This is a genomic window from Lysinibacillus sp. RS11, assembly GCF_042019215.1.
Lineage (GTDB): Bacteria > Bacillota > Bacilli > Bacillales_A > Planococcaceae > Lysinibacillus > Lysinibacillus xylanilyticus_A.
In genome coordinates, this window is sequence record NZ_CP168124.1 from 1,326,443 (window position 1) to 1,383,591 (window position 57,149).

Consider the following 57,149-nt stretch of genomic DNA (forward strand, 5'->3'; position numbering starts at 1 on the left):
AAGTTAGTAAACCCTTTGCAACGGTACCACGTGTTACAACGGAAGCCCCCTCACTTGCAATAAAGTCGAGCCATTCCTCAGGACGACGATCTAAAGCACTATATTGCATCATGACACTTTTGGCAGAACTTGCTGGTAAAAAACGCTTAAGTACATTTGGGCGAATAGAGGAAATGCCATATACGCGGATCAATCCATCCTTTTTTAAACCTTCAAATGTGTCGATAATTCCATCCCAGTCGTCCTCAATAGTGCCACCATGTAACTGATAAACATCAATATAATCAGTACCTAGTCGTTTCAAGCTAGCATGTAGAGCTTCCTTTATATAAGCCGGGGATGCATCCCAATGCCATCCTTCTTTTCCTTCTGTCCATCGGTTACCAACTTTCGTAGCTACGATCACATCCTGACGGCGCTTCCCTAAAATAGTGCCAATTATCTCTTCGTTAGTGCCAAAGTCATATAAATCGGCTGTGTCGATATAATTAATGCCAGCATCTAAAGCCATATCGACAATATCAGCAGCCTTTTTCTTATCTGTCGAAAGAGACATGCCCCCTAAACTAATTTCTGAAATAAACAATTCACTTGAGCCAAGCTGTCTTTTTTTCATGCGAATGACCTCCTTCGATTTCTCTACTTGTAATGGTACAATGAACATATCTGAAGAACAAGCGAGGTTATAGTCAATGAAAAAGTTTGAGGAAAAAACGACAAAGACTACACCCATTTATGACGGGAAAATTGTGAAACTACAGATTGATGATGTCACATTACCGAATGGTCATGTTGCAAAAAGAGAAATTATTAAGCATCCGGGTGCAGTAGCGGTTATTGCTGTTACTGATGCAGGGAAATTAGTGTTAGTGGAGCAATATCGTAAAGCTTTAGAACGTTCCATTATTGAAATTCCAGCTGGAAAGCTTGAACCTGGTGAGGAACCGATTGTTACAGCACGACGTGAATTAGAGGAAGAAACAGGTTACGGTGCTCAGAGCTTTACCTTTTTACAAGCATTTGCAACGTCACCAGGTTTCGCAGATGAAATCATTCATCTATTTGTGGCAAAAGAATTATATAAAATTGAAAACAAAGCAGATTTAGATGAAGATGAATTTGTCGATTTATTAGAAGTTTCGTTGGAAGAGGCGGGGCAAATGGTTGCAGATGAGCGTATATTTGACGCAAAGACAGCATTTGCAGTACTTTGGCTTGCGACACAATAAGAAAATAAACTTTAGCATAATAGAAGAGGACGAGCATAAGCTGTACAAACCTTGATAGAAAAGGAGCATGTTTATGTCTCGTACGGTGTCTATATTTTATCACGCTTCCATTATTGCAGTAAGTTTCGTTTGTGGCGTTATCTTCTTTCATATTATTGGTGGGCCGAATGCAGAGCCTTTTATTTTATTTATAGAGCCTCGTTTAGCAGAAGGGGACAGGCATTCTATATTTCGTTTAGTATTACCTGTTGCTGTTTCAATAGTTCTTGTGCTATTGCTTGCAACACATAGTGTTTTGAAGGTATTTGTCCGTGTAACCGTAGCGATGCGTGCGACCTTTTTTGGCTTTAGCTCGGTTTTTTTATTACAAAAACTTGAAGCCTTTTGGGTTTATACGATTTGGTGGTTTCCATTTCAGCTCATCTATTGTATATTGTTGCTAGTCCTATGCAATTTACTTGTACCAGCTTGGTCAAAGCGAAAAATCGGAAAAAATGTACATGGTCGGACAATATTGTTGAATTTTATCGCATTTTTCATCATAATAGTGGCTGAGTTTATTGTTATTTCTTATGTATTAAAATGATAGAGATTTTTCGTGTAAATTACATCAGGTAAAAACATACAAAAGCTTATTTGAAATCTATACACTATCTTGTAATAGGATTTACTCCTTTGGTATAATGGAAAGAGTTTAGGGGGGCGTCACATGGAAAGCCGAATTGATCGTATAAAAAAACAGTTGCATAGTGCTAGTTATAAGCTGACGCCGCAGCGAGAAGCAACAGTTGCTGTACTGCTTGAGCACGAAGAGGATCACCTTAGTGCAGAAGATGTTTACCTTTTAGTGAAAGAAAAGGCACCAGAGATTGGTCTAGCTACTGTCTATAGAACGTTAGAGTTACTAACTGAGCTCAAAATTGTCGACAAAATCAACTTTGGCGATGGCGTATCGCGCTATGATTTACGCCAAGAGGGAGCTGCGCATTTCCACCATCATCTAGTTTGTATTGAATGTGGTGCGGTTGATGAAATTCAAGAAGATTTACTTGAAGATGTGGAAGCCGTTGTGGAAAAACGTTGGAACTTTATCATAAAGGATCACCGACTAACTTTCCACGGCATTTGCTGGCGCTGTCATGATAAAAACGACGAATCGAATGAAGAAAAATAACGAGAAGCTGTCTGTTTTAATCTTAAGTTTTAGATTGAATCAGGCGGTTTTTTGTTTTGTTTGAATAACAAATTATCTCTTTATGGTGTTCTAACCATTGATTCGACGGTTCTATCCGTCGCTTCAGCCTTTCAGTAGAATTGAAATATTGTAGAACGAACGCATTCACTAAGCTTCATATTGGATCTCACCCAAACATTTGATATAGCAACTTTACACGATCGTTTGTAGAGTATTTTAATCATCTTCAATCAGAATAAGAGGGTGATTTAGCACAATTCTATTAGCCGTGATAAAATAGAGAATAATTGACAGTAAGGGGGCGCTAAGATGAATGAATTTCAATATGCAATAGAGGATTATATCCATTTTATCCAGGTAGAACGGCAGTTATCTGATAATACATTAGCATCCTATCGCCGAGACTTAGAGAATTATGTGAATTTTTTGCGGGAAGCGGAAGGTATGTCGGATTTTCGTAATGTGGAGAGAATGACCATTTTACGTCATTTAGAACAGTTGCGTATGCAAGGAAAGACAAGTCGTACTGTTGCTCGCCATATCTCCTCTATTCGTAGTTTTCATCAATTTTTACTGCGAGAAAAGCGAGCAGAAACAGATCCGACAGTCCATTTAGAAATGCCAACCATCGAGCAAAAGCTCCCAAATATCCTCTCTATTGAAGAAATTGAAGCTTTATTAGCGGCACCAAATCGCAGCAAACCACAGGGCGTCCGGGACGTGGCCATGTTAGAGTTATTATATGGTTCAGGGATGCGCATTAGTGAGTTGATTGCTTTGGATTTAGCTGATATTCACCTAACGATGGGCTTTGTCCGTGTTTTTGGTAAGGGTGGCAAGGAGCGTATCATTCCACTTGGAAAAAGCGCCCTGTCCGCATTAAGCACATATTTAGATGGTGCACGGAGTCAATTACAAGGAAAATACCCAAAAATAGATGCGTTTTTCATTAATCAAAGAGGAAAACGTTTAACAAGGCAAGGTTGTTGGAAATTAATGAAGGAGCACGCTTTAAAGGCAGGCATCCAACATGAGTTAACGCCGCATACATTACGTCATTCCTTTGCAACACATTTAGTGGAAAATGGTGCTGATTTACGAGCAGTGCAAGAGATGCTTGGACATGCAGATATTTCCACAACGCAAATTTATACTCATATTAGTAAATCACGACTATCAGAGGTATATAAGCAGTTCCATCCACGCGCTTAAGAGAGGGATTTGCGTTAGTCGGAGGTCTGACCTTTATTTTTCGCTGTTTTTTGGTAAAATAAAGACAAGAGATTAGGAGGCAACAATTATGAATAAACCATTTAAGAAAATCCATGTAGTAGTATTGGACTCAGTTGGAATTGGTGAAGCTCCAGACGCAGCAAACTTTGGAGATGTGGGTTCACATACTCTTGGACATATCGCAGAAAAAATGAATGGGCTTACAATGCCACATATGGAGTCTTTCGGCTTAGCGAACATTGAACCGTTACAAGGTCTGCAAGCTACTGACAAACCAAAAGCATTTTACGGAAAAATGCAAGAAGCATCTGTTGGTAAAGATACTATGACAGGGCATTGGGAAATCATGGGGTTAAATATTGATAAACCGTTTAAGGTATATCCTGAAGGATTCCCTGCAGAGCTTATTGTAGAGCTTGAAAAACGTACAGGCCGTAAAGTGCTATGCAATAAACCTGCAAGTGGGACACAAGTGATCGAGGACTTCGGCAAGGAGCATATGGAGACAGGGGCAATTATTGTCTATACATCTGCTGATCCTGTTTTGCAAATTGCTGCACATGAGGAAATTATTCCGTTAGAGGAACTGTATAAAATTTGTGAAATTGCTCGTGAGCTAACATTGCAACCAGAATATTTAGTTGGCCGTGTGATTGCTCGTCCATTCATCGGTACGCCAGGAAACTTCACACGTACATCTAATCGTCATGACTATGCGTTAAAACCATTTGGCCGTACAACGATGAATGTCCTAAAGGATGCAGGCTTAGATGTTATAGCAATCGGGAAAATTTCTGATATTTTCAACGGTGAAGGTGTCACAGATGCAGTACGTACGAAAAATAATATGGACGGTATGGATAAGTTTGCAGAGGTAGTGCGTCGTGATTTCCATGGTATGAGCTTCTTAAACTTAGTGGACTTTGATGCAAATTTTGGCCATCGACGTGATCCGCTAGGTTATGGTAATGCATTACAAGAATTTGACGCTCGTTTACCAGAAATTACTGAGGCATTGTCAGAAGATGATTTACTAATCATTACGGCAGACCATGGTAATGATCCAACATTCCCTGGGACAGATCATACACGTGAATATGTACCGTTAATTGTTTATTCACCACGCTTTAATGATGGTAGTGAGCTAGCACTTCGTGAAACTTTTGCAGATATTGCAGCGACAGTTGCTGAAAACTTCCAAGTAGAAGCACCAGCATTCGGTAAAAGTTTCTTAGGGGATTTAAAATAAGGGGGATCTATCGATATGAATATGGCACAGCTGTTTGAAAAGAAGAAGCAGGGCAAAGCGCTATCACAGGCTGAAATTCAGTATTTCGTAGAAGGCTACACTACGGGTTCAATTCCTGATTATCAAGCGAGCTCCCTGTTAATGGCAATTCGCTTATTAGGCATGACAGATGATGAAATATTCTATTTAACGAAAGCAATGATAGAATCTGGTGATGTTATTGATTTAACATCTATTGAAGGGTTTAAAATTGATAAACACTCGACAGGTGGTGTAGGCGATAAAGTCACACTAATTGTCACGCCAATAATTGCTGCGCTAGATATTCCAGTAGCAAAATTTAGTGGCAAGGGTCTAGGCATTACAGGTGGTACAATCGATAAATTAGAGTCGATTCGTGGCTTTAAAACGGAGCTTTCATCACAGGAATTTATCGACAATGTCAATAAACATAAAATTGCAGTTGCTGGTCAAACAGGTAATCTTGTACCAGCTGACAAAAAATTGTATGCATTACGAGATGTGACGGGTACTGTCGATTCAATTCCATTAATTGCCGCGTCCATTATGAGTAAGAAAATAGCAAGTGGTGCAGACGGTATTGTACTTGATGTTAAATGTGGCTCTGGTGCATTTATGAAAACAGAACAAGAAGCGCAAGTTTTAGCTGATACGATGACGGCAATTGGTGAAAAGCTAGGGCGTAAAGTAGTCGCGCATATTAGTGATATGGATAATCCATTAGGTAAAATGATTGGTAATAAGCTTGAAGTAGTAGAAGCATATGCTTTACTAAGCGGACGTATGGATGAAACACATGTGGATCTGCTTGAGGAATGTATTATTATTTCTTCGCTTATGTACCAGGTTGCAGCAGGAGTAAATGAGGCCGAAGCAACAGCAGCTGTGAAACGAGTATTAGAGGATGGTTCAGCAGCTGCAAAATTTGATGAATTTATCGTAGCACAGGGTGGCGATTTAGCGGATCTTGTACAAAAAGATACAGCAAACAAAGTAGCTGTCAAAGCGTCTTCTGAAGGCACTGTCGAGACGATTAATGCACTATTAATCGGAGAAGCAAGCGTTAGTCTTGGTGCAGGTCGATTAACAAAGGAATCTGAACTTGATTATGATGCAGGTATTCACTTGATCGCCAAAAAAGGCGACCGTGTTCGTGCTGACGAGCCGATAGCTTATTTATATTCAAATCGTCAAATTGATGAGGAAACAATCGAAAAAGTACAGCAAGCTTTTACAATTATATAAACAATATGAAGCGAGGACTCTCTTTAACAAAGGGGTTCTCGCTTTTTTTTGTTCTAAAAAGCGGAAGTTGAAGCGGTGGAAAGGAGGTTTTTGTGGCGGAGAGGGAAAGACAGAGCGACGGAAGGGAAGGCTCCAGCGACGGAAAGAAGAGTCGAAGTGACGGAAAGAAGAGCTAGAGCGACGGAAAGAAGAGTCGAAGCGATGGAAGGAAGGCAGAGCGACGGAAAGAAGAGTTAGAGCGAAGGAAGGAAAAGCTAAAGCGACGGAAAGAAGGCAGAGTGACGGAAGGGAAGGCTCCAGCGACGGAAAGAAGAGCTAGAGCGACGGAAGGAAAAGCTAAAACGACGGAAAGAAGAGCCGAAGCGACGGATAGAGCAGCCAAAGTCGTGGATAGAACCGCCAAAATCGTGGATAGAACAGCCCAAATCGTGGATAGAACCGGTAAAGTCGTGGATAGAAGAGTCGAAATCGTGGATAGAACCGGCCAAACGACGGAAGGTAGATTCAAAGCGACGGAAAGAAACCAGAGCGACGGAAAGAAGAGCCGAAGCGACGGATAGAGCAGCCAAAGTCGTGGATAGAACCGCCAAAGCGACGGATAGAACAGCCAAAATCGTGGATAGAACCGGCCAAGTCGTGGATAGAACCGCCAAAGCGAAGGAAAGAACCACCGAAACGACGGATAGAGCAGCCAAAATCGTGAATAGAACGACGAAACGACGGATAGAGCAGCCAAAATCGTGAATAGAACGACGAAACGACGGATAGAGCAGCCAAAATCGTGAATAGAACCGACAAAACGACGGAAAAAAGCCGAAGCATCGGATTGAATCACCAAATAGACGGATAGACTTCGTAATAAGAAAAGAGTTCTTTGCGCAAGCACAAAGCCTCTGAACGCAATTATGCCTCGGCATAATTGATCATCATAATAATTCTTGTGAAAAATGGCCGTCACGTTTAAAAAATGTTGATTTATCCCATACTGCACTTAACCTAAAAAGCTATAAGTATGTCGATTTGACACTATTTCGGAAGACTTTGCACTAGTTCTGTCAGCTGCAAGGATTCACCACATTGAATGTGGAATTGCACGAGGAGGAGGCGATGTTCATGCATTTTCAATTAGAAATGGTAACAAGAGAGACAGTGGTTATACGTTTATTTGGGGAGCTCGATCATCATGCAGTAGAGCAAATTCGAGCTAAAATATCTGCAGCAATTTTTCAGGGCGCTGTAACGACCATTATTTGGAACTTAGAGGGGCTTTCCTTTATGGATAGTTCAGGTGTAGGTTTAGTGCTTGGTCGAATGCGCGAGTTAGAGGCGGTCGCTGGACGAACAGTTTTATTGAATCCATCGCCGACAAATCGAAAAGTATTTCAATTTTCAGGTTTAGGGCCGTGGATGATGGATGCAACAGAAGAAGAAGCAATTGAGCGAGTTAGGGGGATTGTAAATGGATAACGAAATGACATTAACTTTTTTAGCACTTAGTGAAAATGAAGCATTGGCGCGTGTAGCTGTGACAGGCTTTATCGCACAATTAGATCCAACTATTGATGAGCTGTCCGAATTTAAAACGGTTGTCTCAGAGGCTGTTTCTAATGCCATAATTCACGGTTATGAAGAGGATGGTAAAGGCGTTGTTACAGTTCATGCAAAACGTGAGGATGATATTGTAACCGTGTCTGTTTTGGATAAAGGTATTGGCATTGAGGATGTAAGTCAAGCTATGGAGCCGTTATATACGACGAAAAGTGCGATGGAACGTTCAGGTATGGGCTTTACAATTATGGATAGTTTTTCAGATCAGTTGACAGTAATGTCCAAGTGGCAAGAAGGTACAACTGTCACGTTTACGAAGAAATTTTACTCGGTTCGAACAGCGGTAATGTGAGGTTGCGATTGTGAAGCCGCTAGAACAGTCGTCCGATAAGCTATTGTCACAGGAAGAAATGCGAGATTTAATTGCACGTGCACAGCAGGGCGATCATGAGGCTCGTAAACGAATGATTGAGGGGAATACGAGGCTTGTGTGGTCTATCGTCCAACGCTTTACAAGTAGAGGTGTGGAGCTTGAGGATTTATTCCAAATTGGCTGCATAGGACTCATGAAGTCTGTGGATAAATTCGATCTAACGTATGATGTAAAGTTTTCGACATATGCTGTACCAATGATCATCGGTGAAATTCAGCGCTTTCTAAGGGATGATGGTATGGTGAAAGTTAGCAGATCTATTCGTGAACTTAATTTTAAAATTCGTCATGCAACTGATGAATTCATTAAAAAAAATGAGCACCCGCCAACCATTCATGAATTGGCACAGGTTCTTGGTGTCACAACTGAGGAAATTGTAACAGCTTCAGATGCATTGAGAGATCCTGCTTCCTTGCATGAGCAATTGTATGAAAGTGAAGGCGATTCTATTACATTAATGGATCAGATGAAGGATGAAAAATCCGAGCAGCCATTTGACTATATTCCACTAAAAGAGGTGCTCACAAGACTTGAGCCTAGAGAGCAATCAATTATTTATTTACGATATTTCTCAGATTGTACCCAAACTGAAATTGCTAATAGGCTCGGTATATCACAAGTTCAGGTATCACGATTAGAGAAAAAAATTCTAGCTCAATTGAAAAGTTGGATGGCCACAAGTGCCACAGTTGAACAGGAAGAAGTAAAAAAAGACATTTAAGAAAATGGTGACAGCATGACAAATAAACTATTTAACAGCTTAGAAGAAGCCGAAAGTTTTCTTAAAGAACAATTTGGTGACGGTGAATCATTTGACGTTAATATTAAGCATCTATTTGTCAAAGATTTGCCGGTTCTTTGTGTATATATAAGCGGACTTGTAGACGGAGTAGTGTTAACGCAATTACTCTCTAATATGTTGCCTGATGAGGACATTGATGTTGAGGATGAAAAGGAGTATTTTGAAGCCTATTTCAATTTCCAAGGCCGATCAGAGGAAACGGAACGCAAAACCTTTTTAGTAGATACATTAAGTGGACAAGTAACCTTTGTAACTAAAAGTGGTTATGCCTATGTTGCTGATATTCGAAATTATCCAGGGCGTTCACCTGAGGAGCCTGACAATGAAAAGGTTATTCGTGGTTCTAGGGACGGCTTTATTGAAGGTATTTCACAAAATGTTGGTTTGGTTCGTCGGCGAATTCGTAATAGTAATTTACGTTTCGAGCTACATAAAGTATCCGAAATCGGTCAAACCGATGTCGCACTTGCGTATATAAAGGGTATTGCGAATGATGAAATGCTCGATAAATTGCGACAGCGCCTTGGACAAATTCACCATGATGGCTTGACAATGGCTGATAAATCACTAGAGGAATGGCTGTTTAAACAAAAGTTCCATCCAGTGCCTTTTGTCCGTTATACGGAACGACCGGATATTACCGCAGCGCATTTACTAGAGGGCCATGTAGCCATTATGGTTGATACGTCACCTTCCGTCATTATTGTGCCTGCAACTATTTTTCATTTACTGCAACACGCTGAGGAGTATAGACAGGCACCGACAGTTGGAACCTTTGTCCGTTTTATGCGCTACATTGGAGTAGTTGTTGGTTTATTATTATTGCCTTTATGGTATTTATTTGCAACGCATGGGACATATTTACCGGATGCGTTATCCTTTTTAGGTGAAAAGGAAAAATCGCATATCCCAATTTTGCTGCAAATACTGATTGGAGATATAGGGATAGAATTTTTGAGGATGGCCGCCATTCATACCCCATCACCTTTATCGACTGCGATGGGGTTGGTTGCAGGTATAGTTATTGGTCAGATTGCAATTGATGTTGGGGTATTCTCTCCAGAGGTAGTGTTATATACAGCTATTTCAGCTATTCTGACATTTATTATTCCGTCTTATGAGCTAGGTATCTCCGTTAAATTCTTTAGACTAGGGTTATTAGTAATGACTGGTATTTGGGGAGTTAATGGGTTATTTATCGGGATCTTTATCTTATTTACGTATTTATGTTCATTGCGTCCGATGCAAGCGCCGTATTTGTGGCCGCTTATTCCGTTCTTTCCGAATGCGATGCTTCGTGTACTTATCCGTTTCCCAATGACAGTAGATGCATTAAGACCTTATGTAGTCGATTCCAAACAGCGAAAAAGATCATAAGAGCCGTTGCACTCGTTTTTTTCATGTGATAAAGTTCATCTATAGTATTTTGTGATTTTTGCAAAAATTATTTTTATTCAACAAAATACGACACGTTATTGAATGAAGTAATCCCTCTAAATAAGGATAGTAGCCTAAGATTGCTACATTCATTCTAAAATTGAGGTGCAATTGATCACAAGATGGAACGATGTGAAAAGGGAGAGATGCACATGCATTTATATGGAACACAAGCGATTTCTGAAGATGGTCATTTAACAATTGGACAGGTAGATACACTAGAGCTTGCAAAAGAGTATGGTACACCTTTATTTGTGTATGATACAGCACTTATTCGAAAGCGTGCACGAAGCTTTATTGATACGTTTAAAAAACTAGGTGTAAAAGCAGAAGTAGCTTATGCTTCAAAAGCATTTGCATGTGTAGCTGTGTACCAATTAGCGGCAGAAGAAAATCTATCTTTAGATGTTGTCTCTGGAGGGGAATTATTTACAGCTTTAAAAGCTGGATTCCCTGCAGAGCGCATTCATTTCCATGGCAATAATAAAAGCATTGCTGAATTAGAATTAGCTTTTGACTCGAAAATTGGTTGTATTGTCGTGGATAACTTCTATGAAATTCAGCTTTTACAAGAGATTTCAGAGCGCCGTCAACAAAAAATGCGTATTTTACTACGTGTCACACCAGGAGTTGAGGCACATACACATGATTTTATTACGACAGGTCAAGCAGATTCTAAATTTGGCTTTGACTTAAATAATGGTCAAGCAGATGAGGCTTTCCAACAAACTTTTAACCATGAATACCTAGAGCTTCTAGGACTACACTGCCATATCGGTTCTCAAATTTTTGACACAGCTGGCTTTGGCTTAGCAGGGGAAAAATTAATCGATAAAATTTCTGATTGGAACAAGTCTCACGATTTTACATGTACTGTGTTAAACTTAGGAGGGGGCTTCGGAATTCGTTATACTGAGGAAGATGCACCACTTGAGCCGCAAGTATATGTGGAGGATATGATTACGGTTGTAAAGAACAAAGCGACTGTACTTGGTCTAACTATGCCGGAAATTTGGATTGAGCCAGGACGATCACTTGTAGGCGATGCAGGAACTTCACTGTATACTATTGGTTCGCAAAAAACAGTACCTAATGTTCGTAAATATATTGCTGTCGATGGTGGCATGAGTGATAATATTCGTCCAGCATTATATGATGCGAAGTATGAGGCGGTCATTGCAAGTAAAGCGAATGCATCAAAAAATGAAACATATACAGTGGCTGGTAAGCTTTGTGAATCGGGCGATAAATTAATTATCGATGCTAAGCTTCAGGAAGCAACTTCTGGTGATGTGCTAGCAATCTTCTGTACTGGTGCTTACGGATATTCTATGGCGAGTAACTACAACCGTGTTCCACGCCCAGCAGTTGTGTTTGTAGAAAATGGCAAGCATCAATTAGCAATTCGACGCGAAAGTTATGAAGATATTGTACAAAACGATCTCCCGCTAACGTTAAAAAAGGGTGAGTAAATTTGAGAAAAAACAAATGGGTATTATTGGCGTCCATTTCAACTTTTATTTTGTTGTGGGGCGTTGTCTATTGGGTGTTGGCGTCTAAGGGTATTCTCGGACCTGGTTCGTAAGACAGAAATTGACTTGCGATACAAGTACAAATCGTGTAGGATAGTCAAAGATTATGTACAGCTAGAAAAAGAGGGAATAGACAAATATGTTAATTCGATATAAAAAAGCTTTCGAGAAAATAGCAATGGGGCTACTCTCGTTTATGCCTAACGAAAAAGACATAAAAAAGCTCAAAGAGACAATCCACTCCTATGAAAATGATGATAATTGGGTCTTATATTTATGGAAAAAGAACGATGAGTATATTGGCATTGTTGGACTTGTAACAGACAGTAATAATGTAGCTACGATTCAACACGTTTCCGTTGTCCCTTCTTATAGAGGTGAGGGTGTTGCGAAGGAAATGCTACAGGAAGTGGCAGAACTTGGTCAGTACGACTGTATGCGTGCAACAGAGGAAACACGTAAATTTGTTCAAAAATGTATAAATTGTATCGATGAAGAAGCAGACGATCATTGACGTCTGCTTTTTCTTTGTTTGCTTTCTTGTCGCTCTGCAAGAATATGTGAGCGGTCTCGAAGCATATGTTTATGAAGAAGATAGTTGTCACTACTTGATGGTAAAAGCTGTATACGCGCTAACGCTAATTCCTCCAATATGGGCGAAAGTGGAAGCTGAAATGCTTGGAAGGACTTGCCCATTTGGATAGCAGAAAGTGCGTCTGATAGTTGTATTAGTAGTTTATCGTAGTCGATTTCGTCAAAAAAAATATGCCCCATATTATGTTGAAAATTATTGAGTGCTTTTTCTAATATTCGTGCAGCGCCTATATAATTGTCACGTCGCCAATGATATAGACCTGTTGCGAGCTGTACGTAACCAACGAGAGGGTGCTTTTTATCACCTGGAGCAATATCTTTCCAGAATTCCTCAAGTACTTCATGGCATTCAAAAAAATCTTGATGACCATTGAAATATGCGCAGTAGTCTATAAATAAAGTATGATGCTGTGGATGCATTTTGGACTCCTTTCCACTATACTAAAAGAACATAGAATCTCAGGGTGGTAAAACAATGTCTTATGAAGTAAAATTAGAAGCCTTTTCAGGGCCTCTTGATTTATTATTGCATTTAATTCACAGATTGGAAATTGATATTTATGATATCCCAATGGCTGAAATTACTCAACAATATATCGACCATTTACATGCTATGCAGGTACTGGAGTTAAATGAGGCTAGTGAATATTTAGTGATGGCTGCAACATTATTGGCTATTAAAAGTCGTATGCTCTTGCCGATTCATGAAGGTGAGCTTGAAGATGCCGAATTAGAAGTCGACGGTCCAGACCCTCGTGAAGAACTGGTGCAACGTTTAATAGAGTATAAGAAGTATAAAGAAGCGGCGAGTAGCCTGCAAGAGCTTGAAACAGATCGGGCACAGGTATTTACAAGGCCGCCAGCAGATTTATCAGAGTTAGCATCAGATGAGCAAATGGCGTTATTTGATTTGAACGTCAACATCTATGATATGCTTGGGGCCTTTCAAAAACTGATGCGTCGAAAAAAATTAAAAAAACCACTAAAAACAACTGTAGCGAGACAGGAACGCTCAGTGAAGGATCAAATGCGTTCAGTGGTCGATTCATTACGGTCTACAGGTGGACGTGCATCATTTTTCGAGCTTTTTCCCTATGAAGATAAGCCAACGCTTATTCTGACGTTTTTATCCCTTCTTGAACTGATGAAACGTCAGGTCGTCATCGTAGAGCAAAATGGTAACTTTGAAGAATTAACGGTTACTTTACAGAAGGAGGAATGGGATGATGACGAAAACAATAATGCTACAGAGTAAAATAGAAGCTTTATTATTTGTTGTAGGAGACGATGGCTTAACTATTAAACAATTATCGCAGCTTTTAGGCGAAGCGGAAGAAATTGTAGTACATGCAATGGAAGCGTTACGTACAACATATGAAGAAGATTTAGCTAGAGGCGTTACAGTGAAAGAAATAGCTGGAGTTTATCAGCTAATCACAAAATCAGAACTTGCAGATACGATTCAAAGATTAGTAGAAAATCCAACGGTTCAATCATTATCTCAAGCCTCACTCGAAGTACTTGCGATTGTGGCATACAAACAACCAATTACACGTGTAGCAATTGAAGATTTGCGTGGTGTGAAATGTGAAAGACCAATACAAACGCTCGCTTCTAGAGGGTTAATTAAGGAAGTTGGTCGCTCGGAAGGGACAGGACGTGCAATCTTATATGGTACTACAAAAGAATTCTTAAACTACTTTGGTTTAAATAGTATAGAAGAAATGCCGGCTTTACCTGAAGATGAGCTAGTTGAAACAGAGCAAGAAACCGACTTATTTATGACGAAATTCCAAGAAACTTTTAGTGGAGTAAAATAAATGAGCAAGGCACGAATTAACTTCTTTCAGCGGGTGAGCCGCTGTAAGAAGTTAAAGCCTCCGGCGGATGTCACGGAATCGGAAAGGATTTTACAAAGGATGTTAGCCTAAAATCATCGCATCCATGCGATAACGGCTAACTGACCTGCATCGGTAAAAACGCCACGTCCTGTGGCATTACCGAAATGACCGACATCGTGTCGGCCCTTATGCAGGCCTAAGCACAAAGCCAATTCCGGACGCAATTATGCCGAGGTATAATGCTTTGCTTTAAACATAAATATAATCTAGATTTCCAATTACTTTTAATAAGGAGTGGCTCGTTGCTTCGGTTAGTACGTTTAATATTGTTCATGATAGTTGTGGTAATGTTAATGCTTCCGCAAACCAGTTTCGCACGAGGGGGGAGTGGATATGCTGTCTTAGATGGTGATACGGGTCGTGTTTTATTAGCGTCAAATAGTGATGCACGGTTACCAATTGCTAGCTTAACAAAAATTTGGACAGCGCTCGTTGCTATCGAAAATAGCAATCTTCAAGATGAAGTGGTTATTTCTCCGAGGGCTGCAATGGCTGAGGGTTCGTCAATTTATTTGCAGGCAGGTGAAACAGTTACGGTGGAAACACTGTTATATGGGTTGATGCTACGCTCAGGAAATGACGCAGCAACAGCGTTAGCAGAACATGCCGGGGGATCAGTAGAAGGGTTTGTAAAGTTAATGAATGAGCGAGCCGTTGTTGCAGGTCTCACAAATACAGTATTTATGAACCCATCTGGCTTGCACCATGATGAGCATTTATCATCTGCGAGAGATACTGCTGAGATGCTAAGAATAGCTCTGCAAAATGAAACGTTCAAGAAAATTGCCTCAACAGTTTTATTTCGTGCCAATACTGAAAACGGGATGTTATGGGAAAATAAGCACCGATTATTACGAGAAGGGTCAGGGGTTGCTAGTGACATAGACGAGAGACAACAACCTGTCAGTGCATTAAAATCAGCAAAAGGCTCAGCATTTGCCGGAAAAACAGGCTTTACAAAGGTCGCTGGTCGGACCCTCGCAACCGCCTTCCAAAAAGACGGGCAAACCTGTATTGTTGTCACCTTGAATGAATCAGATGACTGGAATGTACATCGGGGATTAGCCAACAAGGTGTGGGAAGAGTATAGTCTTGAAACAGTAGTGAAAAAAGGTAAATATAATGTGAACAAAAAACTTGCAATACGTTTAGAGCAGCCAATTCGTTTGCAGTTAACTAATGAGGAAAAGGCTAAAGTAAGGCAAGTATTACATGTTTCTAGGAAACGTCAGGAAGCTGTATTATCCATTTTTATCGGTGATCAGCGTATTTATGCAACGCCAGTAACTGTTGAATCAGCGGATCGTTAAAAGCGATGCGCTGATTTTTTTCTTTTCATTCAGCAATTTTTTTGTGGCGAAAGTTTCAGTCGATGGTGGGATACTAACTGGAATTATGGAACTCAGTCTAAGCACAACACGACCTGCGACTAATTATCGTGCTCAACAACAATACATCAGTCGGGTTTTATTAAAATTTTCATAAATGAAAGCGATTTGCTATTGGACGAACAGAGTATACTAGAAATAAATGAGGGTTTTGAATATAGTGAGACTTTAATCCGTGTATCCCAACCTGTTTCTTGCCTGTTAAAGTGGATAAATTGAAAGAAGTTAAAGCCTCCGGCGGATGTCACAGAATCGGCTTTGTGCAAGCACAAAGCCGATTCTGGACGCAATTATGCCGAGGCATAATTGATTAATGCACAAAAGTATGACATAATTTTCACAGATTAGCGGGAAAAATAACCTTATTCCTAATAAATGAATAGGGTTTAAATTTTGGTGTTTAAACCAAGGTGAATGAAAACTAGAGGTGAAAGAATGGAAAGATTACAAAAGGTCATTGCGTATGCAGGAGTTGCGTCAAGACGTAAGGCAGAGCAATTGATTTTAGAAGGTAAAGTAAAGGTAAATGGAGTCGTAGTACGTGAGCTTGGTACAAAGGTTTCCAACTCAGATACGATCGAAGTAGAAGGCGTTAAGCTTGAGAAAGAAGACAAGGTTTATTATTTACTATATAAACCACGTGGAACGATATCGGCTGTAACAGACGACAAAGGACGCAAAACTGTCACAGATTTGTTTAAGCATATTCCACAACGTATTTTCCCAGTGGGCCGTCTTGATTATGATACATCTGGTTTATTGTTGTTGACAAATGATGGCGAATTTTCATATATGCTGACACATCCGAAGTTTAAAATCGACAAAACTTACATTGCTCGTGTCAAAGGTGTTCCAACGATCGAAGGTTTAAAAAAGCTTCAACGCGGGATTAAACTAGAAGATGGCAAAACTGCACCAGCAAAAGTAAGTATGACTTCTTTTGATGAAAAAGCAGGCAAGGCAATCTGTGAAATTACTATTCACGAAGGACGAAATCGTCAAGTGCGTCGCATGTTCGAAGCAATCGGTACTCCTGTTGTGAAACTGAAACGTGAGCGCTTTGCCTTTTTAGATTTATTTGGACTAACACCAGGGGAATATCGTGAATTGACAAAGCATGAAGTGAAACAATTGCGAGTGTTAGCAGAGACAGGACAAATCGGATAACCGGGCATTTACTTATGAAAGTGAAATATTACTATGTGAATAGTAATGTTTTCACTTTCTTTGTGGTGAAATCGTTCATAAATCATTCATAATTATTAGCTAAGCGTTTTTGTTTTATTTTGCTATAATAGGTGAGAATAGTACATCAAGATTATCCTGTTGAAATCGTTTCCATAATTTTGGTGTTTGGCGTATAAGCGAATGACTATTGTAGAATTTGGCAAACATAAATGTTGTAAATTAGACGGTAAAATCTATACATATATCAATGTTTGTATGAAAAGCTTAGCGTCAAATAGAAGTTACTCTAAGCCGTAATTGATAGGGGGGTTTATTAACTTGGAGAAAAAGAAAAAACGTCTCGTAATACGTACCATTATTTTAGCAGTGTTAGTATTAGCAATTGGTTACACGGTATACGGAACAGCGACAAAGGATAAAGTAGAGTTAATAGCAGTAGGCTCTGAAGCACCAGACTTCACGTTAGTAGATTTAAACGGTGAGACACATAAGCTGTCTGATTATAAAGGGCAGGGAGTGTTTTTGAACTTCTGGGGAACGTGGTGTAAGCCATGCGAGAAGGAAATGCCTGCAATAGACCGTCAGTATAAAATCTATAAAGATCAAGGTGTACAAACATTGGCTGTCAATATTGCCCAAACAGATTTTGAAGTACAAAGTTTTGTTGATAGATACGATTTAACGTTCCCAGTTGTTATTGACAAAACAAAAAGCGTTATGACTGCCTATAATGTAGGTCAATTACCTGCAACACTCCTTATTGATCCAGATGGTAAAGTAGTCAAAATTATTACTGGTGAGATGACGGAGGAAAAAATTGCTTCGTATATGGAATTAGTGAAGCCAAAATAAGGAGTAATGACTATGGAAAACATCATTTGTGCGTGTGGTCATAGTAACCCATATGGCACGAAGCTTTGTGAGAAATGTGGTCGTCCTTTAACTGAGGAAGGTAAAGAAACAAAAGTTGTAGATATGCGCTATGATGGTATGGCGATTCGTTCAAAAACGTATAACAAAACATTTATTGATAAAATTTGGAATTTCTTCTCGAGTGTCAAAGTGGGAATTACCCTCATTATTATCACGTTAGTCGCTGCGTCAATTGGAACAATTCTACCGCAAGAAATGTATGTTAATGCTCCAGAAGCTAACAAAGCAGAGTATTATGAGAAAGTGTATGGTTGGTTTGGCAAATTCTACAATAGCTTAGGCCTTTCTGATTTGTACAGTACCGTGTGGTTCCAAGTTTTAGTAGGTATGCTTGCGATCTCTATTATTGTTGCGAGTTTAGACCGTGGTATACCATTGCATAAATCTTTGAAAAATCAACGCGTTAAACGTCATGAAAGTTTCATGAAACGTCAACGGATCATTGCAGAAGGACAAGTGCAAAACCCTGACGCAACACTAGATAAAGTTGAGCAAAAAATGACTCAATTAAAGTATAAGGTTCGTCGCGATGGAAGTGCACTGTTAGCAGAGCGCGGCCGTTTTGCTCGGTATGGTCCATACATAAATCATGTCGGTCTTATTATCTTTTTAGCAGGTGTTATGTTGCGTTTAGTACCTGGTTTTCATGTGGATGAGACGATTTGGATCCGTGAAGGAGAAACACGAGCTATACCAGGTATGGACGGCTATTTTATTAAAAATAATGAATTTACTTTGGAAACCCATGACAATAAGCCACAGGGCGAACAATTGGCTCAAGGTGTAAATGTTATGGCGAAGAACTACCAAACAGACGTTACATTATACAAACAACCTGAGGGTGCTCTTCCGGGGGATTTAGACAATCTTGAGAAAGTGAAGGATTATTCGATTCGTGTTAATCATCCGTTAAAAGAAAATGGTTTTGCGCTGTATCAAATGAATTATCGTCTTAATGAATTAAAGCAGATGAATTTTAATTTGGTGAGTAAAGCAAACGAAGAAGAAGCACTTGGTCAAATTGAAATTGATTTAACGAATCCTAAAAAAGAATATGATTTAGGAAATGGTTCATCAGTTGAAATTCTTGTTTATACACCAGATTTTTCTGGTTTTGAAAATGGAGAACCACAGACAAAAACATCAATACCAAATAATCCAGCATTTTTATTTAGAATGAAAACACCAGAAACTCCAAAAGGTGAAGTAAGTTTTGTAGAAATTATGAAGCCACCGCTTGAACCACTTGGTGAAAACAAATATAGAATGAAATTTGCTGGTGCAGAAACACGTGATTCGTCAAACTTTACAATTCGTAAAGATAGTACAGTACCAATTTTATTTGTAGGTGGTATTATTTTTATGATTGGTGTAGTGATTGGATCGTATTGGAATCACCGACGTTTATGGTTACAGGTGGAGCCAGATGGTCGAGTGTTAATGGCTGCCCATGTGAATAAAAATATGTTCAGTATGAAAAAGGATTTAGATGCCGTTACTTCATTTGCTGAACTGCCGCAATATGAAGATCAATTAGAAAAGCCTGAAGACGCCGAGAAGTCAGAAAAGCGTGGCATTAAGAAAAAGGAAGGTGACAGCACCTTATGAGTTTGATTGATATAAGTGGAAACTTGTTATTTGTAGCCTTTATAGCTTATTTAGTAGCAACATTATTATTTGGTGGTTCGATAAAGCAATCGAATGCTACAGGCAAAAATACTGATAAATGGGGCAAGCTTGCAATTATTGTTACAATTATTGGTTTCCTATCGCAGCTTGGTTATTTTATTACTCGTTGGATTTATACAGGTCATGCACCTGTGAGTAATATGTTTGAATTTACCACTGCGTTCGGGATGTTCATCGTAGGGGCATTCATCCTAATTTATTTTATTTATCGACTAACAGCACTTGGCTTGATAGCGTTACCAGTTGCGTTACTGATTATCGCTTATGCAGCAATGTTCCCAACTGAAGTAAGTCCATTAGTTCCATCATTACAAAGTCACTGGCTAACAATTCACGTTATTACAGCTGCTTTAGGTCAATCGATTTTAGCGATTAGTGCTGTAGCAGGACTAATTTATTTATTAAAAGTAGTTGATTTGAAAAAGCCTTCTAAACAACGTTTTTGGTTAGAAGCAGTAATGTTCTTCCTTGTGGTAGTAATTGGTTTCGTAATTGCTACTTCAATTTTTAGTGGGATGGGCTATGAGTCAAACTATACTTATGTTGATAAAGAAGGCACTGAACGTCAAATTACCTACAATATGCCGCCACTATTTGGGATGAATGAATATAAGGCAGTAGAAGAACATGGCATGTCTCCATTAGTAGAAATGCCAGCGCTCATAAATGCCAAGAAATTAACAACTGTTGTTTGGTCATTATTAGTAGGTTCAATCCTATACCTGTTAATTCGTTTAATTACTCGACGTCGAATTAGTGCGATGTTCCAACCATTTGTCCAAAGAGTAAATTTACATTTAGTAGATGAAATCGGTTACCGTTCAGTGTTAATTGGTTTCCCAGTATTTACGTTAGGAGCCTTAATCTTTGCAATGATTTGGGCACAACAAGCGTGGAGTCGTTTCTGGGGATGGGATCCGAAAGAAGTGTGGGCACTTATTACATGGTTATTCTATGCAGCGTTCCTACATTTACGTTTATCTAAAGGCTGGGAAGGTGAAAAATCTGCATGGTTAGCATTAATTGGTTTCGGAATTATTCTGTTTAACTTAATTGCTGTTAACTTGATTATTGCAGGTTTACACTCATACGCTGCAAGTTAAACTGAGATGAATCCGTTTTAAAAAAACTGATTAATTTGAGCACATATGAGATTTTTTACGTCGCTAGTATTAGAAAGAAAGCCTTCTTGCTGTGGCAAGGAGGCTTTCTTTTCTTTTCAATATGTGTTGTACCATGTACAATAGAGGGTAGAGAAAGATTAGAAGAGAGGGATCGTGAAAGTGTCAGAAAATATTTCAGTATTAGTAGTAGACGACGAGGATCGTATTCGACGCTTATTAAAAATGTATTTAGAGCGAGAAGGGTACCTTGTTGACGAAGCAGAAAATGGTGAACAAGCGATCGAGAAATCTTTAGAAAAAGAGTATCATTGTATTTTACTAGATATTATGATGCCTGAAAAAGACGGGCTTGAAGTATGTGCGGAAATTCGCGAACGAGCAGCAACACCGATTATTTTATTAACTGCGAAAGGCGAGGAAGCGAATCGTGTACAAGGCTTCGAGCTTGGAGCGGATGATTATATTGTAAAACCATTTAGTCCTCGTGAGGTTGTCTTACGTGTGAAGGCTATATTACGTCGTTCACAAGCATTCTCACCTTCGACAAATGCATCTTCTTCAAAAGATTTAGTTGTGTTCCAACATTTAATGATTGATCATGATGCTCATCGTGTAACAGCAGAAGGTATCGAGGTGAATTTAACGCCTAAAGAGTATGAATTACTTTATTTCCTAGCGAAATCGCCAGACAAAGTATTTGACCGTGAACAATTACTAAAAGAAGTTTGGCATTATGATTTCTTTGGCGATTTACGTACAGTTGACACACATGTAAAACGTTTACGCGAAAAGCTCAACCGCGTATCTGAAAACGCTGCAAAGATGATTGTTACTGTATGGGGCGTTGGCTACAAATTTGAGGTTGTCAATGAATAGAATATGGAATAGTGTTGTCGGGAAGCTATGGGTAACCATATTGCTTCTCGTTTCATTTGTATTGTTTGTTTTCACGGTTTTAATGCTCGAGTTTCTTCAAAATTACCATATGCAGCAAGCAGAGAGCTCTTTGCGTCAAATAGCAGCAACCGTAGCAAGTATAGTAGATGATAATGAAACAGCGGAGTCGACTTCTGAATTATTAAAAGAAATTTTACCTGAAAGTACGAATGCGCTTATTGCAATTAACGATGACGCAGTAACGTTTGCTTTGCAGGAAGGTGTAAATAAAAAAGAAATACAAGATACGATATTAGCTAATAAATCTTTCCACGAAATTTTTCAATCCGATGAACCAATCATTGAAGAAATGATGATGCCGTCTTCTACAGACAAGGAAACAATGGAATCATATGTCGTGCTTGGTTTCCCATTAAATGTAGAAAATGCAGTACATGGAGCGGTCTTTATTTATCAAAGTCCAGATGTGCTACATAATACATCGAAAGAAACGACGAAAATTGTCATTTTATCTGCTGTCATTGCCTTTGTCCTTACGACATTCTTTGCCTTTTTCCTATCATCACGAATTACGTCACCATTGCGAAAAATGCGTGAATTGGCGTTTGAAATTGCTAAAGGAAATTTTGAAGCGAAAATGCCTACAACACAAAATGATGAAATCGGCCAGCTTGCTGTTGCTTTTAATCAAATGGGACGACAATTGAAACACAATCTAGAGGTTATCAATCAAGAAAATGAACAGCTATCAAATATTTTGACATCGATGACTGATGCGGTTATTACGTTTAATCGTGATCGTACAATATTATTAAGCAACCCACCCGCAGAGCGTTTAATGCAAAAATGGTTTGTCAATAAAGGCTCCCAAAGTGCTAAACCAATCCCGCCAGAGCTTTATCATATGCTTGATCATGTCCTGATGTTTGAGGATAAGCTTGAAGAAGAAATCGAGATGGATGGAAGTTACTATACGTTTACGATTAGCCCCCTTTATAGTGGTGAATCGATACGTGGAGCCGTGGCAGTTATTCGTGATATGACTGAGCAACATCGTTTAGAAAAACTACGTTCAGACTTTATTGCTAATGTGTCTCATGAGTTACGGACGCCAATTTCGATGCTTCAAGGCTATTCGGAGGCCTTAATGGATGATGATTTTATTCAAGATCAAGAAGAACGAAATGAGATTACCAAAATTATTTATGATGAATCAAAACGTATGGGACGCCTCGTTACAGATTTATTAGATCTTGCACGTATGGAATCCGGTCATATGACTCTTTACAAGGATGAGCTCCCAATTAATTCAACATTTGAACGTATTACTCAAAAATTTGCACAGGTTGCAAAAGAGAAGCATGTACGTCTAATATTTGACAGTGAATTCAAAGACGAAGCTACGATTAATATAGATGAGGATCGGATTGAACAGGTGTTAACGAATTTAATTGATAATGCTCTCCGTCATACTACTGAAGGATCAGTAACAGTTAAGGTTGAGAAAGAGCCGACTTTTTCCAAAATTTCTGTTCAGGATACAGGGCATGGCATCCCACAAGAGGACTTACCATATGTTTTTGAACGTTTCTATAAAGCAGATAAGGCTCGTACACGTTCCAAAGGTGGAACTGGCCTAGGTTTAGCTATTGCTAGAAATATTGTCAAGGCTCATTCAGGCAATATTATGGTAGATAGTGTGCTGAAAGAGGGTACTACCTTCACGTTTTATTTACCATTCGATTAATACATCACTACTAACTTTTTCAGCGGACGCAATTATGCTGAGGCATAATTGATGAAGTGGTATTAATTGGATGTAACTTCTGTGAACATTTAGACGACAAATATAATAGAACGGGGGTGGAGTGCTTTGAATGACTCCGTGTTCCATCGACTATACGATGAATACCATCAAGACGTGTTCCAGTTTCTTATTTATTTAGTAAAAAACCGTACACTTGCTGAGGATTTAGCGCACGAGGTTTATGTTCGTGTATTACGTTCATATGATCAGTTTGCAGGAAATAGCAGCGAAAAGACATGGCTTTTTGCTATTGCTAAAAATGTCGCGATTGATCATTTTAGAAAGCAAGCTGTGCGTCAAAAACATTCACTCGACTTTTTTGATTGGGAAACGGAACAGCTACATTCAACCACACCATCACCGGAAGATATGCTGCAAGCTAGTGATGAATTTATGCAGGTACAAACCGCACTTGAAAACTGTACAGGTGACCAAAAAATGGTCATTATTATGCGCTACTTTCAAGATTTATCGATTGCAGAAACAGCGCAAATACTAGATTGGACAGAAGCAAAGGTAAAAACCACTCAGCATCGTGCCATAAAATTTTTAAGGCAACAGCTACAACAGGTTAGAGAACAGGAGGCGAAACGGCAATGACGCATAATCAATTTGATGATGACCAACTTGAACATGTATTAAATAATGCCCCTAAGCTTTCTGACCGCCGTTCGAAGGAAGAAGTATTAAATAGATTATTGGCAGATACTCGCTTACAGGATAATATCCATCTTCAAAAAGCTATACAACAACCAATGGATGACGAAAAAATATTCAAAGAGCAACAACAAAATAGTCATACGCAACAAGAAAGTACCAAAACCGCTACAATAAAGAAGAACGTTCGTAAATGGCCTATTTTTCTGAGTGGTGCAGCTGTTTTCGCCCTTACAGTACTTGTGGGGTCTATGTACATGAATAATAAAGAGGTAAATATGGATCAAGCTAATGCCCCTGATACTTCTCAATATTCTACAATACAGGATAATCGGGCTGCAAAAAGCTTTGAAAACGATGACGATATTATAGAAACTGACATTGTATCAAAATATTCACGTATGATGTCACTACGGTCATCTGTTTATGAGGAAGATTTAACAAACGCAGTGGTGTTTCGCATTGGTTTGGCAAACCGTGATAAGAAAAGTGTACCAATGACATACATTATTCCGAACGAACGAGTTGCTACTGATTTTGGGAAAAAGAAGCCTACAACATTGCAAATGTATGAAAAGTATGCACCACAAATTGATGAGGAAGAAAAGGGCTTTACTAATTACCACCCGTATAAAGGCGAATTGAAGGAGAAGGACGATAAACTTGTTCATGTATTGCCGAAAGAAAATGACTATGATGTTGCTTCTGCGGATAATAGCGAATACGTTGGAACAGTACAGGATACATTCTCAGACTCAGAGTATAAAGATATTGAGATTGAAATTGAAAATCCAGATGATACAGCTGATGAGCCTCCTCAGAAAGAAGGGGAGCAAAATCAGTCTATCGCATTAACAAGACAAAATCATTCTAATTATTATTTATATAAAGATGAAAATGGGGCTGAGTATTTATCACCTGATTCTAGCAAGACTTATTCTACTGTAACAGAGGCTCTTATCGATATGGGGAATAAAAAAGATGATGGATACGTTCCGGTCGTTCCTGAACAAGTGACATACACTGTGCAAGAGGTAGCTGAAGGTGTTGTCGTTACATTTAATGAGCCACTGGATTTAACAACAATGGATGCCGTTCGCGCAACTCAATTAATTGAAGCGATGATGCTCACTGCTGCAAGCTTTGATCAACAAGTACGTCTAGATAATGTTGTACAGGAGAGCTGGGAGGGATTTGATTTGAAAAATTTCTTACCAAAGCCTGTGGGAGCCAATAAACAATATATGCCATAAATAGCATAACGTTAAACTTAACAAATAGATGAACAAAAATTTTCAGGAGCATTCTCGCCGCTGTATGTGCAAGAATGCTCCTGTCCATCTATGAACTACTTATTTAAAGCTAGGGATGATACTTGTTAAAAAAAGACCATTTAAATAACATAGTGACTACTCGGAGCAAATCATAGCGTCATAGATGAGACCTAGAGCAAGCCGATAGAAGAATGGAAAGCAACCCTGAGTTATGGTGATGAGCCAGTTTATGAGGCAAAACATACAAGTTTAATCGGGATCTTTTATCTTCTTTCAGTAAATGTTTTTTGTAGCGAAAGTAAAGCGTCGGCTACAGAAGTCTCTCACCTCTATAGGTGGTGAGATGAATGCGGTTTTAAGCAACATTTCAGCGGGTGTACAATATCCGCTGGAATAGAGAAACTCAGTCTAAGAACGCCACGTCCTGTGGCAACGACTGAGTGACCACATCATGTTGCCGCTGCCGCTTCGCTTTCGCGCAGATCTTTTGCTGACGCTACGTTGGCACTGCGCTTTCGCACAAAAAACATCTGCAGGCCTAAGCATAAAGCCGATTCCGGGCAATTATGCCGAGGCATAATTGATGAAAAGCTATTTACTTTTCCCTAATAATTCATTATAGTAAAGTTATAAAACAAAAAATATTGATTCATCTTCGGGGCAGGGTGAAAATCCCGACCGGCGGTAATAGAGTTGTAAGTCGCTAATGTTTTTAAGACACATTGGCTCGAATGATTTACTAAAGACTCTTCAGCCCGCGACCTGTGCAAAGTTTTTTTGCATGGCTGACTTGGTGTAATTCCAAGGCCGACAGTTAAAGTCTGGATGGGAGAAGATGGAGGTGCGATCGTCATTCATTGTTATGAATTTAGCTATGTACGAGCGTTTTTTTCGATGTGTCTTCACACAGTGCTTGCTCAAAAATAGCTAATCAATGGCGTTTATTAATCATGCCTATTCTCCCTTATGCTCTTTTGCATAAGGGTTTTTTCGTAATAATAATTGATAAGGTCGTGGCCTTTCTTCTTGCGAGATTGAATCAGCAAAGAGGAGAGAGTTTTCAATGAAGAAAAATTTGAAACTTCAATCGTTTATTACGATTGGTATGCTGAGCAGTATTTCGTTTTTATTAATGCTTTTTAATTTCCCGATTCCGCCATTCCCAGCGTTTTTGGAAGTGGATTTCAGTGATATGCCAGCATTGCTAGCTGCAATCACAATGGGACCGGTAGCCGGTATTTTAGTAGAATTATTTAAAAATGTGTTGGACTGGATTTTCTCAGGTACGCCAACGGGAGTACCGGTAGGGCATATGGCGAACTTTACAACAGGAATTTTATTTATTTTACCAGTGAGCTTTGTTTTTAATCGCTTCAAAACGGTTAAAGGTCTTGTTGGAGGTTTAGCTGCTGGAACAATTATTATGGCAGTAGGAATGAGCCTTCTGAACTATGCAGTATTTTTACCTATGTACACTTACTTTTTAGGTATGGAGCCTGTTGTAGGTGATTCACTATATAAAATGATCGTAGCTGGTATCTTGCCATTTAACATTGTGAAAGGTATTTTAATTACTATCATCATGGCGTTACTATTCACAACAATGCGTAAATGGATTATTAATCAGCGTTCCATGTACTTAACAAAATAATTAGGTGAAACCTCGAGTTGTAAGTTGCTCGAGGTTTTTTATGTGAGAATGTTAAACAAGAATTGAAGTGACGGGTAGAAATTTATCATCTAGTCGGTTTTAGTATTTTAGTGTAAAATAAGGAAGAGTTTAGAATGTTAGAGGAGTTTGAAGAGATGAGTGAACAAAAGAGTCAGTGGTCTAGTAAACTAGGCTTTATTTTAGCGTCGGCAGGAGCTGCAATTGGACTGGGGGCAATTTGGAAGCTTCCGTATGTTACTGGACAAAGTGGTGGGGGAGCGTTTTTCCTTATTTTTGTTTTCTTTACGTTGTTAATTGGTTTACCGATGCTATTATCAGAATACGTTTTAGGTCGTGGAACACAGTCAGAGGCTGTGACTGCATATAAAAAAATTGCACCAACAAAAACAGGCTGGGCATGGGTTGGCCGAATGGGTGTGCTGGGCTGTTTTTTGTTGTTAACTTTTTACAGCGTTGTAGGAGGCTGGATCTTTATATATAGTGGGCTCGGTGTAGCTGGGGCTGTTATTGATCCTGCGAATGATCCTAGTGAATTATTTGGAAAGATTGTAGGAACGCCTTGGATTACATTACTAGGTTTAGGCTTGTTTACGCTGATAAATGTACTTGTCATTTCACTTGGTGTGCAAAATGGTATAGAGAAGGCTAATAAGTGGATGATGCCCTTATTATTTATCATGTTTATAGTGCTTGTTGTGCGAGCGGTAACATTAGATGGGGCAATGGAAGGTGTTAAATTCTTCTTGTGGCCGGATTTTTCCAATATTACTGGCAAGGCTGTATTAGAAGCGTTAGGGCAGTCCTTTTTTGGTTTAGCAGTAGGGTTTTCTTGTCTTGTGACGTACAGTTCATATTTAAAAAAGGATGTGAGTTTGCCTAACTCGGCGGGCTCTGTTGTACTCTTAACTGTGCTTGTATCGTTTTTAGCAGGATTAGCGATTTTCCCTGTTGTGTTTGCTTTTGATTTAGAGCCTGCAGCTGGACCAGGTTTGCTATTTATGGTTCTGCCAACAGCGTTTAGTCAAATGCCATTTGGTGAAATATTCTTAGCGATGTTTTTATTATTATTTTTATTTGCAACGCTAACATCTTCCTTCAGTTTATATGAAATTATCGTAGCCGCATTTATTGAAAAGGGTCGTATGTCTCGTTCTGCATTGGCGATGTTGTTAGGTGTAGTAGTCTTTATTGCTGCAATCCCAGCAGCGCTTTCATCGAGTACATTAGCAGATGTATCGATCTTTGGGAAAACAATTTTTGATGCAACAGACTTTTTAGTATCAAATTTAATGCTTCCGTTAGGCAATTTGTTGATCGCTATCTTTATTGCCTATGTAGTGGACAAAGAATTTGTGAAGAAGGAACTGTTGATAGGTAGTCAAATGGGACAGGGGTTCTATTCAATATATCGTCTATTGATGTTAATCGTAGTACCTGTTGTGATTATTGTTGTGTTAGTCAATATGCTTTTACAATATTAAAGAGAGTAGGTTGTATTTCATTTAACTGGAATACAACCTACTTTTTTAATTGAGAATCAACGAGTGTCCTTGCATCCTATCCATCTCAAAATAAGATTACTATATTCGAAAAAATAGATGTAAGGAAAAATTACATGTCTATTGCGTTTTCTGTCCTTTTAATGTATTTTTAAAACAGTTACAAAGAAATGATGTTAATAAATATTACATTGGAGTGGTGGAAAATGAAACATTATACAAAAGAAGATATTGTACGTCGAGTGAAGGAAGAAAATGTGAAATTTATTCGCCTACAATTTACGGATATATTAGGAACGATTAAAAATGTTGAAATACCAGTTAGCCAATTAGAAAAAGCATTGGATAATAAAGTGATGTTTGATGGTTCATCTATTGAAGGCTTTGTGCGAATTGAAGAATCAGATATGTACTTACGTCCCGACTTTAGCACCTTCGTGATTTTTCCTTGGACTGCTGAAAAGGGGAAAGTGGCACGCTTTATTTGTGATATTGCTAGACCAGATGGTACACCATTTGAAGGTGATCCCCGCTCAAATCTTAAACGAATTTTAAAGGAGATGGAGGAGCTAGGTTTTACTTCATTTAATTTAGGACCTGAGCCAGAGTTTTTCTTATTTAAGTTAGATGAAAAAGGACACCCAACACTTGAGCTAAACGATAGTGGAGGATACTTCGATTTAGCTCCGACAGACCTAGGTGAGAACTGTCGTCGTGATATCGTATTAGAGCTAGAAGAAATGGGTTTTGAAATCGAAGCCTCTCATCATGAGGTTGCCCCTGGTCAGCATGAGATTGACTTTAAGTATGCAAGTGCTATCGAAGCCTGTGATAATATTCAAACGTTTAAACTTGTTGTAAAAACAATCGCTGCACAGCATGGACTGCATGCAACCTTTATGCCAAAGCCATTATTTGGCGTCAATGGTTCCGGAATGCATTTCAACTTATCCTTATTTGAAGGGAATAAAAATGCGTTTTATGATGAAAATGCAGAATTACAATTGAGCCAAACAGCCCGTAGTTTTATGGCAGGAATTATAGAACATGTACATGGTTTTACAGCAATTACAAACCCACTCGTTAATTCCTATAAACGCTTAGTGCCTGGTTATGAGGCCCCTTGCTATGTAGCATGGTCTGCTCAAAACCGTTCGCCACTTATTCGGATTCCAGCCGCACGAGGGCTTTCAACACGTGTCGAGCTTCGTTCTGTCGATCCAGCAGCAAACCCATATTTAGCGATGGCCGTTATTTTAGCATCTGGGCTCGATGGAATTCGCAAAGATCTAACCCCTCCAGACGCTGTAGATCGAAATATTTATAAAATGACACGAGATGAGCGAGAATTAAATGGCATTGACAGTCTCCCGGCATCATTGGAATATGCACTCATCGAACTAGAAATGGATCCTATTGTACGTGAAGCACTTGGAGATCATATCTTTGAGAAATTTACAGCTGCTAAAGAAATAGAATGGAATAAATACCGTACACGTGTCCACGATTGGGAGCGGGAAGAATATTTGAAAATGTATTAGAAGGGAGTGTTGGGGCTTTAGTGCTCCAACGCTTTTTTGATCTAAAATGCGAGGGATTGAGTGTCAAAGAAGAAGGCTATCCCAATTTTTCATAGATAGGGATAGCCATTTTAGTTAGGTAGTTCACTTTGGATAATTAATTTGGATTTTTCATTTGGGAGTTCTTGGTCATAGATATAAATATCATTTTCAGCTGAAAATCTAAAAAAATAACGTGTTTCTAACAAACCATCCTCAACTAATAGATGATCCTGTATCTTAAATTTTTTATAGTATCCATTTTCATTGAAATATAAAAATACTTCATTATTAAAGTCAGTGTTAAGTTCACTTACCGAATCAATATCCGAAACAACTTCTTGCGAATGATTGGTCGCAGCGTCATAAAAAATTAGCTTACCATCACCAGTTGAAGGTTCAGATGGGTCGTCAAATGTTAGATAAACCCATTGTTGATCATTCAGAAGCCTTGTCCAACCAATAAATTCATAAGAACTCTTAAATTCTTTTATTTCTTTACTTTTCACATCATACAAATAGATATATCCAAAATGATCTTTTTTATCAGTAAATAATAATTTTCCATCCTTTGCAGACAAAGATGTAAAGCTATTTAAATTAAATATACTTGTTGTTTCGCCTGTTTTGAGATTCTTAAGCATAACTTCCGCTTTTTCACTTTTTCTGTCCATTTTAATCCATGCTGCGTAGTCCCCAATTAGTACAGGAAAATCATTAAAAACATTTTCTTCATTTTCTTTCGTCAATGGGTGAATTTCTTGTGTCTTTAAATTCATAAAATATGGATTTAGCTGCCACCCACTTTCATCGGCATCTACCCACAATAACCAATTATCATTTAATTCTACCCCTTGAACTGATGGCATATCGAATTTGCTATTAAATATTGTTTTGTATTTCTGAGTCTTACGATTGTATTGAACAATTTTATTATCAAGAGAAGGGCTCTTTTGATCTACGCTCATATAAATATAGTCAGCATTACCCCTATATGAGTGAATATTAGTAAAAGGTACGTCTACGGTTTTATTAAAATCTTTATCGATTATTTGATAATAATTTGAACTTTGGGGTTTAATCAAAGATCTATTTCCCTGTACACCATAATATACGGCTTTAAAAACAATGAATAGGAAAATAGCTACACATGATAGTATTATTGTTCTCTCAATTATTTTCAATTGAACCTCTCCGTTTAGATTGATTAAAAGAAGATTTCTCTGTTTGCATTTTAAGTGGGAAATGTTCCATGCTCATTGATTATATTTTACCATATAAACGGTTCATCACCAAAACGTGTGGTTGATTTCCGTTCCGACTGGGCGCTTTCCTGGGGGCGTCCGGTGAGCCGCTTCACTCGCGTTGCTCGCTCCAGGGTCTCATCTGTGACGCTGATCCCCAAGGAGTCACCCAGCCTCCACTCCAATCAACTTATTTACATAGTATATGTTTTAACAAATGTCATCCACAATTTTTGGTGATGAGCCATATAAACGGCACATTACCTATTTTTGGGTTTTGGCTGTGGGTGACACTTGTTGTACGTAATTAGGGATGATATGAACTACTTTAATTAAAATGGAGTATGATGTTTTAACACTTTTTATGAGTCAGGCTTACTACGAAAGTATCTTGTTGTGACAAATACTTCCTCTTAATCTATGATTAGAAGAAAAGGGGGAATATATAATGCAGGCGACTCAAGTAGTAACCATCCAAAATAATGATATTGTGCAATTTGAAAACGATATTAATAACGCTCTTTTAGATTTAAGTGATCATTTAATAATAGACATAAAATATAATACGCTATACATTGGGGAACAAACTGTAATTCATTCAGCTTTAATTATTTATAAATAGTGAGTGGGAATTTTCTGTAGTGTACTCAAAAGTGGATGGTGTAGCTTGTTAAAAATTTATTTGTTAATAATTTCCGAAAGGGTTGACAAGCGAGATGTAGGGCAAAGTAATTGAAAAGATATTTCCCAGGCAATCTGAGCTAAGGGATTTTCTAGAAAAATGACTATTATAGGTCCACAAAAAATCAATATATTAAATTCGATGATGAATCGATATACGATGCGGTGATTGAGAAAATAAAAATCAAATGAACATTGTTATGGGAAAATACCCGCATGAAGAAGCAAATCTATTAATCATATGTGCTTCTACTTATAGTTAATTCTAAGTCATGTTCACTTGAGCATGACTTATTTTTATAAAAATAATGATAAAAGAAATTGCCTGTCTTCAGGGAAAGTAAGTGTTAAATCCATTAATTCGTCTTTTGATTTCCACGCAATTTCATAAATCAATTCATCAGGATCATGGATCGTCATTTGTCCGCCAGTAATGATTGTTTCAAAATAACGAACTTCTACTTCGTCATTATGTTTATGTAATACTTCTCTGACGATGTCTACTACAAATCCAGTTTCTTCATAAACTTCGCGTTTACAACATGACTCAAAATTCTCAGTAGCTTCTTTTCCACCTGATGGTATGGCCCAAGTTTTAGCTTCTTCTTTAGTACCTTGCAAAACCATTAATAATAGATTGTCTTTATTTAAGCAAATACCTGCAGCTCCTTGCCATTTAACCAATATTAAAACCTCCGATCTAATTCTGTCTTTTAATTCTATTTATAACCAATTATACCAACCGTGTTCCTTCGTGAAAAACGATGGTGCCGCTGCCGCTTCGCTTTCGCGCAAAAAACATCGTGCCGCTGTCGCTTCGCTTTCGCGCAAAAAACATCGTGCTGCTGCCGCTTCGCTTTCGCGCAAAAAACATCTGTTGCCCCGAGACCCTGCAGCGAGGCGGCTCATCGAACGCTCCCAACCGGGACGGAAATCAACCTACGTTATGGTGATGAACTTCTTAATTTATCACAGGACGTGATGATTTTAGCCTTCGTTCCTCTATCGCTGATCCCCAAGTAGTCGCTCAGTTTCCACTCCAATCAACCTATATACATAGAATACGCTTTAACAAATGTCATCCCTAACTTTTGTGTGATAAGCAAATAAAAAATAAAGCTATCTTTTTAACCAGTCCAAAGTTAGCATAAAAAGACAGGAATAACTAATTATGATGTTTTAAGCTATAAACAAGGAGTGAGAGCAATGAGTTGGATTGAGTCGATTCAAAAAGCAATTAATTATATTGAGGAGCATTTATTAGATGACATCACAATGGAGCAAATCGCACGAGAGGTAAATTCTTCGGTCTTTCATTTTCAACGGACTTTCTCAATTTTAACGGATATGTCGATTGCAGATTATATAAGACGAAGAAGATTAACTTTGGCTGCACAGGAATTAATAAATACTGAGCAAAAAATAATCGATCTCGCCTACAAATATGGCTACGACTCTCCTGAAGCTTTCACAAAGGCATTTCGGAAGCAGCATTACGTAACGCCTAGTGAAGCAAGAAAGAAGCAAGGACAACTACAATCATACAATCGCCTGGTCATCCAGGTAAGCCTGAAGGGAGCAGAACCAATGAAGTATAAAATCGTAGAAAAAGAAAAGTTTCAAGTGGTAGGGGTAAAAAGAACATATAATTGTCAAAATGGTGAGAATACGAGAGAAATCCCTAAGTTTTGGGATGAGATTAACAGCAAGGGGATGGATCATCAATTATTTTCATTAAATAATGGAGAAATTAAAGGGGTGCTTGGCGTCTGTGCACCAAATGCCAGCGAACAAAAAAATGGTTTTATTGATTATTGGATTGCAACGGATCATATCGGGAATGCCCCAGAAAATCTGATGACAATGGAAGTACCAGCATCAAAATGGGTTGTGTTTGAAGTACACGGCCCTATGCCGGATGCTATGCAAAATACTTGGAAACAAATTTACTCTGAATGGTTCCCGTCTAATCCATACGAACCTACTGGAACGGCTGAGCTTGAAGTGTACTCGGACGAAGATCCATTTAGTCCTGACCTTTATTCTGAAATTTGGATTCCGATTAAGTAATAACGATTGAAAAAGCCAAGAATGTTCATAGGTAACATTCTTGGCTTTAATATTTTTCACATCAATTTTTTAATAAAGAATAAACATTAATGTCATAAAAAGATTCTTTTGATTCTTCATATTCTTGAAAGGTTCCTTCAAAAGTAAAATTCAATTTCTCTAATACTTTTATAGAATTTATATTGCCAGGCTCTACCTTTGCTTCAATTTGATTTATGTCTAAAGTGGTGAAAGCATAATCTATCAAAGCTGATATACTTTCTGGTGCATAGCCCTTTCCCCAATAAGCTTTAGCAAAATCATAGCCAATTTCTGCTGTAGCGCTCTTAACGTCAAAAGAATTGAATCCACAAGAGCCGATGATCTCATTTGATTCCTTCTCAATAATTGTAAAGCGAATAGCTTTGCGCTCCTCAGTTAATTCGTCAAAAAGCTCAATCATTTCCTTTACTTGCTCTTCATAGGTAAAATTAGTGATGTTCATAAATTTTGTAACTTCTGGGTCTGACCAAATATTAAATAAACTATGTGCATCAGCCATCTTCATTTTTCTTAAATATAATCTTTTTGTGTTAATTTGTTCTATCAATACCTTTACCTCCAAGTTTTTAAATAAGTTTGGATGAAAAATATTGCTATCTGCGCATAATTCAGTCCCTTCAAATTTTATGTACCTATTATACAGCATTTCAATATTAAACAATAATTCTAGTAATTGCTAAAATGCTATACTGTATGAAGATAGATCAAAAGAATTGAGGAAATGATAATGATCAAGGTAACCACCGAGAATTATTCGATTATCAAAGGAACAATAGGAAGGGCGCCAACATTTGTCTACAGCATACTAGATCAGGTAATAGAGGGCGCTGTCTATGCTGACAACGCGAGCTTTCAATCACTACTATTTCAAACCAACTCAGGAATATACTATGTTTATGGCGATTCGTTCAGCGAGGCATTAGTAAGTAAACTCGTGACTTGAACAAAGGAAACGTTTCACATTATTCTCTTATTCAGATGATTGGAGCGCAAGAATTGAGCAACGATTAAATGGTTGTGTGAAAAAACTAGAAAGATACACTTTTAGCTTTGATATAAATGCTTATAACAATCGAGAGAAACGAAATTCACTTGACTACGATTATATTAAAATCAGCCAACATCAAATTGATCAATGTTTAGAATTTGACAGTAAATATTATGAGGAATACTGGGGTTCTACTAGTAATTTTCTTGAAAATGGTTTTGGTTTTTGTCTGCGGCATGGAGACAAAATTATTAGCGAAGCGGTTTCCATTTTTAAATCGTATCAATTTGCAGAGATTGATATAGTTACTGATCCGAATTATAGAGGAAAAGGATTAGCAAGCTTCATTGCAGAGAAATTTATTGATTATTGCCTCATAAATGATTTACAGCCTTGTTGGGATTGCGATATTCAAAATCAAGGATCTTATCATTTAGGCACTAAGCTATGCTTTTCTAATCCAAAAAAATATACAGTTTTTTATAAGGAGAGGCTCACGTTGTAGAAATAACATCGTGAGCTTTCTTTATTGTTTAAAAAAACCTTTTACGCATTTCGAAAATATTGTAAAACAATTTAGCATCTCTAGCCATTTTATTATTAGCGTTCATTCGTGGCAGTAAGCAGTTTTGGAACATTTCATCGCAATATCTTGTTCTACCATATCGAGCATAACATTCGTCGTGTAATTTGCAGCATGAATCTACAGCATTAATGGGTTCACCTGGTCCTGAACATCCTGGTCCACAGTATCTATAACCAGGGTAGCAAAAACCAAATTTTCGTTGTCTGAACATCATCTAATCTCCTTTTCTAAAAGATAATTGTTACTATAAAATATGGAATTTTTGCTTTTTGAAGGGGATTAAAAACTAAAGTATTTAAAAAAAAGGTAATACTGATGCACCAATCTATAGTTTGTAAGGTTACTGTAAGCTTTAAAAAAAACTATTGTAAGGATGGGAAGCTATGATAGCTATAGCGCAGTAAAGTATGAAAGATAAGGAGTTTTAAAAAATGAATCCATCTGTTACTCAAAAAGAAAGAATCGTTTCTTTAGATATTATTCGTGGGTTGGCGTTATTTGGAATTTTGTTTATAAATGTAGCGGCCTACCAGGTAATAGTAAAGGGAGGACCGATGCCTGACTATAGTGGAATAAATGGTATTATTAATACGCTTATAGATATCTTTATAGAGAAGAAATTCTTTTCGATTTTTTCATTCCTCTTTGGTGTAGGTTTTTATATTTTTGCTTCACGTGCAGAAGCGCGTGGAGATAAGCCAAGATGGCGTTTTGCGAGACGTTTATTAGCATTATTACTAATTGGCATTGTTCATATTTTTATTTTCTGGGGTTCAATCCTAGCTATTTATGCAGTATTAGGTTTTTTCCTTTTACCTTTTTATAATGCAAAGATTTCAACGATTAGTAAATGGCTATTTGCTATTATTTCAGTTCATGTATTCTGCATACTCGGACAAATGTTTATGCCAAATCAAGGAGCCTTTTCAACTATTTTCAGTTTATTAGGAAATGATGCAGTCGCTATCTTCATCATGTTTTTAAGTGGCTTTTTAGTAGCAAAAGCTGATTGGATTGGACATATTAGTGAACATTTTAAACAATTAAAATGGATACAATTTGTGACATTCCCACTTTTTTCAGGCATCTCTCTTTGGGTTTGGTTTGCTGCTCAAGGAGAATATCAAAATCTACAATTAATAATTGGTTTAGGGGTAATTCCCACAACGTATTTTTATTTAGCTTGTCTATTTGTTATTTTAGAGAATAAGAAAATTGCCAAGCTTCTTAAGCCAATTGGACGAGTTGGTCAAATGGCTTTTACAAACTATTTAGCTCAAAGCTTTATTGGCCTAGCTCTTATTTCGTTAATGGGGCTTGAAGTTGTCTCTCCTTCTGATGTTGTTATCATTGCAACTTTAATTTTTGTCATTCAAATAATCTTTAGTGTCATCTGGTTTAAATTCTTTAAAATGGGGCCATTTGAAAAGGTGTGGCGTTTTATGACATATGGAAGAAAAGCAGTGCCAAATCACTAGCGTCGCATTAATATAATTCAACGCATTTTAAAAAACTGAATTTTCTGCAATATTATCCATGCATAAAAAAAGCCTTTATAATGGTTGGGTGATAGTAAACCATCCAAATCCAAAATAAAGGACATAAGCATGGATAAGTTTACACGAAAAACATCATTTGAACAATGGTTTTCACCTATTTCTTCTACACAAATGGAGAAATTAGTTGAAATTCATCAATTAAATTACTATACAAAGAAGCTTCACATCGCTTCATTCTTGAAATTATTACTGTTTGCGCAACTGAATGAAACCGAAAGTCTACGTGCTATTAGTGACACGCTATTATCAGACGACTTACAAAAAGCAACGTATTTAGAGTCCATCAGCTTTTCGCAGTTAGGTCGGCGATTAACCCAAGTGCCAACTGAGTTTTTCCAACGAATTTTTCTAGACTTAGTCGAGCAAATTCATGAGAAAATGAATTTTGAGCATAGGCGAAAAACCACAACACCACTGAAAATCATTGATTCCAGCACAATGCCATTAAACTTAAACAACCATAGATGGGCTGAATTCCGTAAAACAAAATCAGGTGTGAAGTTACATTTGCGCCTTGTTTACCTAGAAAAAGGTTGTTCCTACCCTGATAAAGCGGTGTTGACGAATGCGAAAGAACATGATCGTGGTCAGCTTGAAATTCTCATTGATGACACGGAGTGCATGTACGTGTTTGACCGAGGTTACTTAGATTATGAGCGCTTTGATCGCATGACAGATGACGGATTTTTCTTTGTCTCACGCTTACGAAAAAACGCTGTAACACGTGTGGTTGAATCATTTGAAGTACCTGAACAGTCATCGGTGTTATCGGATGAAATGATTCTGATTGGCAACACGCAAAATCGCGCTGAAAATGTATTTCGCCGTATCGAAGTACTGGATCCAAACGGTAAAGAACTACATCTGATGACGAATCGTTTTGATTTAAGTGCAGATGAGATCGCTGAACTGTATAAGTCACGCTGGGCAATCGAACTGTTTTTCAAATGGATGAAACAGCATCTGAACATTAAAAAGTTCTACGGGCAAAGCGAGCAAGCTGTGCATAATCAGGTATACATCGCAATGATCGTTTACTGCTTAAACGTGCTAGCAAAGCTTCACACAAACAGTTCACGGACATATTTACAAATTAGTAGGTACTTAAAAGCAACACTATGGAAACCAGCACGTATTTGGCTTCGAAAAATCGAAGGAAATACGGTACCCTAAGGATTTTGAACTGCAGTTGCCCTAGTCAAAGGTTATAGTAAAAAAATGGATGTTTACTATCTCTACTTAAGCGTCTTTCATTTTCTTCAAAAACGGAAGAATTAGAAAACAGAAAATTCAGTTAAAATTCATGCGACGTTAGTGGTGCCAAATAAATAAAACAATTTTGTGCGAAACTCCCTGATGGTAAGATGATTTCAATCTGTCAGGGAGTTTTAATGCTATTATGAAATGTTGAAATGTATGTAATTGTAAAAAAATGAAACCTAAAGTATGAGGAGCCCGTATACTAGATAACAAAATAAAGGAGAAATGGATATGGCAATACAAATGAAAAAATATATAGCAGTGACTACGGCTTCAATTATGGCTATGCAATTAGCAGCGTGTGGGAATACAGAAACACAGACTGTTGAGGAGTCTTCTACTACTTCTACTACTTCAGCTAATTCACAAAATTTTACGGAACAAAATAATACGACAACAGCTGGCGAAGATTTACAAAGTGTCTATGATAGCGACATGGCAAATGCATGTGATGAATGGAAAGAAAATGATGATGGTTCTTTCGAGTGTTTAGATGAGAATTCGCCTCATTATGCACAGCATTTCTTTAATGGACTTATGTATGCATCTGCCGGAGCAATGATAGGAAGTGCCATTTATAAAAGTCGCAATTTAAAGAATGGTACAAATAGAAAGGATAAAAGTCAAGGTTCAGCAGCACCACGTACGAATAAAAGCAATACTAGCGAAAGTAAAAATACGAAATCAAATGGAATTACGACGAATGGCTCTCAAAAAACATCTGGTACAACATCAGGTAGCTCAAATAGCTCAACAACAAATAGCTCAAATTCAAATACAAGCGGTTCCAAGTCTTATTCGAGTGGCAAGCGTTCGTACTCAAATAGTTCAGGTTCATCGTCGAATAGTACTAATTCCTATTCAAATCACTCGTCATCCAGCACAGGAAAATCAGGCTTTGGGTCAGGTGGTGCCTCTCGAGGCGGCTCTTCATCTTCGTAAAAGGAGAAAACAATATGGACAATTATTTTCAACAACGCCAAGCATTTTATTCTCAATTTCCTAATTTCTTTCCTGACTTTGAGGATTTAGAGTATGCCTTATATGATGTCCTAGATTTACCTAAAGAGAGAATCGATGAAATCAACTATGCATCTACTATACTTTGGAAAATATTTTTGAAGGTTGGCAAACAATTTAAGTATTTATCGGATGAACAGCTTTTAGCACTGGGCATTCGTTCTGAGATGATACCCTATATCGAATTAGATTATTTACAACAACAATCGGTACTTGCTCGCTTTGATTTTATTTGTACTGAGGACGGGCAAATAAAATGCCTTGAATTAAATGGTGAAACGCCATTTCTTGTCCAAGAAACTTTTGAGATAAATGAAGTGCTTTGTCAGCATTTAGGGTTCGATAGTCCGAATGATGTTTCAGCATTACATAAAACCTTGTCCGGTGCACTTTTTGCGGCTATACATTATTTAAATGATTTGAAAAAACCTAAAATCGTCATTACAGGGAAAACAGCTGCAGAAGATTATGAGGAATATTGTCAGGTACAGTTTTTAAAGAAATGTATACCTTTTGATGTGGAATATGTGCCTATGCATGAGCTCATTATTTTTTCTAGTGACACTGCTAATATAGCTCGAGGCCTTTATACGCCTACAATGGAGAAAATTGATGTTTTGTATCGTCCTGCACACCCAGTAGAGTTTTTAATAGATGATGTGTCTTCCGATGGTGATCGTATAGGTCTGCAATTACTGGAACTTGTAAAAGATGGACAGCTTGCTATTATCAACGCACCCGCTGCATATATACTGCAATCCAAAATTTTATTATGGCTAATTTGGGAACGAAAAAATGATCCTTTTCTTTTTAATGCAGAAGAACGAGCGGCTATTCAAAAATACATGTTGCCAACGTATCTTTCGGCAGAGCCATTTGTTCGGGAAAATTTGCCGTTTGTCAAAAAGCCTGTCTATTCGCGGGAAGGGAATACTGTAGAAATTTATGCAGGGGATGGTACGAAAACGAATGCCTCTGCGTATACCCATTATGATGATAATTTGTTTATTTATCAGCAGTATGTAGAAATGCCATCTATAACGATAAAGCTAAAGGATGGATTGCAGACAAAGAAATGGTTAATCGGCTCATTTATTGCTGATGATCGTGCATGTGGCTTATCCTGTAGAGTAGGCAATCAAATTACAGAATGGGATTCGCACTGGTTAGCTATTGGATATAAGAAAGAGTCTAAATAAAAATCGGCGAAACTTTTCATAAAGTTTCGCTGATAATTATAGCTGGATTACTCATTCCAGCCTTTGCAAACGTCAACCCATTCTTGATAGGGGGTATAGGTTTCTAATTCAGAAATAGTAAGCTCAATTGCGGAATTACTACTACCACATGCAGGGAATACCGTTGTAAAGCGTTTAAGTGATTCATCTAAGTAAATAGCGACCCCTGCATTCACGCCGAAAGGACAAACACCTCCTACCTCATGTCCAATTTTTTCAAGTACTTCATCTTTTCCAAGCATCTTCGCCTTTGTGCCAAAAATGGCTTTATATTTTGCATTGTCGATTTTGGCATCGCCCGCAGCAACAATTAATATAGCCCCATCATTCACTTGAAAGGACAGAGATTTTGCAATACGTTCAGGCTCACATCCGAGTGCCTGTGCCGCAAGCTCAACAGTAGCGGAGCTTTCGTTTAACTCTTGTATTTTGTGTTCCACATTCCATTGTGCTAAATATTTACGAACTTTTTCAATAGCCATATGTAATACCTCCTTATACTACTAGGTTTTATTTTAACATAATTTTCAGAATATATTGTTGTTTATCTTTCGGAAAAAATCTAGTAAAAATAAAGTTAGTGTAAAATTACGCTTTTTCATAACGGTACATTCCTACTCATATCTGAATCTTATGCTGTGACAGTAGGAACCGATCTGAATGTAAAAAAGTTATCAGGTGAAGGACAAGTACTAGTTGGAAAAGTAGAATATGTACCAGTGGAAAATGACAAAATAGTTTGCTATACTAGTAACATAATCATATACGATAGTTTTCTAGGGTTCCGTAGCAATTGCTAGTCTGGTCCGAGAGAAAACCACAAATTGAATTTGTGACACGGAAGGATAAAAGCCTGGGAGAGAGTACTGTTTACAGCAGTGTTCCTTAGGCTTTTTTTATTTGACTAAATTGAGGCGTATTCAGAGGGAAGGAAACGCTCATGGAGAGAAGAAAACTGCTTCACTTCAAAAGAGAAGTGATCAGGTAGGACAGAAAACTGCTCGGCTTCAAATGGGGAGTGATTAGGTCGGCCAGAAAATCGTTCTGCCTCTAATAAGAACTAACTAGGAGGCAAGAGAATCTACTCCACTCTCGCCAAGTATAGAACTGCTTAATGATAGTCATCCCGTTCGTGTTTATCAATAAAATGGAGGAATTCGCAATGAACAAACAATGGTTAAGTGTTATAATAGCTGCTTTTTTTGAAGTAGGCTGGGTCATTGGTTTAAAGCATGCAGGAAGTGTACTTGAATGGATTGGTACCGTTATTGCAATTTTTGTTAGTTTTTATTTACTAATTAAGGCGGGAGAAAGTTTACCAGTTGGTACTGTTTATGCGATATTCGTAGGCTTGGGTACAGCGGGAACTGTGTGTGCGGATAGTTTGCTGTTTGGAGAGCCGTGGAAGCTAGCCAAAATTTTATGTATCGTCGTTTTACTCGTAGGGGTCGTAGGCTTAAAGCTTGTGACGGGGGAACCTAAAGATAAAGAGGTGAATGAATAGTGGCATGGATTGTATTAATAGTTGCAGGCTTATGTGAGATGATGGGTGTTTATATGATTAGTAAATATAATGAAGTTAAGAGTATGAAAAATTTAGCATTATTAATTTTTGTATTTACGCTAAGCTTTGCAGGTCTAGCATATGCTATGAAAACATTACCGATGGGTACAGCATATGCAATTTGGACAGGAATTGGAGCTGCAGGTGGTGCTTTGCTTGGTATGCTACTTTTTAATGAATCCAAGGACTGGAGACGTGTTGTTTGTATTGTCCTTGTTTTAGGGGCAGCGATATTTTTAAAAATACTATCTTAACTAATACTGATAGAATGTTAATCTAGTAGAAAGATAAAAATTTAAAAGTAATCATGATGTCCTTCACTCAAACCTATAGGTAAAGCTGAACTTTTTCGGAATTTGAAAAAGTTCAGCTTTTTATTTATAAAAAAGACAGACAACCATTCGTCAGTTGTCCGTCAATTTTAGAAATTATTTTTTTACATCCTTCGTCCATTCAGCAACTTTGTCTGCATTGGCTTCTACCCAGTCTTTAGCAGCATCTTTTGGGTCTTTGCCATCCATAATTTCTAGCATTACAGTCTCTAAATCTTCAGCTGTCCAGTGGAAGTTATCTAGTACAGAATAGACATCTGGTTGTTCTTCTTTTAAACCTTTTCGAGCGAATGTGTTAATCGTTTCTTCGCCACCATAAACACCTTTTGGATCTTCTAAGTATTTAAGATCATATTTAGCGAATTTCCAGTGAGGAGACCAGCCTGTTACGATAATGTCTTCTTTATTTTTAATTGCTTTAGCAAGTGAAGTTGTCATAGCACCAGATGAAGAAGTTAATAGATTCCAATCTGCTAAGTTATCATATTCCTCTAAAGCTTTCTCTGTAGCAGCAGTAATCCCAGCTCCAGGCTCGATACCTGTAATCGTATGATCTGCTTCATTTGTTAAATCCTCAATCGAATTAACGTCCATATAGCTTGGAACTACTAAGCCTATTTTGGCACCAGCAAGGTTTTCACCTAGCTCATCAAGATCATCCTTATATTTTTCATACTGTGGGCCATGTGTATTTGGTAACCATGCAGCAACCATTCCGTCTGCTTCACCTTTTGAAACGGCCTCCCACATAATAGCGTTATCGAGTGGTGTTAATGTTACATTGTAGCCTAAATCCTCGAGCACCTGCCCAACTACATGTGTTGAAGCAATTTCTGTATCCCATTCTACGTAAGCTAGATTGACATCCTTTGAGTCACCACTACTCTTACTAGAATCATCGCCGCTACATGCAGCTAGTAAAAACCCAAGTCCTAAAGCCATTCCTAATTTAGATAATGTTTTCAGTTTCATCGAATCTTCCTCCCTTATTTTAACTTCTTTCAGCGGGTGTCAAGGAATCGGAAAAGAGTTCACATAGGATGTTAGCCTAAAATCATCGCATCCATGCGATAACGGCTAACTGACCTGCATCACGCAGGCCTAAGCACAAAGCCGATTCCGGACGCAATTATGCCGTGGCATAATTGATTAAACTTCAAAACACAAATCCTAGTAATAAAAGTTGAAAACTAGGACTTTAACTAATAATTTTGCCTCTTTTAAACGGCTTTCTTCTTATTAAAGCTTTGTGTTAAGCGGTCTATAATGATAGCGAAAATAACAAGACTTAAACCGGCAACAAAGCCATTCCCAACCTGTGTACGTTGGAGTGCAGTTAATACTTCACGTCCTAAGCCAGGTGCACCAATCATGGAGGCGATTACAACCATGGAAAGTGATAGCATAACCGTTTGGTTGATCCCAGCCATTATAGTTGATTTCGCAAGAGGGATCTCCACTTTAAATAGTTTCTGACTTGCCGTACTACCGTATGAATCCGCAGCTTCCACTAATTCTTTTGGTACTTGGCGAATGCCTAGGTTTGTCATACGTACAGTTGGTGGTAAGGCGAAAATTACGGATGCAAATACGCCAGGTACTATCCCAATTCCAAAGAATGCAACAGCGGGAATTAAGTATACGAAACCAGGCATCGTTTGCATGAAATCGAGTATAGGTTTAATAATGTTTTCTGCTATTGTTGATTTGGACATTAAAATGCCCAGTGGAATACCGATTATGATTGAAATAATACTTGAAAAGAGCACGAGCGTAGTTGTTTCCATAAGATGTGTCCATAAGCCTTGATTATAAATAAATAGCAAGCCTAATAGTGAAAACGTTGCGAGCCCGAATTTTTTACCAGTAACGAAAAAGGCGAAAATAACCACAAGTAAGATCAGAACAATGGCAGGGATACTAACTAATAAATCCGTAACCTGATTCATGAGTAGTTTTCCATTTTTTTGAATTGAGTCAAAGAATACTGAAAAATTACTCGTCAACCAGTCCATAGCTGATTCTACCCACGGAGCCAGTGGTATAGCTGGTATATTATCTAAGAAATTATACATGTGTAGTTGCCTCCTCATCGCTAGTTGAAAGTGCTTCGATAACAACGCCACGGATGAGAACACCTAGTAAGCGTTCATCTTTTACAACTGCAATAGGAGTAGGAGAATTATGAATCATACCTAAAATATCCTGTAAAAGCATATCTGGTGGAACGGTTAACACCTCTGATTGCACTATTGAATGCACCGTTTGTTCATGTTTTTTAGCAGCAGCTAATGCGTCGTCAGCGGTAATATAACCTTTTAAATGTCGATTTTTGTCAACTGCCATCAGCAAACTAACAGCTTCTTGACGCATTCTTTTAAGTGCTACGGTCGGTCCATCTAAATCTACATTGACATATACCGGTCGAACCATGACATTTTCAGCTGTTAGTACTTTAGAGCGATCGACATCTTCCACGAAAGTTTTTACATAATCATTTGCTGGATTCGTTAAAATTTCTTCCCCTGTACCAATTTGAATGATTGAGCCATCTTTCATAATGGCGATACGATCACCAATACGCAGTGCTTCATTCAAATCGTGGGTGATAAATAAAATTGTTTTCTTTAATGTACGTTGTAAATCGAGTAACTCATCTTGCATTTCTTTTCGAATTAATGGGTCAAGTGCAGAAAAAGCTTCATCCATTAGTAATATTTCAGGATCATTAGCAAGTGCGCGTGCTAATCCAACACGCTGTTGCATACCACCTGATAGTTGACTCGGATATTGGTCTTTATAAGCAAGCAAGCCAGCATTTTCGAGAGCCTGTTCCGCTTTTGCTTGACGTTCTTCCTTTGAGATGCCTCTGATTTCAAGGCCATATTCAGTATTTTGAAGAAGTGTACGATGGGGGAATAAACCGAAGTTTTGAAAGACCATACTCATTTTGTTTCTTCTTACATTACGTAAACTCTCTTTACCCATTTTAGAAATATTTTCTCCATCGATAAAAATATTTCCGCTTGTAGGCTCTATAAGACGGTTTAAAAGTCGGATAAGTGTAGATTTTCCGCTTCCTGATAACCCCATAATAACGAAGATTTCACCTTCATTCACAGTAAAACTTGCATCGTATACACCAACAGTTGCACCTGTTTCTTTTAAGATATCAGTCTTGCTTTTTTGTTGCTTGACGAGTTCTAAAGCTTGAGGAATATGTTTTCCGAAAACTTTAGAAACATGTTCCACTTTAATTTTCTCCAATAGAACCACTCCTTTCATAGTTCAAATTTCGCCTTGGCGTAATTAACATGATGTTGTTCACTTGGGCGTTTTCACAGGATGTGATGTCCTTAGTCTGAGTTCCTCTATTACAGTAGGTGTTTGGACACTTACTGAATGAAGATAAATACTATTTGAGGATAATGATACCCAAAAATAAACAAGTAACAACTTAACACTAACAAAGGGTTGTTACTTTTGTCAAATCGACAAATGAGAAAAAAACCGCTTAAACGCTGTTATATCAGCGCTTAAGCGGTTTTTAATTTGGATATAAAAAACTCTGAACTCGAGCGAAACATTCGTCATTACCGATAAAGTAAATGATATCTCCTTCTTCAAAAGATACATAAGGACCAGGTGACAGTAATAATTCATTTCCACGACGAATACCAACAATCGTACTAGATGTATTTTGCCAAAAATTTAATGTTTGTACAGTCTGATGGATACAAGGACTTTCAGCTGTCATCTCTAATTGATACGGGATAAATGGGTTGACGGATCGGAAATGTTCAGTTCGACTAATTAGCTGTTTAGTCTTTTCCTGCAAATTTATTAATTCTAGGTGCTGTTTCTGAATACTAGTCATAAGTTCATTTTGTATTTCATGCACAGATTGAACATCATGGAATTGGCGGACAAAATGCGCAGCCTTTTCGTATGATTTAATGATGACCCCACTGCCTTTAGAGGCCTCCACAATTTCCAAGTCTTGCAAAACAGCAATCGCTCTTCTTGCAGTTTCTGCAGAAACATTATATTGGCTAGCAAGCGAGGATCTCGCGTAAATTTTATCCCCGATTTGATATTTTCTTTCCACGATTTTTGAGGCTAAATCAACAGCTATTTGTTGGTACTTTGGCTGCTTCACCTGAACATTTTTTTCTAAGTTCATTCTAAACTTCCTTTCGTCATTACAGTTGCCACAGCTTATTATAGACTAGCCTGCACAGAAAAAATAGCATCTCCATAAGCTATTAGTATATGATAAAAATGTCTTGTAGCAGTTTTTTATACTGATTAATTTTATAATAGATTAGAAGCAGTTATTTGACAGCTTTAAGTTATTATTATAAACTAAGTTACATTATGTAAGTGTTGTGAAAATACAAGTGCTCAGTTAGTAGATTTAGCTAGCTGTTAACATATAGAAGGTTGGAGAAAAATATGACAATTACAACTAAAGTTATGGATATAGTGAAAGACAAAATGACAATCGTGAAGCAATCTGAAACTGAAAATATTTGCCTAGTTGGTCCGGTAAAATTACCAATAAAACAAGGCGATTTTTCAGCAACATTTCAATGGTACAACTGGTTAAAAGTAGATGCCGAACTATCAAAAGAAGAAATTATTGATGGATTAGCATCTGCAAATTTAGCGTTTTTACAACAATCGTCAGTGCTTGTTTATGGAGATTTCGCAAATGCGGAGGATGCTTTAATTCGTATGCACAGCATTTGTCATACAGGTGATATTTTTGGAAGCCAACGCTGTGACTGTGGTTATCAATTACATGAATCGATGAAAATGATTGTGGAGCACGGCTGTGGAGCTATTTTCTATTTAGCAGATCATGAAGGTCGTGGCATCGGGCTATTCTCGAAATCTCTTGCTTATTTATTACAAGAAGAGGGGTTAGATACGGTTGAAGCAAATCATGCTCTCGGCTTCCAAGACGATACTCGTTCTTATGAAGATGCCATTACTGTGTTAGCTGTACTTCGTTCAAAAGCAGTTACACTCATTACTAATAATCCGAAGAAGCTTGCAGCATTGCAAGCGCATGGCTTAGCAGCGGACGGACATGTCCCATTATGGGGAGGGGTAACGGAGACAAACCGTTTTTATTTAGACACAAAAGTTGAAAAATCTGGACATATACGAGAAAAGAAGTAAGTGGAGGATTTGAAGATGACAACAGATGAAAAATATATGCAGCTAGCACTCGATTTAGCAGCTAGTGCTAGAGGAAATACGAACCCTAATCCACTTGTTGGGGCAGTAATCGTGAAAGATGATGTAATCGTTGGAACCGGTTTACACAGAAAAGCAGGTGAACCGCATGCAGAGGTACACGCATTCCGGATGGCTGGAGAACATGCTAAAGGTGCGACACTTTATGTAACGCTTGAGCCATGTTCACATTATGGAAAAACACCTCCATGTGCAAATTTAGTGAAGGATTCAGCTGTTAGTCGTGTTGTTGTAGCCATGCAAGATCCCAATCCGGCTGTAGCTGGGCGTGGTATTCAACTGTTACGAGATGCGGGCATTGAGGTTGCGGTAGGTGTGCTTGAAGCTCAAGCTCAACGCTTAAATGAACGCTTCATTCACAATATGCTAACAAAACGACCGTTTATTATTTCAAAATTTGCGATGACTTTAGATGGAAAAATAGCTGCCCATACGGGTCATTCCAAATGGGTGACTGGTGAGGCAGCACGTGAAGATGTTCACCATATTCGTCATGAGGTGGATGGGATTTTAGTTGGTGTTGGTACAGTCATAGCTGACAATCCATCATTAACGACAAGATTAAAAGAAGATTACGGAAAAAATCCAGTACGCATTATTATGGATAGCTCACTTCGTACACCAGCACATGCTAATGTACTAAATGTTGAAGAAGCTAAAACGATTATTGTTTGTAGTGAGAATGCCAGCCAAGAAAAAATAACAGCGTTCGAAGAAAAAGGCGTAACTGTATTACCAGTTCGACATGAATCTGAGGGGCTTGTTGTGGATGATATGCTTGAAAAACTATATCAATATGGCATTACTGATATTTTGGTAGAAGGTGGAAGCACCGTAAACTCTTCATTTTTACAGCAAGGTGCTATCAATAAATATGTGATTTACATAGCGCCAAAGGTACTCGGTGGTCGTTTATCATTAACACCATTTGCTGGTCCTAATCCGTCTACGATGGATGAGGCATGGGATGTAGAATTTGCTTCATTTGAGCAAGTAGAGCAAGATTTACGTATTATTGCCTATCCGAAGAAAACTGAGGGAAACTAACGGTCAAGCAGAAGTATGGATCGTAGGGGAGTGGCCGAGTGGCGTGGTCATTACTTTCGCCACTTGCGCAGGCGTTTAAATGAAGAAGGCGTTGGCAATTTGTTGGGGAAGTTTTAGTGAAGCAAAATGAAAAAGCTTCATAAACAATGCTTCTTGAAGGGAAGAAAAACTAGATGAAATTTGGCTTTGATATAGATGACACACTTATTGATTTACGAGCACACGCTTTTGCACTCTATAATAAAAAGCTTGGTAAAAATGTTGCATTTGAAGTATTTCAAGCCTTACAAAGAGTTGAAATTCACGAACCTTTTGGATTAACAGACAAAGAAGGAGCGGCGATGTGGAATCGTTCATTAGAGGATATATATTTTACGGACTGTCCTTCTTTTGAGGGGGCGCTAGAAACACTCCAAGCTTTGGCACAACAGGGACATGAGATTTACTATATTACGTCACGTCCTAAACAGTATTGTGAGCAAACACGTGAATGGATGAGGGCACAAGGTTTCCCAGTCACAGAAGGTCACTTTTTCTGCGGCATGCAAGATACAGAAAAAGTAGCAATCATAAAAGAACTTTCTTTAGATATTTATGTAGATGATAAACCGGCTGTATTAGAAACACTTCAAGATGTGAAGACAAAAGTAATTTTAAAAAATCAATCGTATAACAAGCAAGTTGAACTGCCACGCTTAAATCATTGGCATGATTTTTTAAGATTAACAAATAATTAAAGCATTAAACCCGAATAGAGGACACTTTAAAAGTGAACCTATTCGGGTTTATTTATTGTTTCTATCAATACAATTGCTCTTCGATTTGTAATGCAACGCTCTGAATAGTTTCAATTAATAAATTTTCATCGTAGTCACTATATCGTACTTCTGGTATAACGAGTGACACCGATGCAATTATTTGGTTAGAAGCGTTTAAAATTGGTACAGATAAAGAGCATGCTCCGCGCACACGTTCGCTATTACTTTTTGCAAAACGTTGTAAACGGATATGCTGTAATTCCTTCAATAGCTGCTCTTTTAGAAGTATTGTGTGATCAGTGATAGGTTCAAGACTTATATTCTCTACATATTCATCAACATTGGGCATAAAAGCGAGCAATATTTTAGATGATGCACCTGCATAAAGGGGGGAGGTGTCACCAACAAACATTTTCGTTGAAAGCGGATATGTTGAATCATAGTTTAAAATACATCGTCTCTCCAATCCATCAATAATATTCATGGAAACACTTTCACCGATTTCTTCGTTTAGCTTTTTCAAGATAGGTTCAGCGACAATAATAAGACTTGATTCTTCTTTTACTAAATTTCCTAAATACAGAAGTGAATGACCTAATTGATAGCGCTTTGTACGTTCATCTTTGTGAAGAAAGCCTTCGTATACAAAGGTAGAAACGAAGCGCTGTAAACTGGAAATGCTTATCCCTGTTTTTTTACTTAACTCAGTTAGGGAAAGGCTAGGTTCATCTTTTGAAAAAGCTTTTAATACTTTAATAGCTTTGTGCAGCGATGACATTGTATAGTTTTTTTCGAAAATTTCCTGATTCATCCCGTCACCTACGTAATAAAATTTTCTTCGACTTCCGCCGGAGGATTTATCTTCATATATGCATGCCGTTATGTTTTTTTGTGCATAAAAGCATTTATTAGTTGAAGATAAAATTTACTTCTATTATAGCGCAATTTTATTTTGGTAGAGAGGACTTTTGGAATTCGTTTGTATGTTCTCCAAGTATCGGTGGTGCTAATTTATATTGAATATTTAAATTTGAGAACTTTAACGGGTTTTTGATGAATTTGATTGTACCATATTGTTCATGCTCTATTTCACCAATCATGTCACGTGCAATAAATTGCGGTTGTTCTAGTGCTTCAGCAATCGTGTTCACACGTCCACCTGGAATTTTGTATTGTTGTAATAATGTAATCCATTCATCCCGTGTTTTAGTCATCGTAATGTCAGTAATCATCTCAACAAGCTCAGCTTCATGTTGCTTGCGCATCGTATTAGTTAAAAAACGTGAATCATCGGCCCATTCTTCGCGTTTCAACATAGTGCAGAACTTTTGAAATTGTCCATCTGTACCAACACAAATCATTAATGGACCATCCGCACAGTGAAACACTTGATACGGCGCAACATTATTATGACGATTACCTAGACGTTCTGAGATAAAACCTGTATTTAAATAAGCGCTAGCTACATTCGCTAAGCTACTCATTTGAACGTCTAATAAAGCTAAGTCAATAAATTGACCTTTATTTGTTAGATCGCGCATTCGTAGAGCGGCTAAAATACTAATGACAACATAATTAGAGGTTAAAATATCCGCAATAGGGACGCCGACTTTTGTCGCTTCACCTTCAGCTGAGCCAGTGACATGCATTAAACCACTCATTGCTTGAATAACTGGGTCGAAGCCTGGCTCATGCGCAAGAGGACCGGTTTGACCGAATCCCGTTACAGCACAATAAATGATTCTTGGATTCACTTTTGTTAGTTCCTCATAGCTTAGCCCCATCCGCTCCATGTCCCCAGTCTTAAAATTTTCGAGTACGACATCAGCATCTTTGACAAGCTCTTTAAATTTTTCTCTGCCTTCTATTGTTTTTAAATCTAAGGTGATTGATTTTTTATTGCGATTAGCACATAAATAATACGTGCTTTGATCATTTACAAATGGCCCCCAGTCACGCATACTATCAGAGCCATTCGGATGTTCTATGCGAATTACTTCTGCTCCTAAATCTGCCAACATCATGGAGCCGGCAGGAGCAGCATAAACACGAGATAAATCTAACACTCGAATATTTTCAAGAGGTTGCATTGACCTTCCTCCTACACACATCATTTATATACAGGCTTACGTTTTTCAACAACTGCGCTTACACCCTCTTTAAAATCATCTAGCTCTGTTACAATGGCCATTTGTGATGAAATATAGTCAAGAGCAGAACGTAAATCCATCCGTTGACTTTGATAAACAGCACGTTTAATGAATTGTAATGTCGTAGTTGGACGACTTGCTAATTCCTTCGCATAATTCAATGTGTATTCCTCAAGCTCATGGTCTTCCACAACAAATGTCACAACGCCTTTGTCTTTTGCTTCATCAGCAGTTAATACACGAGCTGTCCAGAACATGTCCAATGCCTGATCGATGCCTATTAATTTTGGTAAATAATAAGCACCACCATCACCGGGAACAATTGCTACGTTAATATAGCTTTCTGATATTTTTGTAGATTTTGCAGCAATCCGAATGTCACACATTAAGGCCATATCAAGACCGGCACCCATTGCAAATCCATGAACTTGTGCAATAACAGGCTTATCAATTTCCTCAAGTAGTAGGGGAATACGTTGAATCTTTTTCCATAGTGAATTTTTTCTTGCTAAGCCTGTGGAGGAGATATCTTCTTCACTCTTGAAAAACCCTTCACCGGCTTGCATCGCTTTAATATCGCCACCTGCACAAAACGATTTCCCATTGCCTTTAACAATGACAACTCGAATATCATCTGAGTCACGAACAACCTCAAGAGCTTTAATCCATTCGGAAATCATTTCTTCACTGAAAGCATTATACGTTTCAGGTTTATTTAGTGTAATTGTGGCAATATGGTCTTGCACTTCAAAAAGTAAATCAGTCATTGATAACCCTCTCCTTATCATGTCATGAATGTTTTGTCACAAATTTAGTCATTACAGCATTTTTCACTATCCTTCTACTTTGAGAAGGGGAGAACTTTTGCTAAAAGGAGTTAAATATCCCCAAAGACTATCACCACTTTCCATTAGCTGTGTTGCGACCAAATTAGTCCAATATGAGGTGCTGGCTCCTTCATCGCGCCAAGACCAAAGTCTGCGTGTAAATTGATGCAAACTATGTTCGTGTGTTGTACCAATTGCAGCGTGTACTTGATGCGCAATTGTTGTAACTGTTTGGATGATTTCTTCAAAACGAATGCTAGCGTAAGCAACCTCACTATTTTGCTTGTTCATCAGAAGGGCTTCGGTAACATTATTGAATGCTGCTAATGCTATAGCCGTTTCACCTGCTAAATGTACAATATGTTGCTGAACGAGCTGAAAGCGATGGATCGGACGACCAAATTGTTCACGTTCTTTCGTATATTGAACAGTTAAGTCATTTATTTTATCGATGGCACCAGTCATCAGTGCTAATTGAAAAGCTGTATGGAGTGTTGTTATAGTGCGTATCTTGTCAGGAGATAACACTGCGGACACTTGTGAAGTTGTACTATGTTGGAATATCACAGTATCACGCGGCTCGCCTGCCAAATTCGTAGCTTCTTTAATTTCAGCTTGGCTTAAATCTATTTCTACAAGATGTGTACCATCCTTGCTACGGGCAAGTGTCACTAGATTTTTTGTATGGCGTGCCCAAGGAATATGAATCGCCTCTCCCGTTAATTTGCCGTTCTCTAACGTAAAGGCTTGATCAGGACAAAGCATATACGTAGCCAAATCCTCGATTACTTGTAAGTTCGTAAATTCCAATAAATAATTTGCAAATGTTGTTTCAGTAAATGGAATCGGTGCAGCATATTTTCCAGTTAAACGAACAATATTCAATAAATCCTCTATATCGCCACCTGCACCGCCATTTTCTTCTGTAATGGCTACCGCAGTCATCCCGTTTTCTTTAAATAGATCCCATAGCTCGGGTGCCCAGTGGCCTTGTTCTACTGTATCGACTAAATCTTTATCCACTTTTTCTTTTAACATGCGCTCTACAACATCAACGATCATGTCTCTCATTTCACTCATTGTGCTATAACCCCTTTCGCTACAACGCCATACAATACCTCTGAAGTTCCTCCTCGAATAGTAAAGCCTGGTGCATGTAAAATGGATTCAGCCATAAAGCGATCAATTTTACGATGCGCATCAAGTGTTGGATAAGTCTGTACGATTAAACGTGTGATTTCAGGAATACTTTGCTCGAATTTCGTCCCAAGTGCCTTCACAAGTGCAGCCGGAATAGATACGTCTTCACCATTACCAGATTCTAAAAGCTGGGCTACTCCAAGTGACAAATTTCGTAGACTCCAAAGACGAGCTACAATTTTTGACGCTTGTTTTAAACCTTCTAAATTGTTTTGGCGCTTTAACTCTTGAATAAGCTCATCAATTAATGGGAAAGTACTCAATATTCGCTCTGGACCACTACGCTCAAAGGCAAGCTCAGCTAATCCTTGAGCCCAGCCATTACCGATTTCTCCAACAACCATATTGTCAGGTACAAAAACATTTTCAAAGAACACTTCGTTGTAATGATGTTCACCGGTTAAAAACTTAATAGGAACAACGGTTACGCCTTCTGCATGTAAATCGACGATTAGCTGACTAAGGCCTGCGTGTTTACTTTTTCCATCAAAAGGACTAGTACGCACTAAAGTCACCATATAATGACAAAGATGAGCATTGCTCGTCCATATTTTTTGACCATTTACTATCCAGCCGCCCTCTACTTTTTCTGCACGTGTACTGACCGAAGCTAAATCAGAACCACTATTTGGTTCACTTAACCCTATGCCAAAGTAGCATTCACCTTTCACAATTTTCGGTAAGAAATATTCACGTTGCTCTTCTGTCCCATATCGTAAAAGAAGTGGTCCTGTTTGGCGATCAGCAAACCAATGTGCTGCAACTGGAGCACCAACGGCTAAAAATTCCTCCGTTAAAATGTATCGATCTATGGTACTGCGCTCTTGACCACCATATTTTTTTGGCCAAGTTAAACCAATCCAACCTTTTTGACCAATTAGTTTAGAAAATTCAGGATCATCTCCACTTAACCAAGAGTCACATTTAGACGTGAAGGTTCCTTTTACTAATTCTTCCTGTAGAAACGTTCGAACATCTAAACGAAATTGTTCTTGCTCTTGTGTAAATTGCACAGTTGGTAAATGAAACATTTCATCATTCCTCCTTTTTTACCGCAATGTGGTAACTAATATTGTATATGTGTATTTTATGATTACTTATGAATGTAGTCAATTACTTTTTTGGAATTATTAGAAAATTTGAAGAGGTAATTCAGGAATGTCTAAATGAAATAAAAAAATTACGAAAAAATGGAAAATAAAAGAATAAACATGTTACTATGTAGAAAATTCTGTTAAGGAGGTATGGGGTATGCAAATGGCTATCAAAACTTCCCAAAAAGTAATGCAAGTTTTATCAGCACAACTAGTACAGCATTTAGAAATACTGCAATATTCAACAAATGAATTAGAACAGTTTATTTATGACAAAGCAAATGAAAATCCGCTGTTAGTTGTCACTGACGCGACGATGAAAAGTCAATATGAGGAAATTCAGCAGTTAGCAAGCTATTCCTTTAAAAATTTTTCTGCACAATATTATGGACGGCAAAATAATTCATTTAACCCTATTGAGATGAAGCTTGCTGCAAAAGAAAGCTTTGAGCAGTTTTTATTGGAACAAGTGCCTATGCATAAAAATCTATCTTCGTTAGATTTGAAAATCTTAACATTTTTAATTCGTTCCTTAGATGATCGTCTATTTTTAGATGTTGATTTAGAAATCGTCGCAAATAAATTTAAGACAAAAGTTTTGCACATAGAAGCACTATTGGATTTACTTCAAACTTTCGAGCCAGTAGGAGTAGGAGCACGGAATTATAAAGAATATTTACTCATTCAAGTAGACAGGGATGCGCTCGCACCAAAATGGACCTCTCAATTTATCAAAACGGATTTAGAGCTAGTGGCAGCACAGTCCATTAAACAGTTAAGTAAAAAGTATAAAACGCCTATACAGGAAGTGAAGAAAACTGTCCACTATATCAAAAATTTAAAACCAATGGTGACAGGTGATAAATTTGAAACGATTCCATATGTCATTCCTGAAATCGAAGTAGAGAAATTAGGAGAGGAATGGATGATTAATGTAAATCGTGGATATTTACCAATCGTTTCAATCGATAAACATTATGTTGAGATATTAAAAAATGATCCGAATTGTAAAACATATTTCAAAGACACAATGAAAGATGCTCTTTTATTGTTACAAGGGATTGAACAACGTGATAAAACACTTTACGAATTAGCTAGATTGTTAGTCGAGTTGCAAGAGGATTTTTTCAATAAAGGAATTGAAGCAATAAAGCCTATGCGGTTAAAAGATGTAGCTGACATTTTAGGTCTACATGTGTCAACAATTAGTCGAGCTGTTCGTGGAAAATATATAAAAACTTCTCAAGGTGTGTATGGCTTACAATCGTTATTTACAAAAGGAGTAATGAATATTTCTGGAAAAATGGATTCTATTATGTATATTAAAAAGCGGCTTAAACAGTTGATTGATGCTGAAGATAAACAAAAACCTTTAACTGATCAGCATATTACAACTATTTTAAGTACGGAAGGTATCCAAATATCCAGGAGGACAGTAGCGAAGTACAGGGAAGAGATGAATATTATGAGTTCATTTAACCGTGTATATGGATAGGATAGGTGATGCAAACAAACTGTCGTTGATGTATTTTTGCATCGAAATTTTCAAAATCGCATATGAATACATTCATAAATTTTTGTAAAGGATCCTCATCATAACATGAAGTTGATTTCCGTTCCGGCTGGGCGCTTTGTCGTTGCTGTCGTTGCACTTTCGCACAGAGCAAAGCTTCCTGGGGGCGTCCGATGAGCCGCTTAGGGCAACAGGATGTTTTTTGCGCGAAAGCGAAGCGACAGCAGCAGGATGTTTTTTGCGCGAAAGCGAAGCGACAGCAGCAGGATGTTTTATGCGCGAAAGCGAAGCGACAGCAGCAGGATGTTTTTTGCGCGAAAGCGAAGCGACAGCAGCAGGATGTTTTTTGCGCGAAAGCGAAGCGACAGCAGCAGGATGTTTTTTGCGCGAAAGCGAAGCGACAGCAGCAGGATGTTTTTTGCGCGAAAGCGAAGCGACAGCAGCAGGATGTTGGTCACGAAGGCGTTATCACAGGACGTGATGTTTTTAGCCTTTGTTTCTCTATCGCTGATCCCTAAGGAGTCGCCCAGCCTCCACTCCAATCAACTAAAATTACTACTTTTTTTAATGTCATCAACAATTTTTGTTTTAAATAATAAAAAATA

61 protein-coding genes and 2 riboswitches (1 of these 63 cut by a window edge) are annotated in these 57,149 nt (G+C 38.1%); of the genes, 40 read left to right on the top strand and 21 right to left on the bottom strand.

What is annotated here, in order from left to right; all coding sequences use genetic code 11:
* Positions 1-616 carry the 5' portion of an aldo/keto reductase gene (locus AB9L17_RS06455; RefSeq protein WP_223552985.1) on the bottom strand. Its footprint begins 284 nt before the window's first position, so only the first 616 of its 900 coding nucleotides appear in the window; the start codon lies at positions 614-616; its stop codon lies off the left edge, out of view.
* Between the two features lie 76 nt (positions 617-692).
* On the opposite strand from AB9L17_RS06455, the gene AB9L17_RS06460 reads away from it, so the two are divergent.
* The 6 genes from AB9L17_RS06460 to AB9L17_RS06485 all read left to right on the top strand — a co-directional run bounded on the left by AB9L17_RS06460 (position 693) and on the right by AB9L17_RS06485 (position 6,172).
* Positions 693-1,229: an NUDIX domain-containing protein gene (locus tag AB9L17_RS06460; RefSeq protein WP_068983017.1), complete on the top strand. Its 537-nt coding sequence runs from the start codon at positions 693-695 to the stop codon at positions 1,227-1,229.
* Between the two features lie 73 nt (positions 1,230-1,302).
* Positions 1,303-1,815 (top strand): hypothetical protein, encoded by a 513-nt coding sequence (locus AB9L17_RS06465; RefSeq protein ID WP_068983016.1) that lies wholly within the window; start codon positions 1,303-1,305, stop codon positions 1,813-1,815.
* A 123-nt stretch (positions 1,816-1,938) separates the two neighbouring features.
* Positions 1,939-2,403 carry a Fur family transcriptional regulator gene (locus tag AB9L17_RS06470; RefSeq protein WP_004232171.1) on the top strand — a complete coding sequence of 155 codons (465 nt, stop codon included), beginning with the start codon at positions 1,939-1,941 and terminating at the stop codon, positions 2,401-2,403.
* 330 nt (positions 2,404-2,733) lie between these two features.
* Positions 2,734-3,636 (top strand): site-specific tyrosine recombinase XerD, encoded by a 903-nt coding sequence (gene xerD / locus AB9L17_RS06475; RefSeq protein WP_068983015.1) that lies wholly within the window; start codon positions 2,734-2,736, stop codon positions 3,634-3,636.
* Positions 3,637-3,724: 88 nt separating this feature from the next.
* The gene (gene deoB / locus AB9L17_RS06480; RefSeq protein WP_375200228.1) at positions 3,725-4,906 is read left to right on the top strand and encodes a phosphopentomutase; all 1,182 of its coding nucleotides are present in this window, start codon (positions 3,725-3,727) and stop codon (positions 4,904-4,906) included.
* 15 nt (positions 4,907-4,921) lie between these two features.
* Positions 4,922-6,172, top strand: a complete 1,251-nt coding sequence (locus AB9L17_RS06485; RefSeq protein WP_375200229.1) for a thymidine phosphorylase — start codon at positions 4,922-4,924, stop codon at positions 6,170-6,172.
* A gap of 254 nt (positions 6,173-6,426) precedes the next feature.
* Here the strand turns inward: AB9L17_RS06485 and AB9L17_RS06490 are convergent, their stop codons facing one another.
* Together AB9L17_RS06490 and AB9L17_RS06495 are read right to left on the bottom strand one after the other, a co-directional pair.
* Positions 6,427-6,762, bottom strand: coding sequence for a hypothetical protein (locus AB9L17_RS06490; RefSeq protein ID WP_375200230.1), 336 nt, complete (start codon positions 6,760-6,762; stop codon positions 6,427-6,429).
* A complete protein-coding gene (locus AB9L17_RS06495; RefSeq protein WP_223552988.1) occupies positions 6,677-6,994 on the bottom strand; it encodes a hypothetical protein in 318 nt (105 codons plus the stop codon). The genes AB9L17_RS06490 and AB9L17_RS06495 overlap by 86 nt, the downstream gene beginning before the upstream one ends.
* 291 nt (positions 6,995-7,285) lie before the next feature.
* On the opposite strand from AB9L17_RS06495, the gene spoIIAA reads away from it, so the two are divergent.
* From spoIIAA to AB9L17_RS06525, 6 genes are all read left to right on the top strand, one after another.
* Positions 7,286-7,639: an anti-sigma F factor antagonist gene (spoIIAA, locus tag AB9L17_RS06500; protein ID WP_068983010.1), complete on the top strand. Its 354-nt coding sequence runs from the start codon at positions 7,286-7,288 to the stop codon at positions 7,637-7,639.
* Positions 7,632-8,072 (top strand): anti-sigma F factor, encoded by a 441-nt coding sequence (gene spoIIAB, locus AB9L17_RS06505; protein WP_068983009.1) that lies wholly within the window; start codon positions 7,632-7,634, stop codon positions 8,070-8,072. Before spoIIAA ends, spoIIAB begins: the two co-directional genes overlap by 8 nt.
* Before the next feature lie 58 nt (positions 8,073-8,130).
* On the top strand, positions 8,131-8,874 hold the full coding sequence (gene sigF / locus AB9L17_RS06510) for an RNA polymerase sporulation sigma factor SigF (RefSeq protein ID WP_263297388.1): 744 nt from the start codon (positions 8,131-8,133) through the stop codon (positions 8,872-8,874).
* 15 nt (positions 8,875-8,889) lie between these two features.
* Positions 8,890-10,332 (top strand): spore germination protein, encoded by a 1,443-nt coding sequence (locus tag AB9L17_RS06515; RefSeq protein WP_068983007.1) that lies wholly within the window; start codon positions 8,890-8,892, stop codon positions 10,330-10,332.
* A 212-nt stretch (positions 10,333-10,544) separates the two neighbouring features.
* The gene (lysA, locus tag AB9L17_RS06520; protein WP_223552990.1) at positions 10,545-11,864 is read left to right on the top strand and encodes a diaminopimelate decarboxylase; all 1,320 of its coding nucleotides are present in this window, start codon (positions 10,545-10,547) and stop codon (positions 11,862-11,864) included.
* A gap of 199 nt (positions 11,865-12,063) precedes the next feature.
* Positions 12,064-12,438 (top strand): GNAT family N-acetyltransferase, encoded by a 375-nt coding sequence (locus AB9L17_RS06525; protein WP_068983005.1) that lies wholly within the window; start codon positions 12,064-12,066, stop codon positions 12,436-12,438.
* Here AB9L17_RS06525 and AB9L17_RS06530 read toward each other — a convergent pair.
* Positions 12,432-12,938, bottom strand: coding sequence for a DUF309 domain-containing protein (locus AB9L17_RS06530; RefSeq protein WP_223552991.1), 507 nt, complete (start codon positions 12,936-12,938; stop codon positions 12,432-12,434). The genes AB9L17_RS06525 and AB9L17_RS06530 overlap by 7 nt on opposite strands.
* A 55-nt stretch (positions 12,939-12,993) precedes the next feature.
* On the opposite strand from AB9L17_RS06530, the gene AB9L17_RS06535 reads away from it, so the two are divergent.
* The 11 genes from AB9L17_RS06535 (at position 12,994) to AB9L17_RS06585 (ending at position 25,355) form a co-directional block, all read left to right on the top strand.
* A complete protein-coding gene (locus AB9L17_RS06535; protein WP_223552992.1) occupies positions 12,994-13,773 on the top strand; it encodes a segregation/condensation protein A in 780 nt (259 codons plus the stop codon).
* The gene (gene scpB, locus AB9L17_RS06540) at positions 13,745-14,338 is read left to right on the top strand and encodes an SMC-Scp complex subunit ScpB (RefSeq protein WP_068983002.1); all 594 of its coding nucleotides are present in this window, start codon (positions 13,745-13,747) and stop codon (positions 14,336-14,338) included. Before AB9L17_RS06535 ends, scpB begins: the two co-directional genes overlap by 29 nt.
* 323 nt (positions 14,339-14,661) lie before the next feature.
* A complete protein-coding gene (locus AB9L17_RS06545; protein ID WP_083226884.1) occupies positions 14,662-15,729 on the top strand; it encodes a D-alanyl-D-alanine carboxypeptidase family protein in 1,068 nt (355 codons plus the stop codon).
* A 513-nt stretch (positions 15,730-16,242) separates the two neighbouring features.
* Positions 16,243-16,974 carry a pseudouridine synthase gene (locus tag AB9L17_RS06550; RefSeq protein ID WP_068983001.1) on the top strand — a complete coding sequence of 244 codons (732 nt, stop codon included), beginning with the start codon at positions 16,243-16,245 and terminating at the stop codon, positions 16,972-16,974.
* A 339-nt stretch (positions 16,975-17,313) separates the two neighbouring features.
* Positions 17,314-17,847, top strand: coding sequence for a thiol-disulfide oxidoreductase ResA (gene resA / locus AB9L17_RS06555; protein ID WP_068983000.1), 534 nt, complete (start codon positions 17,314-17,316; stop codon positions 17,845-17,847).
* Positions 17,848-17,859: 12 nt separating this feature from the next.
* On the top strand, positions 17,860-19,536 hold the full coding sequence (gene resB / locus AB9L17_RS06560; RefSeq protein ID WP_068982999.1) for a cytochrome c biogenesis protein ResB: 1,677 nt from the start codon (positions 17,860-17,862) through the stop codon (positions 19,534-19,536).
* Positions 19,533-20,720 (top strand): c-type cytochrome biogenesis protein CcsB, encoded by a 1,188-nt coding sequence (gene ccsB, locus AB9L17_RS06565; RefSeq protein WP_068982998.1) that lies wholly within the window; start codon positions 19,533-19,535, stop codon positions 20,718-20,720. Before resB ends, ccsB begins: the two co-directional genes overlap by 4 nt.
* A 180-nt stretch (positions 20,721-20,900) precedes the next feature.
* Positions 20,901-21,617: a response regulator transcription factor gene (locus tag AB9L17_RS06570; protein WP_049668637.1), complete on the top strand. Its 717-nt coding sequence runs from the start codon at positions 20,901-20,903 to the stop codon at positions 21,615-21,617.
* A complete protein-coding gene (locus tag AB9L17_RS06575; protein WP_068982997.1) occupies positions 21,610-23,385 on the top strand; it encodes an ATP-binding protein in 1,776 nt (591 codons plus the stop codon). Before AB9L17_RS06570 ends, AB9L17_RS06575 begins: the two co-directional genes overlap by 8 nt.
* A 126-nt stretch (positions 23,386-23,511) precedes the next feature.
* The gene (gene sigX / locus AB9L17_RS06580) at positions 23,512-24,045 is read left to right on the top strand and encodes an RNA polymerase sigma factor SigX (RefSeq protein ID WP_068982996.1); all 534 of its coding nucleotides are present in this window, start codon (positions 23,512-23,514) and stop codon (positions 24,043-24,045) included.
* Complete coding sequence (locus tag AB9L17_RS06585) at positions 24,042-25,355, top strand: RNA polymerase subunit sigma (protein ID WP_068982995.1); 1,314 nt, start codon at positions 24,042-24,044, stop codon at positions 25,353-25,355. The genes sigX and AB9L17_RS06585 overlap by 4 nt, the downstream gene beginning before the upstream one ends.
* 470 nt (positions 25,356-25,825) lie before the next feature.
* Here the strand turns inward: AB9L17_RS06585 and AB9L17_RS06590 are convergent, their stop codons facing one another.
* Positions 25,826-25,954, bottom strand: a complete 129-nt coding sequence (locus AB9L17_RS06590) for a hypothetical protein (RefSeq protein ID WP_375200231.1) — start codon at positions 25,952-25,954, stop codon at positions 25,826-25,828.
* Positions 25,955-26,023: 69 nt separating this feature from the next.
* Positions 26,024-26,217: riboswitch (FMN riboswitch) on the top strand.
* A 222-nt stretch (positions 26,218-26,439) separates the two neighbouring features.
* On the opposite strand from AB9L17_RS06590, the gene AB9L17_RS06595 reads away from it, so the two are divergent.
* The 3 genes from AB9L17_RS06595 to glnA all read left to right on the top strand — a co-directional run bounded on the left by AB9L17_RS06595 (position 26,440) and on the right by glnA (position 30,088).
* The gene (locus AB9L17_RS06595) at positions 26,440-27,027 is read left to right on the top strand and encodes an ECF transporter S component (RefSeq protein WP_068982994.1); all 588 of its coding nucleotides are present in this window, start codon (positions 26,440-26,442) and stop codon (positions 27,025-27,027) included.
* 155 nt (positions 27,028-27,182) lie between these two features.
* On the top strand, positions 27,183-28,529 hold the full coding sequence (locus tag AB9L17_RS06600; protein WP_068983485.1) for a sodium-dependent transporter: 1,347 nt from the start codon (positions 27,183-27,185) through the stop codon (positions 28,527-28,529).
* A 224-nt stretch (positions 28,530-28,753) separates the two neighbouring features.
* Complete coding sequence (glnA, locus tag AB9L17_RS06605; RefSeq protein WP_068982993.1) at positions 28,754-30,088, top strand: type I glutamate--ammonia ligase; 1,335 nt, start codon at positions 28,754-28,756, stop codon at positions 30,086-30,088.
* Positions 30,089-30,198: 110 nt separating this feature from the next.
* On the opposite strand, the gene AB9L17_RS06610 is transcribed toward glnA, so the two are convergent.
* Together AB9L17_RS06610 and AB9L17_RS06615 are read right to left on the bottom strand one after the other, a co-directional pair.
* The gene (locus tag AB9L17_RS06610; protein WP_223553003.1) at positions 30,199-31,290 is read right to left on the bottom strand and encodes a hypothetical protein; all 1,092 of its coding nucleotides are present in this window, start codon (positions 31,288-31,290) and stop codon (positions 30,199-30,201) included.
* A gap of 86 nt (positions 31,291-31,376) precedes the next feature.
* Positions 31,377-31,511 carry a hypothetical protein gene (locus AB9L17_RS06615; protein ID WP_375200232.1) on the bottom strand — a complete coding sequence of 45 codons (135 nt, stop codon included), beginning with the start codon at positions 31,509-31,511 and terminating at the stop codon, positions 31,377-31,379.
* Between the two features lie 287 nt (positions 31,512-31,798).
* Between AB9L17_RS06615 and AB9L17_RS06620 the strand changes: the two genes are divergently transcribed.
* Positions 31,799-31,972 carry a sporulation protein Cse60 gene (locus AB9L17_RS06620; RefSeq protein ID WP_223553004.1) on the top strand — a complete coding sequence of 58 codons (174 nt, stop codon included), beginning with the start codon at positions 31,799-31,801 and terminating at the stop codon, positions 31,970-31,972.
* 356 nt (positions 31,973-32,328) lie between these two features.
* Here AB9L17_RS06620 and AB9L17_RS06625 read toward each other — a convergent pair whose 3' ends face one another.
* Positions 32,329-32,715 carry an NUDIX hydrolase gene (locus tag AB9L17_RS06625; protein WP_068982991.1) on the bottom strand — a complete coding sequence of 129 codons (387 nt, stop codon included), beginning with the start codon at positions 32,713-32,715 and terminating at the stop codon, positions 32,329-32,331.
* A gap of 39 nt (positions 32,716-32,754) precedes the next feature.
* Positions 32,755-32,940: a hypothetical protein gene (locus AB9L17_RS06630; protein WP_375200233.1), complete on the bottom strand. Its 186-nt coding sequence runs from the start codon at positions 32,938-32,940 to the stop codon at positions 32,755-32,757.
* A gap of 297 nt (positions 32,941-33,237) precedes the next feature.
* On the opposite strand from AB9L17_RS06630, the gene AB9L17_RS06635 reads away from it, so the two are divergent.
* Positions 33,238-34,101: an AraC family transcriptional regulator gene (locus AB9L17_RS06635; RefSeq protein ID WP_068982989.1), complete on the top strand. Its 864-nt coding sequence runs from the start codon at positions 33,238-33,240 to the stop codon at positions 34,099-34,101.
* A 61-nt stretch (positions 34,102-34,162) separates the two neighbouring features.
* Here the strand turns inward: AB9L17_RS06635 and AB9L17_RS06640 are convergent, their stop codons facing one another.
* Positions 34,163-34,690, bottom strand: a complete 528-nt coding sequence (locus AB9L17_RS06640) for a GNAT family N-acetyltransferase (protein ID WP_068982988.1) — start codon at positions 34,688-34,690, stop codon at positions 34,163-34,165.
* A gap of 448 nt (positions 34,691-35,138) precedes the next feature.
* Between AB9L17_RS06640 and AB9L17_RS06645 the strand changes: the two genes are divergently transcribed.
* The gene (locus AB9L17_RS06645; protein WP_375200766.1) at positions 35,139-35,636 is read left to right on the top strand and encodes a GNAT family N-acetyltransferase; all 498 of its coding nucleotides are present in this window, start codon (positions 35,139-35,141) and stop codon (positions 35,634-35,636) included.
* 28 nt (positions 35,637-35,664) lie between these two features.
* On the opposite strand, the gene AB9L17_RS06650 is transcribed toward AB9L17_RS06645, so the two are convergent.
* A complete protein-coding gene (locus AB9L17_RS06650; RefSeq protein ID WP_317853380.1) occupies positions 35,665-35,931 on the bottom strand; it encodes a Parvovirus coat protein VP1-like protein in 267 nt (88 codons plus the stop codon).
* A gap of 217 nt (positions 35,932-36,148) precedes the next feature.
* Between AB9L17_RS06650 and AB9L17_RS06655 the strand changes: the two genes are divergently transcribed.
* The 4 genes from AB9L17_RS06655 (at position 36,149) to AB9L17_RS06670 (ending at position 40,755) form a co-directional block, all read left to right on the top strand.
* On the top strand, positions 36,149-37,195 hold the full coding sequence (locus tag AB9L17_RS06655) for a DUF418 domain-containing protein (RefSeq protein WP_375200234.1): 1,047 nt from the start codon (positions 36,149-36,151) through the stop codon (positions 37,193-37,195).
* 129 nt (positions 37,196-37,324) lie between these two features.
* A complete protein-coding gene (locus AB9L17_RS06660) occupies positions 37,325-38,449 on the top strand; it encodes an IS4 family transposase (protein WP_375199823.1) in 1,125 nt (374 codons plus the stop codon).
* Between the two features lie 318 nt (positions 38,450-38,767).
* Entirely contained in the window at positions 38,768-39,478 is a 711-nt protein-coding gene (locus AB9L17_RS06665; RefSeq protein WP_375200235.1) for a hypothetical protein, read from the top strand.
* 14 nt (positions 39,479-39,492) lie between these two features.
* Positions 39,493-40,755: a glutathionylspermidine synthase family protein gene (locus tag AB9L17_RS06670; protein ID WP_375200236.1), complete on the top strand. Its 1,263-nt coding sequence runs from the start codon at positions 39,493-39,495 to the stop codon at positions 40,753-40,755.
* 47 nt (positions 40,756-40,802) lie between these two features.
* Here AB9L17_RS06670 and AB9L17_RS06675 read toward each other — a convergent pair whose 3' ends face one another.
* Positions 40,803-41,276 carry a YbaK/EbsC family protein gene (locus tag AB9L17_RS06675; RefSeq protein ID WP_068982982.1) on the bottom strand — a complete coding sequence of 158 codons (474 nt, stop codon included), beginning with the start codon at positions 41,274-41,276 and terminating at the stop codon, positions 40,803-40,805.
* Between the two features lie 283 nt (positions 41,277-41,559).
* Positions 41,560-41,656: riboswitch (guanidine-I (ykkC/yxkD leader) on the top strand.
* Positions 41,657-41,956: 300 nt separating this feature from the next.
* Here AB9L17_RS06675 and AB9L17_RS06680 point away from each other — a divergent pair.
* Both AB9L17_RS06680 and AB9L17_RS06685 read left to right on the top strand, forming a co-directional pair.
* Entirely contained in the window at positions 41,957-42,298 is a 342-nt protein-coding gene (locus AB9L17_RS06680) for a DMT family transporter (protein WP_223553010.1), read from the top strand.
* On the top strand, positions 42,298-42,612 hold the full coding sequence (locus AB9L17_RS06685) for a DMT family transporter (protein WP_068982980.1): 315 nt from the start codon (positions 42,298-42,300) through the stop codon (positions 42,610-42,612). The genes AB9L17_RS06680 and AB9L17_RS06685 overlap by 1 nt, the downstream gene beginning before the upstream one ends.
* Before the next feature lie 174 nt (positions 42,613-42,786).
* Here AB9L17_RS06685 and AB9L17_RS06690 read toward each other — a convergent pair whose 3' ends face one another.
* The 4 genes from AB9L17_RS06690 to AB9L17_RS06705 form a co-directional block, all read right to left on the bottom strand.
* Positions 42,787-43,662, bottom strand: coding sequence for a glycine betaine ABC transporter substrate-binding protein (locus AB9L17_RS06690; RefSeq protein WP_375200237.1), 876 nt, complete (start codon positions 43,660-43,662; stop codon positions 42,787-42,789).
* A gap of 248 nt (positions 43,663-43,910) precedes the next feature.
* Positions 43,911-44,765 (bottom strand): ABC transporter permease, encoded by an 855-nt coding sequence (locus AB9L17_RS06695; protein WP_068982978.1) that lies wholly within the window; start codon positions 44,763-44,765, stop codon positions 43,911-43,913.
* Positions 44,758-45,957, bottom strand: a complete 1,200-nt coding sequence (locus AB9L17_RS06700; RefSeq protein WP_068982977.1) for a quaternary amine ABC transporter ATP-binding protein — start codon at positions 45,955-45,957, stop codon at positions 44,758-44,760. The genes AB9L17_RS06695 and AB9L17_RS06700 overlap by 8 nt, the downstream gene beginning before the upstream one ends.
* A gap of 280 nt (positions 45,958-46,237) precedes the next feature.
* Positions 46,238-46,873, bottom strand: coding sequence for a TrkA C-terminal domain-containing protein (locus tag AB9L17_RS06705; protein ID WP_068982976.1), 636 nt, complete (start codon positions 46,871-46,873; stop codon positions 46,238-46,240).
* Between the two features lie 272 nt (positions 46,874-47,145).
* On the opposite strand from AB9L17_RS06705, the gene AB9L17_RS06710 reads away from it, so the two are divergent.
* The 3 genes from AB9L17_RS06710 to AB9L17_RS06720 all read left to right on the top strand — a co-directional run bounded on the left by AB9L17_RS06710 (position 47,146) and on the right by AB9L17_RS06720 (position 49,739).
* A complete protein-coding gene (locus tag AB9L17_RS06710; RefSeq protein ID WP_068982975.1) occupies positions 47,146-47,877 on the top strand; it encodes a GTP cyclohydrolase II in 732 nt (243 codons plus the stop codon).
* Between the two features lie 15 nt (positions 47,878-47,892).
* Complete coding sequence (gene ribD, locus AB9L17_RS06715) at positions 47,893-49,002, top strand: bifunctional diaminohydroxyphosphoribosylaminopyrimidine deaminase/5-amino-6-(5-phosphoribosylamino)uracil reductase RibD (RefSeq protein WP_375200238.1); 1,110 nt, start codon at positions 47,893-47,895, stop codon at positions 49,000-49,002.
* A 173-nt stretch (positions 49,003-49,175) separates the two neighbouring features.
* Positions 49,176-49,739 (top strand): 5' nucleotidase, NT5C type, encoded by a 564-nt coding sequence (locus tag AB9L17_RS06720; protein ID WP_068982973.1) that lies wholly within the window; start codon positions 49,176-49,178, stop codon positions 49,737-49,739.
* 64 nt (positions 49,740-49,803) lie between these two features.
* Here AB9L17_RS06720 and AB9L17_RS06725 read toward each other — a convergent pair whose 3' ends face one another.
* The 5 genes from AB9L17_RS06725 to AB9L17_RS06745 all read right to left on the bottom strand — a co-directional run bounded on the left by AB9L17_RS06725 (position 49,804) and on the right by AB9L17_RS06745 (position 54,968).
* Positions 49,804-50,571 (bottom strand): IclR family transcriptional regulator, encoded by a 768-nt coding sequence (locus tag AB9L17_RS06725; RefSeq protein WP_068982972.1) that lies wholly within the window; start codon positions 50,569-50,571, stop codon positions 49,804-49,806.
* A gap of 136 nt (positions 50,572-50,707) precedes the next feature.
* Positions 50,708-51,850 (bottom strand): CaiB/BaiF CoA transferase family protein, encoded by a 1,143-nt coding sequence (locus AB9L17_RS06730; protein WP_375200239.1) that lies wholly within the window; start codon positions 51,848-51,850, stop codon positions 50,708-50,710.
* 20 nt (positions 51,851-51,870) lie between these two features.
* The gene (locus tag AB9L17_RS06735; RefSeq protein WP_068982970.1) at positions 51,871-52,677 is read right to left on the bottom strand and encodes an enoyl-CoA hydratase/isomerase family protein; all 807 of its coding nucleotides are present in this window, start codon (positions 52,675-52,677) and stop codon (positions 51,871-51,873) included.
* A gap of 66 nt (positions 52,678-52,743) precedes the next feature.
* Positions 52,744-53,817: an acyl-CoA dehydrogenase family protein gene (locus AB9L17_RS06740; RefSeq protein ID WP_375200240.1), complete on the bottom strand. Its 1,074-nt coding sequence runs from the start codon at positions 53,815-53,817 to the stop codon at positions 52,744-52,746.
* Positions 53,814-54,968, bottom strand: a complete 1,155-nt coding sequence (locus AB9L17_RS06745; protein WP_068982968.1) for an acyl-CoA dehydrogenase family protein — start codon at positions 54,966-54,968, stop codon at positions 53,814-53,816. The genes AB9L17_RS06740 and AB9L17_RS06745 overlap by 4 nt, the downstream gene beginning before the upstream one ends.
* Before the next feature lie 220 nt (positions 54,969-55,188).
* Here AB9L17_RS06745 and rpoN point away from each other — a divergent pair, with 220 nt between their 5' ends.
* Both rpoN and AB9L17_RS06755 read left to right on the top strand, forming a co-directional pair.
* Positions 55,189-56,526: an RNA polymerase factor sigma-54 gene (rpoN, locus tag AB9L17_RS06750; RefSeq protein WP_223553018.1), complete on the top strand. Its 1,338-nt coding sequence runs from the start codon at positions 55,189-55,191 to the stop codon at positions 56,524-56,526.
* Between the two features lie 191 nt (positions 56,527-56,717).
* Positions 56,718-57,062, top strand: coding sequence for a hypothetical protein (locus AB9L17_RS06755; RefSeq protein WP_375200241.1), 345 nt, complete (start codon positions 56,718-56,720; stop codon positions 57,060-57,062).
* Positions 57,063-57,149 lie beyond the last annotated feature (87 nt).

What these genes read in the sequence shown, in the direction of transcription:
- AB9L17_RS06725 (WP_068982972.1), bottom strand. Translation starts at nt 50,571, where the DNA reads ATGAATCAGGAAATTTTCGAAAAAAACTATACAATGTCATCGCTGCAC.
- AB9L17_RS06600 (WP_068983485.1), top strand. Translation starts at nt 27,183, where the DNA reads ATGAGTGAACAAAAGAGTCAGTGGTCTAGTAAACTAGGCTTTATTTTA.
- AB9L17_RS06635 (WP_068982989.1), top strand. Translation starts at nt 33,238, where the DNA reads ATGAGTTGGATTGAGTCGATTCAAAAAGCAATTAATTATATTGAGGAG.
- AB9L17_RS06515 (WP_068983007.1), top strand. Translation starts at nt 8,890, where the DNA reads ATGACAAATAAACTATTTAACAGCTTAGAAGAAGCCGAAAGTTTTCTT.
- AB9L17_RS06460 (WP_068983017.1), top strand. Translation starts at nt 693, where the DNA reads ATGAAAAAGTTTGAGGAAAAAACGACAAAGACTACACCCATTTATGAC.
- AB9L17_RS06675 (WP_068982982.1), bottom strand. Translation starts at nt 41,276, where the DNA reads ATGGCTATTGAAAAAGTTCGTAAATATTTAGCACAATGGAATGTGGAA.
- AB9L17_RS06525 (WP_068983005.1), top strand. Translation starts at nt 12,064, where the DNA reads ATGTTAATTCGATATAAAAAAGCTTTCGAGAAAATAGCAATGGGGCTA.
- AB9L17_RS06590 (WP_375200231.1), bottom strand. Translation starts at nt 25,954, where the DNA reads ATGCCTCGGCATAATTGCCCGGAATCGGCTTTATGCTTAGGCCTGCAG.
- sigF (WP_263297388.1), top strand. Translation starts at nt 8,131, where the DNA reads ATGCGAGATTTAATTGCACGTGCACAGCAGGGCGATCATGAGGCTCGT.
- AB9L17_RS06660 (WP_375199823.1), top strand. Translation starts at nt 37,325, where the DNA reads ATGGATAAGTTTACACGAAAAACATCATTTGAACAATGGTTTTCACCT.
- resB (WP_068982999.1), top strand. Translation starts at nt 17,860, where the DNA reads ATGGAAAACATCATTTGTGCGTGTGGTCATAGTAACCCATATGGCACG.
- AB9L17_RS06755 (WP_375200241.1), top strand. Translation starts at nt 56,718, where the DNA reads ATGAGCCGCTTAGGGCAACAGGATGTTTTTTGCGCGAAAGCGAAGCGA.
- AB9L17_RS06745 (WP_068982968.1), bottom strand. Translation starts at nt 54,968, where the DNA reads ATGTTTCATTTACCAACTGTGCAATTTACACAAGAGCAAGAACAATTT.
- AB9L17_RS06620 (WP_223553004.1), top strand. Translation starts at nt 31,799, where the DNA reads ATGCAGGCGACTCAAGTAGTAACCATCCAAAATAATGATATTGTGCAA.
- AB9L17_RS06495 (WP_223552988.1), bottom strand. Translation starts at nt 6,994, where the DNA reads ATGCTTCGGCTTTTTTCCGTCGTTTTGTCGGTTCTATTCACGATTTTG.
- AB9L17_RS06550 (WP_068983001.1), top strand. Translation starts at nt 16,243, where the DNA reads ATGGAAAGATTACAAAAGGTCATTGCGTATGCAGGAGTTGCGTCAAGA.
- AB9L17_RS06485 (WP_375200229.1), top strand. Translation starts at nt 4,922, where the DNA reads ATGAATATGGCACAGCTGTTTGAAAAGAAGAAGCAGGGCAAAGCGCTA.
- rpoN (WP_223553018.1), top strand. Translation starts at nt 55,189, where the DNA reads ATGCAAATGGCTATCAAAACTTCCCAAAAAGTAATGCAAGTTTTATCA.
- lysA (WP_223552990.1), top strand. Translation starts at nt 10,545, where the DNA reads ATGCATTTATATGGAACACAAGCGATTTCTGAAGATGGTCATTTAACA.
- AB9L17_RS06705 (WP_068982976.1), bottom strand. Translation starts at nt 46,873, where the DNA reads ATGAACTTAGAAAAAAATGTTCAGGTGAAGCAGCCAAAGTACCAACAA.
- AB9L17_RS06470 (WP_004232171.1), top strand. Translation starts at nt 1,939, where the DNA reads ATGGAAAGCCGAATTGATCGTATAAAAAAACAGTTGCATAGTGCTAGT.
- AB9L17_RS06690 (WP_375200237.1), bottom strand. Translation starts at nt 43,662, where the DNA reads ATGAAACTGAAAACATTATCTAAATTAGGAATGGCTTTAGGACTTGGG.
- AB9L17_RS06585 (WP_068982995.1), top strand. Translation starts at nt 24,042, where the DNA reads ATGACGCATAATCAATTTGATGATGACCAACTTGAACATGTATTAAAT.
- AB9L17_RS06670 (WP_375200236.1), top strand. Translation starts at nt 39,493, where the DNA reads ATGGACAATTATTTTCAACAACGCCAAGCATTTTATTCTCAATTTCCT.
- AB9L17_RS06595 (WP_068982994.1), top strand. Translation starts at nt 26,440, where the DNA reads ATGAAGAAAAATTTGAAACTTCAATCGTTTATTACGATTGGTATGCTG.
- AB9L17_RS06680 (WP_223553010.1), top strand. Translation starts at nt 41,957, where the DNA reads ATGAACAAACAATGGTTAAGTGTTATAATAGCTGCTTTTTTTGAAGTA.
- AB9L17_RS06650 (WP_317853380.1), bottom strand. Translation starts at nt 35,931, where the DNA reads ATGATGTTCAGACAACGAAAATTTGGTTTTTGCTACCCTGGTTATAGA.
- AB9L17_RS06720 (WP_068982973.1), top strand. Translation starts at nt 49,176, where the DNA reads ATGAAATTTGGCTTTGATATAGATGACACACTTATTGATTTACGAGCA.
- AB9L17_RS06665 (WP_375200235.1), top strand. Translation starts at nt 38,768, where the DNA reads ATGGCAATACAAATGAAAAAATATATAGCAGTGACTACGGCTTCAATT.
- AB9L17_RS06655 (WP_375200234.1), top strand. Translation starts at nt 36,149, where the DNA reads ATGAATCCATCTGTTACTCAAAAAGAAAGAATCGTTTCTTTAGATATT.
- deoB (WP_375200228.1), top strand. Translation starts at nt 3,725, where the DNA reads ATGAATAAACCATTTAAGAAAATCCATGTAGTAGTATTGGACTCAGTT.
- spoIIAB (WP_068983009.1), top strand. Translation starts at nt 7,632, where the DNA reads ATGGATAACGAAATGACATTAACTTTTTTAGCACTTAGTGAAAATGAA.
- spoIIAA (WP_068983010.1), top strand. Translation starts at nt 7,286, where the DNA reads ATGCATTTTCAATTAGAAATGGTAACAAGAGAGACAGTGGTTATACGT.
- AB9L17_RS06740 (WP_375200240.1), bottom strand. Translation starts at nt 53,817, where the DNA reads ATGAGTGAAATGAGAGACATGATCGTTGATGTTGTAGAGCGCATGTTA.
- ribD (WP_375200238.1), top strand. Translation starts at nt 47,893, where the DNA reads ATGACAACAGATGAAAAATATATGCAGCTAGCACTCGATTTAGCAGCT.
- AB9L17_RS06465 (WP_068983016.1), top strand. Translation starts at nt 1,303, where the DNA reads ATGTCTCGTACGGTGTCTATATTTTATCACGCTTCCATTATTGCAGTA.
- AB9L17_RS06735 (WP_068982970.1), bottom strand. Translation starts at nt 52,677, where the DNA reads ATGACTGATTTACTTTTTGAAGTGCAAGACCATATTGCCACAATTACA.
- AB9L17_RS06530 (WP_223552991.1), bottom strand. Translation starts at nt 12,938, where the DNA reads ATGCATCCACAGCATCATACTTTATTTATAGACTACTGCGCATATTTC.
- AB9L17_RS06575 (WP_068982997.1), top strand. Translation starts at nt 21,610, where the DNA reads ATGAATAGAATATGGAATAGTGTTGTCGGGAAGCTATGGGTAACCATA.
- AB9L17_RS06730 (WP_375200239.1), bottom strand. Translation starts at nt 51,850, where the DNA reads ATGCAACCTCTTGAAAATATTCGAGTGTTAGATTTATCTCGTGTTTAT.
- AB9L17_RS06535 (WP_223552992.1), top strand. Translation starts at nt 12,994, where the DNA reads ATGTCTTATGAAGTAAAATTAGAAGCCTTTTCAGGGCCTCTTGATTTA.
- AB9L17_RS06630 (WP_375200233.1), bottom strand. Translation starts at nt 32,940, where the DNA reads ATGAGCCGCCTCGCTGCAGGGTCTCGGGGCAACAGATGTTTTTTGCGC.
- AB9L17_RS06710 (WP_068982975.1), top strand. Translation starts at nt 47,146, where the DNA reads ATGACAATTACAACTAAAGTTATGGATATAGTGAAAGACAAAATGACA.
- ccsB (WP_068982998.1), top strand. Translation starts at nt 19,533, where the DNA reads ATGAGTTTGATTGATATAAGTGGAAACTTGTTATTTGTAGCCTTTATA.
- AB9L17_RS06695 (WP_068982978.1), bottom strand. Translation starts at nt 44,765, where the DNA reads ATGTATAATTTCTTAGATAATATACCAGCTATACCACTGGCTCCGTGG.
- scpB (WP_068983002.1), top strand. Translation starts at nt 13,745, where the DNA reads ATGACGAAAACAATAATGCTACAGAGTAAAATAGAAGCTTTATTATTT.
- xerD (WP_068983015.1), top strand. Translation starts at nt 2,734, where the DNA reads ATGAATGAATTTCAATATGCAATAGAGGATTATATCCATTTTATCCAG.
- glnA (WP_068982993.1), top strand. Translation starts at nt 28,754, where the DNA reads ATGAAACATTATACAAAAGAAGATATTGTACGTCGAGTGAAGGAAGAA.